General features: G+C 70.6%; 50 protein-coding genes, 1 other RNA gene and 2 pseudogenes (1 of these 53 only partly in view). 35 read left to right on the top strand and 18 right to left on the bottom strand.

Features of this window, described 5'->3' with window-relative positions; genetic code table 11:
* On the bottom strand, positions 1 to 1,107 hold the 5' portion of the coding sequence (locus tag ABIA35_RS18455; protein WP_370358684.1) for a family 2B encapsulin nanocompartment shell protein. The gene continues 345 nt to the left of window position 1, outside the view; only the first 1,107 of its 1,452 coding nucleotides appear in the window; the start codon lies at positions 1,105 to 1,107; the stop codon falls past the left edge of the window.
* A 161-nt stretch (positions 1,108 to 1,268) separates the two neighbouring features.
* Between ABIA35_RS18455 and ABIA35_RS18450 the strand changes: the two genes are divergently transcribed.
* The 6 genes from ABIA35_RS18450 to ABIA35_RS18425 all read left to right on the top strand — a co-directional run bounded on the left by ABIA35_RS18450 (position 1,269) and on the right by ABIA35_RS18425 (position 7,547).
* A complete protein-coding gene (locus ABIA35_RS18450; RefSeq protein ID WP_370358683.1) occupies positions 1,269 to 2,444 on the top strand; it encodes an NAD(P)/FAD-dependent oxidoreductase in 1,176 nt (391 codons plus the stop codon).
* Complete coding sequence (locus tag ABIA35_RS18445; protein WP_370358681.1) at positions 2,441 to 2,713, top strand: (2Fe-2S)-binding protein; 273 nt, start codon at positions 2,441 to 2,443, stop codon at positions 2,711 to 2,713. The genes ABIA35_RS18450 and ABIA35_RS18445 overlap by 4 nt, the downstream gene beginning before the upstream one ends.
* Positions 2,706 to 4,811, top strand: a complete 2,106-nt coding sequence (locus tag ABIA35_RS18440) for an NAD(P)/FAD-dependent oxidoreductase (protein ID WP_370358680.1) — start codon at positions 2,706 to 2,708, stop codon at positions 4,809 to 4,811. Before ABIA35_RS18445 ends, ABIA35_RS18440 begins: the two co-directional genes overlap by 8 nt.
* Positions 4,812 to 4,813: 2 nt before the next feature.
* The gene (locus ABIA35_RS18435; protein WP_370358679.1) at positions 4,814 to 5,737 is read left to right on the top strand and encodes a dihydrodipicolinate synthase family protein; all 924 of its coding nucleotides are present in this window, start codon (positions 4,814 to 4,816) and stop codon (positions 5,735 to 5,737) included.
* Positions 5,737 to 6,738 carry a proline racemase family protein gene (locus tag ABIA35_RS18430; protein WP_370358678.1) on the top strand — a complete coding sequence of 334 codons (1,002 nt, stop codon included), beginning with the start codon at positions 5,737 to 5,739 and terminating at the stop codon, positions 6,736 to 6,738. Before ABIA35_RS18435 ends, ABIA35_RS18430 begins: the two co-directional genes overlap by 1 nt.
* Positions 6,739 to 6,815: 77 nt before the next feature.
* Positions 6,816 to 7,547, top strand: a complete 732-nt coding sequence (locus tag ABIA35_RS18425) for a GntR family transcriptional regulator (RefSeq protein ID WP_370358677.1) — start codon at positions 6,816 to 6,818, stop codon at positions 7,545 to 7,547.
* Positions 7,548 to 8,384: 837 nt separating this feature from the next.
* Here the strand turns inward: ABIA35_RS18425 and ABIA35_RS18420 are convergent.
* Positions 8,385 to 9,824 carry an aminopeptidase P family protein gene (locus ABIA35_RS18420; protein ID WP_370358676.1) on the bottom strand — a complete coding sequence of 480 codons (1,440 nt, stop codon included), beginning with the start codon at positions 9,822 to 9,824 and terminating at the stop codon, positions 8,385 to 8,387.
* Positions 9,825 to 9,978: 154 nt separating this feature from the next.
* On the opposite strand from ABIA35_RS18420, the gene ABIA35_RS18415 reads away from it, so the two are divergent.
* Positions 9,979 to 10,563, top strand: a complete 585-nt coding sequence (locus ABIA35_RS18415) for a SigE family RNA polymerase sigma factor (RefSeq protein WP_370344198.1) — start codon at positions 9,979 to 9,981, stop codon at positions 10,561 to 10,563.
* Between the two features lie 18 nt (positions 10,564 to 10,581).
* The gene (locus tag ABIA35_RS18410; RefSeq protein ID WP_370344197.1) at positions 10,582 to 11,499 is read left to right on the top strand and encodes a hypothetical protein; all 918 of its coding nucleotides are present in this window, start codon (positions 10,582 to 10,584) and stop codon (positions 11,497 to 11,499) included.
* Between the two features lie 76 nt (positions 11,500 to 11,575).
* Here the strand turns inward: ABIA35_RS18410 and aspS are convergent, their stop codons facing one another.
* Both aspS and ABIA35_RS18400 read right to left on the bottom strand, forming a co-directional pair.
* A complete protein-coding gene (gene aspS, locus ABIA35_RS18405) occupies positions 11,576 to 12,868 on the bottom strand; it encodes an aspartate--tRNA(Asn) ligase (RefSeq protein WP_370358675.1) in 1,293 nt (430 codons plus the stop codon).
* Between the two features lie 279 nt (positions 12,869 to 13,147).
* A complete protein-coding gene (locus ABIA35_RS18400; protein WP_370358674.1) occupies positions 13,148 to 15,103 on the bottom strand; it encodes an ArnT family glycosyltransferase in 1,956 nt (651 codons plus the stop codon).
* 150 nt (positions 15,104 to 15,253) lie between these two features.
* Here ABIA35_RS18400 and ABIA35_RS18395 point away from each other — a divergent pair, with 150 nt between their 5' ends.
* From ABIA35_RS18395 to ABIA35_RS18370, 6 genes are all read left to right on the top strand, one after another.
* The gene (locus ABIA35_RS18395; RefSeq protein ID WP_370344194.1) at positions 15,254 to 16,018 is read left to right on the top strand and encodes a DeoR/GlpR family DNA-binding transcription regulator; all 765 of its coding nucleotides are present in this window, start codon (positions 15,254 to 15,256) and stop codon (positions 16,016 to 16,018) included.
* A gap of 158 nt (positions 16,019 to 16,176) precedes the next feature.
* Positions 16,177 to 17,100 carry an SIS domain-containing protein gene (locus tag ABIA35_RS18390; protein ID WP_370344193.1) on the top strand — a complete coding sequence of 308 codons (924 nt, stop codon included), beginning with the start codon at positions 16,177 to 16,179 and terminating at the stop codon, positions 17,098 to 17,100.
* A 2-nt stretch (positions 17,101 to 17,102) separates the two neighbouring features.
* Positions 17,103 to 18,074 (top strand): ROK family protein, encoded by a 972-nt coding sequence (locus tag ABIA35_RS18385; RefSeq protein ID WP_370358673.1) that lies wholly within the window; start codon positions 17,103 to 17,105, stop codon positions 18,072 to 18,074.
* Positions 18,071 to 18,988, top strand: a complete 918-nt coding sequence (locus tag ABIA35_RS18380) for a 1-phosphofructokinase family hexose kinase (protein WP_370358671.1) — start codon at positions 18,071 to 18,073, stop codon at positions 18,986 to 18,988. The genes ABIA35_RS18385 and ABIA35_RS18380 overlap by 4 nt, the downstream gene beginning before the upstream one ends.
* A gap of 151 nt (positions 18,989 to 19,139) precedes the next feature.
* Entirely contained in the window at positions 19,140 to 20,003 is an 864-nt protein-coding gene (locus tag ABIA35_RS18375) for a ketose-bisphosphate aldolase (protein ID WP_370358670.1), read from the top strand.
* Between the two features lie 79 nt (positions 20,004 to 20,082).
* Positions 20,083 to 20,805 (top strand): hypothetical protein, encoded by a 723-nt coding sequence (locus tag ABIA35_RS18370; protein WP_370358669.1) that lies wholly within the window; start codon positions 20,083 to 20,085, stop codon positions 20,803 to 20,805.
* Between the two features lie 46 nt (positions 20,806 to 20,851).
* Here ABIA35_RS18370 and ABIA35_RS18365 read toward each other — a convergent pair whose 3' ends face one another.
* Positions 20,852 to 21,391, bottom strand: a complete 540-nt coding sequence (locus ABIA35_RS18365; protein ID WP_370344188.1) for a MarR family winged helix-turn-helix transcriptional regulator — start codon at positions 21,389 to 21,391, stop codon at positions 20,852 to 20,854.
* Between the two features lie 38 nt (positions 21,392 to 21,429).
* Between ABIA35_RS18365 and ABIA35_RS18360 the strand changes: the two genes are divergently transcribed.
* Positions 21,430 to 22,911, top strand: a complete 1,482-nt coding sequence (locus ABIA35_RS18360) for an MFS transporter (protein ID WP_370358668.1) — start codon at positions 21,430 to 21,432, stop codon at positions 22,909 to 22,911.
* Positions 22,912 to 23,020: 109 nt separating this feature from the next.
* Here ABIA35_RS18360 and ABIA35_RS18355 read toward each other — a convergent pair whose 3' ends face one another.
* Positions 23,021 to 23,611 carry a DUF4253 domain-containing protein gene (locus ABIA35_RS18355; RefSeq protein ID WP_370344185.1) on the bottom strand — a complete coding sequence of 197 codons (591 nt, stop codon included), beginning with the start codon at positions 23,609 to 23,611 and terminating at the stop codon, positions 23,021 to 23,023.
* A gap of 64 nt (positions 23,612 to 23,675) precedes the next feature.
* Positions 23,676 to 24,401 carry an SDR family oxidoreductase gene (locus ABIA35_RS18350; RefSeq protein WP_370358667.1) on the bottom strand — a complete coding sequence of 242 codons (726 nt, stop codon included), beginning with the start codon at positions 24,399 to 24,401 and terminating at the stop codon, positions 23,676 to 23,678.
* Positions 24,402 to 24,505: 104 nt separating this feature from the next.
* On the opposite strand from ABIA35_RS18350, the gene ABIA35_RS18345 reads away from it, so the two are divergent.
* The 3 genes from ABIA35_RS18345 to ABIA35_RS18335 all read left to right on the top strand — a co-directional run bounded on the left by ABIA35_RS18345 (position 24,506) and on the right by ABIA35_RS18335 (position 28,151).
* Positions 24,506 to 25,345, top strand: a complete 840-nt coding sequence (locus ABIA35_RS18345) for a LysR family transcriptional regulator (protein WP_370344183.1) — start codon at positions 24,506 to 24,508, stop codon at positions 25,343 to 25,345.
* Positions 25,346 to 25,498: 153 nt separating this feature from the next.
* Positions 25,499 to 27,148 (top strand): long-chain-fatty-acid--CoA ligase, encoded by a 1,650-nt coding sequence (locus tag ABIA35_RS18340; protein WP_370358666.1) that lies wholly within the window; start codon positions 25,499 to 25,501, stop codon positions 27,146 to 27,148.
* A gap of 64 nt (positions 27,149 to 27,212) precedes the next feature.
* Positions 27,213 to 28,151 (top strand): cation diffusion facilitator family transporter, encoded by a 939-nt coding sequence (locus tag ABIA35_RS18335; protein ID WP_370344181.1) that lies wholly within the window; start codon positions 27,213 to 27,215, stop codon positions 28,149 to 28,151.
* A 119-nt stretch (positions 28,152 to 28,270) separates the two neighbouring features.
* On the opposite strand, the gene ABIA35_RS18330 is transcribed toward ABIA35_RS18335, so the two are convergent.
* Positions 28,271 to 29,260, bottom strand: a complete 990-nt coding sequence (locus ABIA35_RS18330; RefSeq protein WP_370344180.1) for a WD40 repeat domain-containing protein — start codon at positions 29,258 to 29,260, stop codon at positions 28,271 to 28,273.
* Between the two features lie 103 nt (positions 29,261 to 29,363).
* Positions 29,364 to 30,143 (bottom strand): hypothetical protein, encoded by a 780-nt coding sequence (locus ABIA35_RS18325; RefSeq protein ID WP_370358665.1) that lies wholly within the window; start codon positions 30,141 to 30,143, stop codon positions 29,364 to 29,366.
* A gap of 115 nt (positions 30,144 to 30,258) precedes the next feature.
* On the opposite strand from ABIA35_RS18325, the gene ABIA35_RS18320 reads away from it, so the two are divergent.
* From ABIA35_RS18320 to ABIA35_RS18300, 5 genes are all read left to right on the top strand, one after another.
* Positions 30,259 to 31,116, top strand: coding sequence for a MaoC/PaaZ C-terminal domain-containing protein (locus tag ABIA35_RS18320; protein WP_370358663.1), 858 nt, complete (start codon positions 30,259 to 30,261; stop codon positions 31,114 to 31,116).
* Between the two features lie 98 nt (positions 31,117 to 31,214).
* Positions 31,215 to 32,294, top strand: a complete 1,080-nt coding sequence (locus ABIA35_RS18315) for a Zn-dependent alcohol dehydrogenase (protein ID WP_370344177.1) — start codon at positions 31,215 to 31,217, stop codon at positions 32,292 to 32,294.
* 51 nt (positions 32,295 to 32,345) lie between these two features.
* On the top strand, positions 32,346 to 33,263 hold the full coding sequence (locus ABIA35_RS18310; RefSeq protein ID WP_370358821.1) for a 3-oxoacyl-ACP reductase: 918 nt from the start codon (positions 32,346 to 32,348) through the stop codon (positions 33,261 to 33,263).
* Positions 33,264 to 33,309: 46 nt separating this feature from the next.
* Positions 33,310 to 33,975, top strand: a complete 666-nt coding sequence (locus tag ABIA35_RS18305) for a zinc ribbon domain-containing protein (protein ID WP_370358662.1) — start codon at positions 33,310 to 33,312, stop codon at positions 33,973 to 33,975.
* 145 nt (positions 33,976 to 34,120) lie between these two features.
* A complete protein-coding gene (locus ABIA35_RS18300) occupies positions 34,121 to 34,615 on the top strand; it encodes an isochorismatase family protein (RefSeq protein WP_370358661.1) in 495 nt (164 codons plus the stop codon).
* 17 nt (positions 34,616 to 34,632) lie between these two features.
* Here the strand turns inward: ABIA35_RS18300 and ABIA35_RS18295 are convergent, their stop codons facing one another.
* Complete coding sequence (locus tag ABIA35_RS18295; RefSeq protein WP_370344174.1) at positions 34,633 to 35,556, bottom strand: NADP-dependent oxidoreductase; 924 nt, start codon at positions 35,554 to 35,556, stop codon at positions 34,633 to 34,635.
* Between the two features lie 140 nt (positions 35,557 to 35,696).
* Between ABIA35_RS18295 and ABIA35_RS18290 the strand changes: the two genes are divergently transcribed.
* The 4 genes from ABIA35_RS18290 to ABIA35_RS18275 all read left to right on the top strand — a co-directional run bounded on the left by ABIA35_RS18290 (position 35,697) and on the right by ABIA35_RS18275 (position 39,430).
* Positions 35,697 to 36,557, top strand: coding sequence for a Nif3-like dinuclear metal center hexameric protein (locus ABIA35_RS18290; protein WP_370358660.1), 861 nt, complete (start codon positions 35,697 to 35,699; stop codon positions 36,555 to 36,557).
* A 48-nt stretch (positions 36,558 to 36,605) separates the two neighbouring features.
* A complete protein-coding gene (locus ABIA35_RS18285; protein ID WP_370344286.1) occupies positions 36,606 to 37,343 on the top strand; it encodes a zinc ribbon domain-containing protein in 738 nt (245 codons plus the stop codon).
* Between the two features lie 28 nt (positions 37,344 to 37,371).
* Positions 37,372 to 38,739 (top strand): bifunctional RNase H/acid phosphatase, encoded by a 1,368-nt coding sequence (locus tag ABIA35_RS18280; RefSeq protein WP_370358659.1) that lies wholly within the window; start codon positions 37,372 to 37,374, stop codon positions 38,737 to 38,739.
* 67 nt (positions 38,740 to 38,806) lie between these two features.
* The gene (locus ABIA35_RS18275) at positions 38,807 to 39,430 is read left to right on the top strand and encodes a hypothetical protein (RefSeq protein ID WP_370358658.1); all 624 of its coding nucleotides are present in this window, start codon (positions 38,807 to 38,809) and stop codon (positions 39,428 to 39,430) included.
* 66 nt (positions 39,431 to 39,496) lie between these two features.
* Here ABIA35_RS18275 and yaaA read toward each other — a convergent pair whose 3' ends face one another.
* Positions 39,497 to 40,306: a peroxide stress protein YaaA gene (gene yaaA, locus ABIA35_RS18270; RefSeq protein ID WP_370344170.1), complete on the bottom strand. Its 810-nt coding sequence runs from the start codon at positions 40,304 to 40,306 to the stop codon at positions 39,497 to 39,499.
* 159 nt (positions 40,307 to 40,465) lie between these two features.
* On the opposite strand from yaaA, the gene ABIA35_RS18265 reads away from it, so the two are divergent.
* The 5 genes from ABIA35_RS18265 (at position 40,466) to ABIA35_RS18245 (ending at position 44,842) form a co-directional block, all read left to right on the top strand.
* Positions 40,466 to 40,672, top strand: coding sequence for a hypothetical protein (locus tag ABIA35_RS18265; protein WP_370358657.1), 207 nt, complete (start codon positions 40,466 to 40,468; stop codon positions 40,670 to 40,672).
* A gap of 19 nt (positions 40,673 to 40,691) precedes the next feature.
* Positions 40,692 to 41,666: a PadR family transcriptional regulator gene (locus ABIA35_RS18260; RefSeq protein WP_370358656.1), complete on the top strand. Its 975-nt coding sequence runs from the start codon at positions 40,692 to 40,694 to the stop codon at positions 41,664 to 41,666.
* Between the two features lie 179 nt (positions 41,667 to 41,845).
* A complete protein-coding gene (locus ABIA35_RS18255) occupies positions 41,846 to 43,495 on the top strand; it encodes an RNB domain-containing ribonuclease (protein WP_370358655.1) in 1,650 nt (549 codons plus the stop codon).
* A gap of 8 nt (positions 43,496 to 43,503) precedes the next feature.
* Complete coding sequence (locus ABIA35_RS18250; protein ID WP_370358654.1) at positions 43,504 to 44,211, top strand: VOC family protein; 708 nt, start codon at positions 43,504 to 43,506, stop codon at positions 44,209 to 44,211.
* A 253-nt stretch (positions 44,212 to 44,464) separates the two neighbouring features.
* The gene (locus ABIA35_RS18245; RefSeq protein WP_370344165.1) at positions 44,465 to 44,842 is read left to right on the top strand and encodes a VOC family protein; all 378 of its coding nucleotides are present in this window, start codon (positions 44,465 to 44,467) and stop codon (positions 44,840 to 44,842) included.
* Between the two features lie 468 nt (positions 44,843 to 45,310).
* On the opposite strand, the pseudogene ABIA35_RS18240 reads toward ABIA35_RS18245, so the two are convergent.
* A pseudogene (locus ABIA35_RS18240) lies at positions 45,311 to 46,491 on the bottom strand (IS701 family transposase).
* Between the two features lie 160 nt (positions 46,492 to 46,651).
* Complete coding sequence (locus ABIA35_RS18235; protein ID WP_370344285.1) at positions 46,652 to 47,359, bottom strand: L,D-transpeptidase; 708 nt, start codon at positions 47,357 to 47,359, stop codon at positions 46,652 to 46,654.
* Here ABIA35_RS18235 and ABIA35_RS18230 point away from each other — a divergent pair.
* Entirely contained in the window at positions 47,283 to 47,714 is a 432-nt protein-coding gene (locus ABIA35_RS18230) for a hypothetical protein (protein WP_370358829.1), read from the top strand. The genes ABIA35_RS18235 and ABIA35_RS18230 overlap by 77 nt on opposite strands.
* Positions 47,715 to 48,467: 753 nt before the next feature.
* Here the strand turns inward: ABIA35_RS18230 and ABIA35_RS18225 are convergent.
* Positions 48,468 to 48,950 carry a VOC family protein gene (locus tag ABIA35_RS18225; RefSeq protein WP_370358653.1) on the bottom strand — a complete coding sequence of 161 codons (483 nt, stop codon included), beginning with the start codon at positions 48,948 to 48,950 and terminating at the stop codon, positions 48,468 to 48,470.
* 92 nt (positions 48,951 to 49,042) lie between these two features.
* Between ABIA35_RS18225 and rnpB the strand changes: the two genes are divergently transcribed.
* Positions 49,043 to 49,442: RNase P RNA component class A (gene rnpB, locus ABIA35_RS18220), an RNA gene on the top strand.
* A gap of 83 nt (positions 49,443 to 49,525) precedes the next feature.
* Here rnpB and ABIA35_RS18215 read toward each other — a convergent pair.
* Complete coding sequence (locus ABIA35_RS18215; protein WP_370358652.1) at positions 49,526 to 50,716, bottom strand: tyrosine-type recombinase/integrase; 1,191 nt, start codon at positions 50,714 to 50,716, stop codon at positions 49,526 to 49,528.
* A gap of 84 nt (positions 50,717 to 50,800) precedes the next feature.
* Positions 50,801 to 51,046, bottom strand: a complete 246-nt coding sequence (locus ABIA35_RS18210) for a helix-turn-helix transcriptional regulator (protein ID WP_370358651.1) — start codon at positions 51,044 to 51,046, stop codon at positions 50,801 to 50,803.
* Between the two features lie 1,800 nt (positions 51,047 to 52,846).
* Here ABIA35_RS18210 and ABIA35_RS18205 point away from each other — a divergent pair.
* Positions 52,847 to 54,589, top strand: coding sequence for a hypothetical protein (locus tag ABIA35_RS18205; protein WP_370358650.1), 1,743 nt, complete (start codon positions 52,847 to 52,849; stop codon positions 54,587 to 54,589).
* Here the strand turns inward: ABIA35_RS18205 and ABIA35_RS18200 are convergent.
* Together ABIA35_RS18200 and ABIA35_RS18195 are read right to left on the bottom strand one after the other, a co-directional pair.
* Positions 54,560 to 55,639 carry an IS630 family transposase gene (locus tag ABIA35_RS18200; RefSeq protein WP_370347993.1) on the bottom strand — a complete coding sequence of 360 codons (1,080 nt, stop codon included), beginning with the start codon at positions 55,637 to 55,639 and terminating at the stop codon, positions 54,560 to 54,562. The two genes, ABIA35_RS18205 and ABIA35_RS18200, sit on opposite strands and share 30 nt — an antisense overlap.
* A 68-nt stretch (positions 55,640 to 55,707) precedes the next feature.
* Positions 55,708 to 55,839: pseudogene (locus ABIA35_RS18195) on the bottom strand (IS982 family transposase); the annotation flags it as partial.

The following is a 55,839-nucleotide window of genomic DNA, read 5'->3' as shown; positions in this document are numbered from 1 at the left end:
CTCCCGCCCGAACGCCGCGATCGCCTTCGGATGCGCCAGCAGATGCGTGGTGTCGCGGCGCAGCGACAGCAGCTCGTCCAGGTCGTCCGGCGTCGGCGGGCCCGAATGGGTGTGCACGCGCTGCTCGAAGTCCGCGTTGTGCAGCAGGCCGAAGCTGCGGTTGTTGACCAGCTCGTCCTCCTGGCGCTCGCGCACCGCCTCGATCGTCAGCCGCAGCTGCTGGTCCAGCTGGCTCATCGGCTTGTTGTAGAGGTCTGCGACCCGCGTGTGGATCCGCAGCACCGTCTGCGCCACCGACAGCTCGTACTCGCGCGGCTTGAGCTCGTAGTCGGCGAACGTGCCCGGCAGCTCGGTCTCGCCCTCGTGCCCGGCGGCCAGCGCGATCTCGGCCTCGCCGTGCGCGTTCTGCGCCTTGCCGCGGGTGCTGCGGTGCGCGGCCAGGTGCGCACGCAGCGTCTCCGACCGCTCGATCAGGGCCCTGACGTCCGAGGCCGGCACCGACAGCGCGATGACCGGGGTCGCGGCGCGCGCCGTGGTCTTCCACCGGGGGGCGTGGCCGTTGGTGGCGGCGCCGCCGGCGGCCGTGGTGCGGAACACCTCCTCGCCGAGGTGGTCGCCGTCGGCGAGGTGGCCGTGCACGGCGTCGTCTCCGTATTTGCCCTGCGCGGCCAGGTCCACCTTGCCGTGCGCGATCAGCCACAGCGTGTCCACCGGCGTCCCGGCCTCGGTCAGGGTCTGCCCGGCGCGGAACTCGCGCACGGCGAACCGCGAGGCCAACTCGCCCAGCAGCGCCTCGTCGTCGAAACCGCGCAGCGGCGGCAGCTCGGTCAAGGTGGGGGCCAGCACGCTCACGTCGTCGTCGCCGGCCTGGCTGAAGGCCACCCGGCCGCGGCCCACGGCGTGGCTGAGCCTGCGGTTCACCCGGTAGGCGCCGCCGGAGGCCTGGACCCACGGCAGGACCCGCAACAGCCAGCGCGAGGTGATGCCCTGCATCTGCGGCGGCGTCTTGGTCGTGGTGGCCAGGTTCCGCGCCGCCGCGGTGTCCAGGCTGAGCTGTTCGCCCTCGGCGGCCGTCCCGGGTGCCGCCGCGCTCTGCTCGACCGTCATCGTGCCCCCTCCAAAACGATGGATGCTTCTCGCCTCCATCGTGAGTCCGCCATGGGACCGGGTCTATTACCGCAATGGGTGACAAACGGAGGACGGTTCACGATTGGTCGCGGCCGCGCGGACCGGTGGCATCTCACGGCAGCATGTGACATAGTACTGGCGTGAGCGCAGCCGCCAACGGGTCCCGCCCGACGTCCGACGTCGTGGTGATCGGGGCCGGGATGATCGGCGCCGCGTGCGCGTACTACGCCGCACGCGAAGGCCTGACGGTGACAGTCCTCGACGCCGGCCCGGTCGCCGGCGGCACATCCGGCGCGGGGGAGGGGAACCTGCTGGTCTCGGACAAGGAACCGGGACCGGAGATGGACCTCGCGATGCGCTCCCAGGAACTGTGGCGCGCGCTGGCCGAGCAGGACGACGGCGCGCTCGGCGCCCGGTTCGAGTACGAGGCCAAGGGCGGCCTGGTCGTCGCCTTCACCGCGACGGATTTCCAGGCCCTGCAAGGCTTTGCGGCCACGCAGTCACCTTCAGGCGTAGTGGCCGAGGAGGTCCCGGCGGACCGGCTGACCGAGTTCGAACCCTTCATCGCCCCCGGACTGGCCGGCGGCTTCTGGTATCCGCAGGACGCGCAGGTCATGCCGTCGCTGGCCACGGCCGCCCTGCTGAAGGCGTCCGGGGCGCGGCTGCGCCTGGGCAGCCCGGTGATCGGGCTGGTGGCCGCACGCGGTGTGGTGCGGGGCGTGCGAACGACGACCGGGGAGATCTCGGCGCGCTACGTGGTCAACGCCGCCGGGTTCGGCGCCGCCTCGATCGCGTCGTTCGCCGGCTCGACGCTGCCGGTGCAGCCGCGGCGCGGGTTCGTCCTGGTGACCGAGCCGCTGCCGGCGATGGTGCGGCACAAGGTGTATTCGGCCGCGTACGTCGCCGACGTCTCCAGCTCCGACGCGGCGTTGCAGTCCTCCGGGGTGGTCGAGGGGACGCCGTCGGGGCCGGTGCTGATCGGCGCGAGCCGCGAGCGGGTCGGGCTGGACCGGACGCCGTCGTACGACGCGCTGGGGCGCCTGGCCGCTCAGGCAGCCGAGCTGTTCCCCTTCCTGGCCGAGGTGAAGGTCCAGCGCTACTACTGCGGATTCCGGCCTTACCTGCCGGACCACCTGCCGGCGATCGGCCCCGACGCCAAGCTGTCAGGACTCTTCCACGCCTGCGGGCACGAGGGCGCCGGCATCGGCCTGGCCCCGGCTACCGGGGAACTGATCGCGGCATTGCTGATGGAGCGGGACCCGGCGGTGTCGGCCGAGCCGTTCCGACCGGCACGGTTCGAGGAGAGTGCGCAGTGAGTGTGGAGTTCAGCTTCGACGGCCGGCCGATGACGGCCCAAGCCGGCCAGACCGTCGGCGCGGCCCTGCTGGCCGAGGGCATCCGCTCCTGGCGCACGACCCGCTTCGGCGGCCGCCCGCGCGGGCTGTTCTGCGGCATCGGCGTCTGCTTCGACTGTCTGGTGACGGTGAACGGCGAGCCGAACATCCGCGCGTGCCTGGCAGTCGTCGCCGAGGGAGACACAGTGCGGACACAGACAGGGGACGGACGCGGTGACCAAGGTGAGTGACCCGACATCGCCCCCCGGCGACACCTTCGCCGAGTTCACCGACCCGGCCGCCTTCGACTCGGCCGCCTTCGAATCGGCCGCTTTCGACCTGGCCGTCATCGGCGCAGGCCCGGCCGGCATGGCCGCCGCCGCGACCGCGGCCGAACAAGGACTCCATGTCGCCCTGATCGACGCCGGCCGCCAACTCGGCGGCCAGTACTTCCGCCACCCGGCCCCCGGCCTGACCGCGGACTGGCTCCCGAAGCTCTACCACGGCTGGCAGCAGTTCGAGCAACTGGTCACCCGCGTGGAGACGGCCGGCGGCATCGAGGTCAGATTCGGCCACCAGGTCTGGGCCATCGAGCAAGTCCGGCCCACCGACCAACCCCAGGCCACCGAGCGCGCCGCCAACGCCACCGCCGCCAACACCACCGCATTCAACACCACCGCATTCAGGGTCCTGACAGACCGCGGCCCCATCGAGGCCCCCTACGTCATCCTGGCCACCGGCGCCTACGAACGCGTAGTCCCCTTCCCCGGCTGGGACCTCCCCGGCGTCTTCACCGCAGGCGGCGCCCAAGCACTCCTCAAAGGCAACCTGGTCCTCCCCGGCCGCCGCGTGGTCGTAGCCGGCACCGGCCCCCTACTCCTCCCGGTAGCCACCGGCCTGGCCGCCGCCGGCGCCAAAGTCCTGGGCCTCTACGAAGCCAACACCATCCGCGGCTACGCCAAGAACCCCCTCCCCCTCCTGGCCAACCCCACCAAACTCGCCGAAGGCCTGGACTACGCCCGCCAACTCACCCGAGCCCGCATCCCCGTCCACACCGGACGCATGATCATCGAAGCCCACGGCACCACCACCCTCGAAGCAGTGACCACAGCCCGCCCCGACGCCACCGACCCCCACCGCATCCCCTGCGACACCCTGGCCATCGGCTACGGCCTAGCCCCCCAAATCGACCTGGCCCTAACCCTCGGCGCAGCCCCGAAGCACCTATCCGACGGCACAATCGCCCTCCGCGTGAACACCACCCAGCGCACCTCAGTCCCCGGCCTCTACGCCGCTGGCGAAACAGCAGGCGTAGCCGGAGCAGAAACAGCCCTACTCGAGGGCGAAATCGCAGGCCTCGCAGTAGCCCAAGCGGCAGCCCGAGCGCGCCGAGCGCCATTTCGGGCCGCCGGTACCGCCAACGCTGAGCCGCGGAACTCCACCCCGGCCGAGGACAAGCCGCCATCCGGCACTCCCGCAGCCGAGCCGCCGAATCCTGCTTCGACCGTTGAGAACAAGGCAGCCGCCCCGCTCGCCGCCCGCGCACTCGCCTCAGCCCGAGCCCGCCTCACCCGCCAGCCATCACCGAGCCCTGACACATCCGCTGCCCGCAGTTCCGAAGCCGCCGCTGGCACCGCTCCCGCCTCCCCGGCCGCCGCGGCGCCGAAGCCGACCACCAGGGCGGCCACCGCCGCCACCCGCCTCGCCGCAGCCCGAGCCCGCCTCACCCGCCAGCCGTCGCCGAGCCCCGACGCATCCTCTGTCGCACCCGCGGCCCGCACCTCCGAAGCCGCTAGCCGCGCCGAGCCCCCCAAGCGTCTGGCCGCAGCCCGCGCGCGCCTCACCCGCCGCGCCGAGCCCGTTCCCACCGTCCCCGCTTCCGCCGTGCCCTCCGCCGAAGCGACCGCCACGGCCACCACCCCTACCGCCCCCAACATCTCCACCGCCCCCACCGCCGCCATCACCCCGGCCAACCTCGGCGACCTCCTCCGCCGCCGCACCCGCCAACGTGCCCTCGCCGACCTCCTGCGCGCGCGCCACCCGATCCCGGCCGCATGGCGCCAGCACCTCGCCGACGACACCGTCGTCTGCCGTTGCGAAGAGGTCCCCGCGAAGACCATCGCCGAGGCGACCGGCGAGCTCGGCGCCGGCGACGTCCGCACCGTCAAGCTCCTCACCCGCGCCGGCATGGGCTGGTGCCAGGGCCGAGTGTGCGGCTACGCCGTCGCCTGCCTCGCCGCCGGCGGCGACCCCGCCTCCGAAGCCGACCTGCTTGCCGCCGCCTCGCGCCCCCTGGCGCGTCCCGTCCCGCTCGGCGTGCTCGCCGAGCAAGATCGAAGGAACAAGTGACCATGTCCCGCATGCCCTGGCACGGCGTCGTCGTCGCCACCGCCCTGCCGTTCCGCGAAGACCTGACCGTGGACCTCGACGCCTACGCCGAGAACTTGCGCGGCCTCATCGACGCCGGGTGCGACGGCGTGTGCCCCAACGGATCCCTCGGGGAGTACCAGACACTCACCGACGCCGAGCGCGCAGCCGTGGTCCGCACAGCGGTCGAAACCGTCGGCGGCGACCGGGTCCTGGCCGGCGTGGCGGCGTACGGGGCGATGGAATCGCGCCGCTGGGCCGAGCAGGCCGCCGAAGCCGGCGCCGGCGCCGTCATGCTCCTGCCGCCCAATGCCTACCGCGCCGACGAGCGCTCCGTCCTGGCGCACTACAAGGCGGTCGCCGAGGTCGGCATCCCGATCGTCGCCTACAACAACCCCATCGACACCAAGGTCGACCTAGTCCCCGAGCTCCTCCAGCAGCTCCACGAGGCCGGCTACATCCGCGCGGTCAAGGAGTTCTCCGGCGACACCCGGCGCGGCTACCGCATCAAGGAGCTGGCACCCGACCTCGACCTGGTCATCGGCGCCGACGACGTCCTGCTCGAGCTGGCCCTGGCCGGCGCCGTCGGCTGGGTCTCCGGCTACCCGAACGCCATCCCCCACGTCTGCGTCGACCTCTACCAGGCGGCCACCGCAGCCGCCACGACCGGCGACCTGGGCCAGGCCCTGCAGCTCTACCGCGACCTGCACCCCCTGCTCCGCTGGGACTCGCGCACCGAGTTCGTCCAGGCCATCAAGCTCTCCATGGACCTGGCCGGCCACCACGGCGGCGGCTGCCGTCCCCCGCGCGTCCCGCTCCTGCCGGAGCAGGCCGACACCATCAAGGCCGACACCCTGCGCGCACTGCCGCTGGAGGACAAGGCCCGCGAGCGGAAGCGGCAGGACTGATGCGCACCAAGAACGTCTACCACGCCGTCGACTCCCACACCGAGGGCATGCCGACCCGCGTCATCACCGGCGGCATCGGCGTCATCCCCGGCGAGACCATGATGGCCAAGCGCCTGTACTTCATGGAGCACCTGGACCACCTGCGCACGCTCCTGATGTACGAACCCCGCGGCCACGCCGCCATGTCCGGCGCGATCCTGCAGCCCCCGACCCGCCCCGACGCCGACTACGGCGTGCTGTACATCGAGGTCTCCGGCCTGCTGCCCATGTGCGGCCACGGCACCATCGGCGTGGCCACCGTACTGGTCGAGACCGGCATGGTCCCCGTGGTCGAGCCGATCACCACCGTCCGCCTCGACACCCCGGCCGGCCTGGTCCTGGCCGACGTACGCGTCGAGGACGGCGCCGCGAAGGCGGTGACCATCCGCAACGTCCCCAGCTTCGCCGAACGCCTGGACGCCCAAGTAGAGGTCCCCGGCTTCGGCGCCATCAGCTACGACCTGGCCTACGGCGGCAACTTCTACGCGATCGTCGACCTGGACGCCTACAAACTCCCCTTCGACCGCGCCGCCAAGAACGAGATCATCGCCGCCGGCCTGGCCACCATGGACGCCATCAACACCGCCGACGAGCCCGTGCACCCACTGGACGACGGCATCCGCGCCGTGCACCACGTCTACTTCCGCGCCCCGGGCTCCACCGCCCACCACTCCCGCCACGCGATGGCCATCTTCCCCGGCTGGTTCGACCGCTCCCCGTGTGGCACCGGCACCTCGGCGCGCATGGCACAGCTGCACGCCCGCGGCGAGCTGGCCCTGGACACCGACTTCGTCAACGAGTCCTTCATCGGCACCCGCTTCATCGGCCGCCTGGTCGAGCAGACCGAGGTCGCCGGACGGCCCGCGGTGATCCCGACGGTGACCGGCCGGGCCTGGGTGACCGGAACCGCGCAGTACTTCCTGGACCCGGACGATCCCTTCCCGGCCGGGTTCCTGCTTTGACCAGTGTCAGGAAGGTCTCTCTATAAAGCGAGACAAGATCTGTGGCCGCGCGTCACTCAGCGGATAGGGTTTCGACCATGCCAGACAGGACTTCCAGCGGCGCCGCGGTATTCACCGGCACGGCCCCCGGGCCCGACCCGGAGCGCGGCCCGGCGTTGAACCTGCCCCGCGTGCTCGGCCACAACTCGCTGCGTGAGCAGGTCTCGCACGCCCTGCGCGCCGCCCTGATCGCCGGCGAGCTGCGGCCCGGCGTGGTGTACTCCGCGCCGGTCCTGGCCGCCGGCTTCGGCGTGTCGGCCACGCCGGTCCGCGAGGCCATGCTCGATCTGGCGAAGGAAGGGCTGGTCGAGGTCGTCCGGAACAAGGGCTTCCGGGTGACCGAGCTGTCCGAGGCGGACCTCGACCAGTTCACCGAGATCAGGGCTCTGATCGAGGTGCCGGTGGTGACCGGCCTGGCGCGTAGCGCCGCCCTGGCCGACCTGCAGGCGCTGCGGCCCGCGGCCCGGGCCATCGTCAGCGCCGCCAAGGCCCGCGACCTGATCGGCTACGTCGAGGCCGACCAGGCCTTCCACCTGGCGCTGCTGGGCCTGTCCGGCAACCCGCACCTGGTCGAGGTGGTCAGCGACCTGCGCAACCGCTCCCGGCTGTACGGGCTGCCCTCGCTGGCCGACGCCGGCGTGCTCGCGGCCTCGGCCGAGGAGCACGTGGCGCTGGTGGACGCGCTGGTCGCCCGGGACGCCGAGACCGTCGAGAGCCTGATGAAGACGCACCTGACGCACGTGCGGTCGATCTGGGCCGGCCGGGAGTAGCTGAGCCGGCTGCCGGGTCGGGAGTAGCTGGTCGGGCCCGTCGCAGCGGGCTGAAAAGGGCAGGCTTGGGCGCCGGGCCCTGGCGCCTGGGGGTGGCGCCGGGGCCCGGCTGTTGTGTTGTACAGCGCCAGCCCCTTGCGGGGCCTGCTCGATGCGGGGCGATCCCCCATTTGCCTCCGACTTGGCCGAAGCCGGAGGCCCTTATCGCCTCGCTTCGAGCAGTCGACGACGCGAGGTCATCGATGGCGTGGCGGTTGCCGGCCGGCCGGGCGCGGTGAGCTCTGTCCGCGCTCGGTCGGTGGTGACCGTCGGTCCTGGGGCTGCTGGTGCTTGGCGGTGCTTGGCGGCCTTTGGATTGCCTCAATAGTCATCGAATGTTGCATATCGGACATCGGGTGATTGGCGTAGATGGGGCTGCGTAGATCGGCTGACGCCGAATGGGTGAGGTGTGGCGCCCGTGTGTGGCAGTGGCAGTGGCAGTGGCAGTGGCAGTGGCAGTGGCAGTGGCACTGGTAACGGCAGCGGCCGCGGCTACTCGGGCCTCAGTCGGGCTGCTCCGTCGCTCGGGCCGGGCCTCAGCGCGCCGTGGCAGGCTGGGGCGCCAGGCCGCCCTACCGGGCTGAGGTACCAGGCTGCGGCGCCAGGTCGTGGCGCCAAGCCGTGGCGCCAGGCTGCGCTGCCCGTCCGGCCGCGGTGCCCGGTCGCCGTGCCCGCCCGCGCGTAGCCGCGGCGCCTGCTCCCCGCGGTGCCCGCCCGCCAGCCGTGGCCGGTCGCGGCGTCTAAGTCCGCGGCCGCGGCCGCAGCGGGCGAGCGGGCGGCGGGCGGGCGGGGCAGATCTCAGCCCGCGTGCTCAGCCATCCAAGCCTCGACGTCGTCCGCTTCGCGCGGCAGGGCCGAGGACATCAGCAGCGCGCCGTCGTCGGTGATCAGGAGGTCGTCCTCGATGCGGATTCCGATGCCGCGGAGTTCCTCGGGGAGGGTCAGGTCGTCGGGCTGGAGGTACAGGCCTGGCTCGACGGTCAGGACGTTGCCGGGGGCCAGGGTGCCGTCCACGTACTCTTCGGCGCGGGCCTTGGCGCAGTCGTGGACGTCGATGCCGAGCATGTGGCCGCTGCCGCAGAGGGTGTAGCGGCGGTAGAGGCCGACTTCGGGGTCCATGGCCTGGTCCAGGGAGACCTTCAGGATGCCCATGTCGATCAGGCCGGTGGCGATGGTGCGCATGGCGGCCCAGTGGAACTCGCGGAAGGCTGCGCCGGGGCGGAGGGTGGCGATGCCCGCTTTCTGTGCTGCCAGGACCAGGTTGTACAGGTCGCGCTGGAGGGGGGTGAAGGTGCCGGAGATGGGGAGGGTGCGGGTGATGTCGGCGGTGTAGAGGCTGTCGACTTCGACGCCGGCGTCCAGGAGGAGGAGTTCGCCGGGGTTCAGGGTGCCGTTGTTCGCGGTCCAGTGCAGGACGCAGGCGTGGGCGCCGCCGCCGACGATGGTGTTGTAGCCGACGTCGTTGCCTTCGATGCGGGCTCGGTTGTTGAAGGCTCCTTCGACCCAGCGTTCGGCTCGGGGTTTGCCGATGACTGTGGGCAGGATGTGGGCTACGTCCTGGAAGCCGAGGGTGGTGGCGTCCACGGCGGCCTGGAGTTGGTCGACTTCCCAGGCGTCCTTCACCAGGCGTAGTTCCGACAGGTATGCGGTGAACTCGGCGTCGGCCTCGGGGCGGGGGGAGACCAGGGCGTCCACGCGCGGGTCGGAGTTGCGTAGGACGCGGGTGGGGACTGAGGCGCCGGACAGTTTGTCCGCCAGGCGGTTCAGGTTCTCGGTCGCGATGCCGTACAACTCCGAGCTCTCGCTCAGGGAGGGGCGGCGGCCTTCCCACATTTCGCCGAGGCGGCGGTCGCGGAAGGCTTCGCCGTTGTCGCGGGAGGAGCGGTCGTGGGCGAACAGGATGGCGTCGTGGCCGTCGCCGTTCGGCTCGAAGACCAGGACGGCCTCCAGGAGCTGGCTGCCGGTCAGGTGCGCGAAGGCGCTGTGCGGGCGGTAGTGCCAGTAGGTGTCGTTGCTGCGGAGCTTCTCCACGCCGGCCGGGATGATCAGGCGCTCGCCGGGGAAGCGGGCCGAGACGGCTGCGCGGCGGCGGGGCGTCCAGGCCGAGGCCGGGGTCGGGCCCAGGTCCGGCAGCGGCGAGGGCGCCCACTGCGTGGCCATGAACGCCGCCAGGGCGTCGGTGACCGGCAGGTCGTGGCTGCCGGTGGCGAACTTCGACAGGTTCGGGTCGCTGGACACTGCGGCTCCCTGGGGGTGCGAAGGGTCGGAACGTGCGGCGCGCGGCGGCGTCCCCCGGCGGGCCGCAGTGTGCAATGTTACATTCCACGACCAGCCGCGGTAACCACCCCCGCGCCCCGAAGAACCTAACGGGCTCCCGAGTCGTCTGGTGGATGTGGATGACGACGACACCCTCGGCACGGGGCCGGAACCCGCGATACCGGAACCCACCGCGCGGGACCCGGAGAGCGTGGACGCGGACTTCACCGCGTTCGTCGCGGCGCAGGGCGGGCGCCTGCTGCGGCTGGCCGAGCTGATCTGCGGCGACCCGCACCGGGCCGCCGACCTGACCCAGACCGCCCTGGAGCGCGCCTATCTGCGCTGGCACCGCATCCGCGCCGACGACCCGCTGGCCTACGTGCGCCGCATCATCGTCAACTCCTACCGCGACTGGTGGCGGCTGCGCCGGGGCCGCGAATGGAGCACGGACGCGGTGCCCGAGCGCGAGCAGCCGTGGGACGTCGCCGACCGCCACGCCCAGCAGGATCTGGTGCGCGCCGCTCTCAGGACCCTGACCCGGCGCGAGCGGCAGGTGGTGGTGCTGCGGTACTACGCCGACCTGAGCGAGGCGGCGATCGCTGCGGAGCTGCGGATCGCGCCGGGCACCGTGAAGAGCTGCCTGTCGCGGGCCCTGCGCCGGTTGCGGGCGCTGCCGGAGTTCGCCGAGCGCGGCGAGCCCGTCGAAGTGGAGACAGGATGAGGGAGAGGATGAAAACAGATGGCTGAGAACCACGATGTCGGTTCCCCCGGCTTCGAGGACCGGATCAGGGACCTGTTCGCGGACGGGGCCGCCGAGCGTGCCGTCTCGGCGCAGCGGGTGATCGACGGCGCGCGCCGACGCCGGGTCCGGCACCGGGCCACGGCGGCCGGGTCGTCGTTGGCGGTGCTGGGAATGCTGGGGGTCGCGGCGGGGGCGATCGTCTTCGGCGGGCACGCGGGTGGGTCATCGCAGTCGGCGTTCATCGCGAAGCACGCCGGCTCGCCGGCACTGGCGCCGGCGGCGGTGCCGGCGTCGAAGACCTGCTCGGCCGCGGTGACCGGCGCGGTGACCGGCGCGGTGACCGGTACGACCTCGACCACCATCGACGGCTTGGCTTTCGAGACGGTGTCGGGGAAGGCCGCGGGGCTCGCGTGGCAGGTCCAGATCCATGTCTTCCCCGACAAGCAGGCGCATCTGGCTTGGGAGGACAAGCGCCCGTCGGGCACCGTCCCGCAGGCCGCCAGGGACGCCGAGGCTTCAGGCGCCGTCGCGCAGTTCCGGACGCCGGGTGTCCAGGGCTACACCGAATACTGGGCGCCCGCTGGGAGTGCGGCCGATCAGCATGCCTTCACCATCTCGGAAGGTTCGGGCATCGGATCCGGCACGCCGGCCGGGTCCTCGCAGCCCGACAAGGACTATCCGGCCTATGTGACGGTGGGGTGGATGGCCCCCGATGTCGACCACCTGTGTGCGCAATACGCCGACCACGCCGAATTCGTGCCGCTGCACCGGATCCAGGGCGGTTCCTTCTACGTGTTCGGCTACAACGGACAGGACCGTCCGCAGAAGGTGATCTGCTACAACTCCGCCGGAACGACGGTGGCGACGGCGAACGCCAATAAGAGCGGTCCGTACTTCCTTTCATCTGTGGGCTGACCGGCCGCACAGCCCGCGGGCCTCTCGCCGCCATGCGACGACGACGAGAGGCCCGTGTTCGCGTCTCAGAGCACGCTCACGGCGTGAGCCGGTGCAGGTCCCGCGGGAACAACGCCGTCCGCCGCAGGTTGTCCGACTCGGTCAGCCGCATCGTCCACCGCTCCAGCCCCAGCGCGAACCCGCCGTGCGGCGGCATCCCGTGCTTGAAGTTGGCCAGGTACCCCTCGTAGGCCTCGGTGGACTCCCCGCGGGCCGCCAGCGCCGCGACGTAGTCCTCGTACCGGTGCAGCCGCTGGCCGCCGGTGATCAGCTCCAGTCCGCGGAAGATCAGGTCGAAGCTGTTCGAGTACTGCGGCCGGTCGGGCTGGGCGTGCGTGTAGAAGGGGCGCTTGGCCATCGGGTAGCCGGTGACGAACAGGAACTCGCTGCCGAACTCCCGCAGTGCCCACTCGCTCAGCTCGCGTTCGTTCGCCGGGGACAGGTCCGGCTCGTCCTCGCCGAGCATCCCCATCGCGTCCGCGAAGTGGATCTCCGGGATCTGCTCCGGGACCGTCGGCAGCTTGACCCCGAGCAGGTCCACGGCCGCCGCCGCGCGCTCGGCGACCGAGGCGACCATGCCGGCCAGCGCGTGGCGCACCACAGCCATCACGTCGCGGTGGTCGGCGATGAAGCCCAGCTCCGCGTCCAGGCTCGTGTACTGGGCCAGGTGGCGAGCGGTGTCGGAGGGCTCGGCGCGGAAGACCGGGCCGGTCTCGTAGACCCGCTCGAAGACGCCGACCATCGCCTGCTTGAAGAACTGAGGCGACTGCGCCAGGTAGGCCTTGCGCCCGAACCAGTCCAGGGCGAAGACGTTCGCGCCGGACTCGGTGGCCGAGCCGACGATCTTCGGGGTGTGGATCTCGGTGAAGTCCAGGGCGTCCAGCGCAGTGCGGAAGCCGGCGACGGAGGCGGCCGTGATCTGGAAGGGGGCGTTCAGGTGCGGGTGGCGCAGGGTCACCGGGGCGCCGTCCAAGATGGTCGGCAGCGAGGCGGTCACGCTCGGGCGGTAGATGTCCAGCGGCGGTGTCTCGGCCGGGCTGGACAACAGCTCGACCTGCGGGCCCTCGGCCGGTGCCACGACCTCCACGCCGCCGGGTGCCTGCTCGTTGGCCGTGACGGTCCCGACGAAGGACAGCACCGTCTCCTCGGGGATGTCGCGCAGCTGCTCGGCCACGGCGCCCGGCAGGACGGCCTGGGTCAGGCCGCTGCGGTCGCGCAGGATGAGGAACGTGACGTTCTTGAGCTCGCGGCGGCGGTGCAGCCAGCCGGAGACCTGGACGGTTTCACCTACGTGCGCCGACAGTCCGGCGGCCAGTACGCGGTGGATCATTTTGAGCCCTCCAAGGGCATCGAAGTGATCCCTTGGGGGTGCGGGCGATAAGGGAATCGCGGTACCACCGCACCTTCACCGCGGCCTTGCGGGCCGCGGCCTCGTGGCGGCCCGTTGACGGGGGCCGGGCGGCGGGGCATTGCCTCCCCGCACTCAGGAGGGTCTTCGCCTCGGGACGCGGGGCCGTCTTTCCAGCTGCCGACGGCTCTCTGGACCCGCGCGGATCCGAGGCTACTCGTCTCCTTCAACGTGTTGCAGGGATCTTAACCCCCGGTGTGATCACGAACAATCGAATAGCCCGGTCGCCGCCTTCCCGGTGCCGGGCGCGAAGCCGGGGATGCTGTGGCAGTGGCCTGTGACCCACGCGTCACGGTCCTTCGCCGCGACGCTGCGCCCGCCCATGCGCATCCCGCTCACCACGACGTAGCGCACCTGCCCGGTGCGCACGAGCTGCGCCAGTCCTTGCACGGTCGGCACCGGGGCGTCGCTGGTGAAGCCGCCCATAGGGAGAACGGGGACGTTGTCCGCGAGGTAGGACGCGGCGGTCATCGACCCGTCCACGGCGGCGGCGTAGGGACGGCCGTCCCGGTTGTGCTTCAGGAAGCGGACCACCTGCGGATCGGGCCCGCGCCCGAAGTCGCGGAGGCCGTGCTCGACCTCGGTGTTGACGGCCGCGCTGTTCTTCCGGCCCCCGAACATCGCCTGCGGCGGGCCGGCCGACGCCGCGACGCTGCCCATCGTGTCACCGCGCCGTGTGAGCACCGAGGTGGCCCAGACCGCGGGCGCCGCAAGGGCCGCCGTCGCCACCGCCACGGCCGACAGGGAGCCGAGCATGCGGTTGCGCGAGATCCGGGCCCAGGGCAGCAGCACGATCGCCAGCACCGCCGCGCCGAGCACGAACCAGCGCAGCCACGGCTGGTAGTGCGGAGTCTCGCGGCTGGCCAGGAACGCCCAGCCGGCGGTCATCGCCACCAGCGCCGGGAGGTACCACGACCGGTTGCGGGCAGCGGCGATGAAGGCGGCGCCGGCCAGCGCGGCGACCGGGGGAGCCAGGGTCGAGGTGTAGTAGGAGTGGATGCCGGTGGCCGCGCAGAAGGCCAGGCCGTAGATGCCGAGCCAGCCGCCCCAGAAGAGGTAGCCGGCGGTGGTCCTGCGGCGGGTCGGATTCGGGCTGATTCCTTGCTGCGCCGTCGAATCCGCGCTTGTGTCGACCTCCGGTGCGAGCCCGGTCCCGAACGCCGTCTTGGCCTTGCGGGCACTGCGCCAAGCCGCCCACAGCCCGGCCGCCAGCCCCGCCACCGCCGCCGGCACCAGCCAGCTGATCTGCCCCGCCGAGGCCGCCCCGAAGATCCGCCCGAGCCCGGCCGGCCCGCCGGCCCCGGACAGCACCGCGCCCCCGGCCAGCGGGTCGGTGCCGGCGCCCTGGCCCCCGATGCGGCCGAACCCGTTGTACTGGAAGACCATCTCCCACACCGAGTTGTGCACCGACCCGTCGATGTAGGGCCGCTGCGATGCCGGGGTCAGCGTCACGAACACCATCCAGGCCAGCGACACCGCCGCGACCAGCGTTCCGTAGGCCGCCGCGCGCCCCAGACGCCACCAGCGGCTGCCGACGCCCAGCAGGAAGCACGCCCCGGCGAAGACCGGCACCACCAGCAGCGCCTGCCCCATCTTCACGTTGAACGCCACGCCCAACCACACCGCCGAGGCCGCCAGCCACCAGGTGGCGCGCCGTCCGCCGTCGGCCCAGCGCCACAGCGCGTGCGCGGCGACCACCATGAAGAACACCATCAGCGCGTCGGGGATGTTGGTGCGCGACAGCGCGACGGTCACCGGGGTGAGCGTGTAGGCGACCGCCGCCGCGTAGCCCGCGCCCCGGCCGGCCCAGCGCCGCACGGTGACGAACAACAGCGGCACGCACGCCGTGGCCGCCAACACCTGCGGCAGCAGCACCGCCCAGGGATGGAACCCGAACATGCGCACCGACAGCGCCTGCACCCAGAAGGCGCCGGGCAGCTTGTCGGTGGTGATGAAGCCGCGCGGGTCGAAGGACCCGTATACGAAGTCGTGCCAGTCGGCACCCATCGAGCGGACGGCCGCCGTGTAGTAGGGGTGCGTCCGCCCCTGCTGGAAGCCCCACCCGAACACCACTGCTGCCAGCGCCGTGAGGGCCGCGACCAGGGACCGATCCGACGATCGTCGAGTAATCCACGCCATGACCCGGACAACGAGCATGATCGGCGTGAGTCACCTCAAGTTACGAAACAGTCATCCAACACAGAAAAAAGGGACACCCGGGACCGGCGATGAGGATGATGATCATTCATGCTCGGATTCTGCGCGAACGAGCATCACAATGAGCGGATTGCGCGCTACTGTGTCCCCATGCGCCAAGAAGACCGCCTCGGAGCCATCCTCGCCCTGCTGGCCGACCACGGTTCGGTGGGGGTCGTGGAGACCGCCGAACGCCTGGGTACCTCCCAGGCCACCATCCGCCGCGACCTGCAAGCCCTGGAGGAACAGGGGCTGGTCAAGCGCACCCACGGCGGCGCCGTCCCGGCCGGCGTCCTGTACGAGCTGCCCATGCGCTACCGCGGCGCGCGCCAGCAGGAGGAGAAGAGCAGGATCGCCGAGCTGGCCGCGGGGTTGATCGACGAGAGCGCGGCGACCGTGGGGCTGTGCGGGGGCACGACGACCAGCGAGGTCGCGCGGTTCCTGGGCATGCGCGGCGGCCTGAAGATCGTCACCAACGCCCTGAACATCGCCGCGGAGTTGGCGCTGCGCCCGGCGATAGACCTGGTGGTCACCGGCGGCACCGTGCGTACCGAGTCCTATGAGCTGATCGGCCCGGTCGCCGAGCGCGCGCTGGAGGGCTTCAACCTGGACGCCTCCTTCCTCGGCGTCGGCGGCGTCAGCGCCACGGCCGGCGTGACCACCCACCACGAGGTCGAGGCGCAGACCAACCGGGCCATGATCCTGCAGTCCTCGCGTGTGATCGTGGTCGCGGACGGCACCAAGGTCGGCCGGCGCGCCTTCGCCCGGATCGCCGAGGCCGCGCTCGTCTCCGATCTGGTCACCGACCCCAGCGCCGACCCGGCTGAGCTGGACGCCTTGCGCGAGCTGGGCGTGCGGATCCACCTGGCCGACTGAGCGGGCCGCGGTAATTATGCGCGGCCCGGCGCGACGCGGCGGCTGACCACGCTGTTTTTTCTCCTGCTTGATTCTGCTCGACTTGTCTGGCTATCGTTCAGATACAAGCATGAGGATCACGCTCCTTGTCGAGCGCAGCCAGCCTGGGGAGAGACACCATGTCCGGAACCGAGTACGTCGACGCCGAGATAGCGAGTCAGCCGGACACCTGGCGCCGGGCCGCCGCGATCGCCACCGGCCCGACCGCCGAGGCGCTGCCGAGCAAGGGCGAGCGCGTGGCGGTCGTGGGCTGCGGCACCTCGCTGTACATGGCGCAGGCCTACGCGGTCCTGCGCGAGCAGGCGGGCCTGGGCGACACCGACGCCTTCGCCGCCTCGGAGTTCCCCTTCGGCCGCGCCTACGACCGCGTGGTCGCGCTCAGCCGCTCCGGCACCACGACCGAGGTGCTGGAACTGCTCCAGCGCCTCAGGGGCGTCATCCCGACCGTCGCGGTCATCGCCGACCCCGACACTCCGGCCCCGGTGCTGGCCGACGCGACCATCGTGCTGGACTTCGCCGATGAGAAGTCGGTCGTGCAGACGCGCTTCGCGACCACCGCGCTGACCCTGTTCCGCGCGCACGTCGCCGCGCAGTCCGGCACCGCCTTCGATCTGGAGAAGATCGTCGCCGACGCCGCGCGCTGTGTCACCGAGCCGCTGCCGGACGGGATCCTGGACAAGACCCAGTTCGCGTTCCTGGGCCGCGGCTGGACCGTCGGGCTGGCCAACGAGGCCGGGCTGAAGATGACCGAGGCCTCGCTGACCTGGACCCAGTCCTACCCGGCGATGGAGTACCGGCACGGCCCGATCAGCATCGCCTCGCCCGGCACCGTGACCTGGATGCTCGGGGAAGCCCCGCGCGGGCTGGCCGAGCAGGTCGAGGCGACCGGCGGGCAGTGGCTGGACGCCGGCGCCGACGGCCGCGACCCGCTGGCCGAGCTGATCCGGGTGCAGCGGCTGGCCGTGGCGCTCGGCGGCCGCAAGGGCCTGGAGGTCGACAACCCGCGCAACCTGACCCGCTCGATCATCCTGTCCGAGGTCTGAGAATGTCCGATCCCGAGCAGCAGGGCGCCGGTGCGGGCGCCAGCGTCGCCGCTGCCACCACACCGGTCCACGCCCTCGCGCTGGACGTCGGCGGCACCGGCATCAAGGCCGGCCTGGTCACCCGCGACGGGGAGCTGACGCGCACCTGGCGCCGCGCCACCCGCATCGAGCGCGGCCCGCAGGCCGTCATCGACACGATCGCGGACTTCGCCGCCGAACTCGTGGAGGAAGCGGCGGCCGAGGGCACCCCGGTCGCGGCGGCCGGCTTCGCGCTGCCCGGGATCATCAACGAGAAGACCGGCGTCGGGGTCTTCTCGGCCACCATCGGCTGGCGCGACGTGCCGTTCGGCGACCTGCTCGGCGCGCGCCTGGCGGTGCCGGTCGCGATCGGCCACGACGTGCGCGCCGGGGGAGTGGCCGAGGCCCGCATCGGCGCCGGCCGGGGCTCGGCGCGCTTCGTGTTCCTGCCGCTGGGCACCAGCATCGGCGGCGCCATCATGATCGACGGCGTGCCGAACCTGGGCCCGCACGGCATGGGCGGGGAGTTCGGCCACATCGTCGTGCGCCCCGGCGGCCTGCCCTGCGGCTGCGGCCTGCGCGGGTGCCTGGCGCAGTACTCCGCGGCCGGCGCGGTCGCCGCTCGTTACGCCGAGGCCGCCGGAACCCCGAAGGCCGGCGCCCTGGACGTCGTCGCGCGCCTGGCCGACGGCGACCCGATCGCCCGCCGGATCTGGGACGAGGCCGTCGACGTCCTGGCCGACGCGCTGCTCACCACCGCCGCCCTGCTCGACCCGGACCGCGTGGTCATCGGCGGCGGCCTGGCCGAGGCCGGCGCCACGCTGATGACGCCGCTGGCCCAGGCGCTGGCGGCCAAGGCGACCTACCACGTGCTGCCCGAGCTGGTCACCGCCGAACTGGGCGACCTGGCCGGCTGCCTGGGCGCCGGACTGCTGGCCTGGGACCTGGTGCCGTGATAGTCACGGTCACGCTCAACCCGGCCCTGGACATCACGTACACGATCGCGGAGCTCAAAGCCGGAACCACGCACCGGCCGCGCGTGCACGCCCAAGCCGGCGGCAAGGGCGTGAACGTGTCCCGGACCCTGCACGCGCTCGGCCACGAGACCGTCGCGGTCCTGCCGCTCGGCGGCTTCGACGGCGACGCGGTGCGCGCGGAGCTGGAGGCGGCCGGGGTGCCGCATCACGCGATACCGATCGCCGGGGCGACGCGGCGCACGGTCACCGTGGTCGAGGAATCGGGGCAGGCCACCGGTTTCAACGAATCAGGGCCCGAGCTCAGCGGGATCGAATGGGCCGAGATATGCGCCGCCGTCGCCTCGCTGCTGGAAAGCGCGGTGCTCGACGCCTCGGCGGTGCTGGTGCTGTCGGGCAAGCTGCCGCGGGGCCTTGCCGAGGACGTCTATGCCGAGCTCATCACAGTCGCTGAAAGCCTTGGCGTTCCTACAATTCTGGATACCGAAGGCGCCCCGCTGCTGGCCGCGCTGGCCGCGCGCCCGGCGATCGTCAAGCCGAACGCGCACGAGTTGCTCGACGCCACCGGCCTGGCCGATCCGCGTGCCGCCGCCGCGGAGCTGCTCGACCGCGGGGCCAGGGCGGTGGTCTCCTCCAACGGGCCCGAAGGCCTCACCGCGCTGACCGCCGAGGGGACCTGGACCGCCCGCCCGCCGCGCATCGACGGGGGCAACCCCACCGGCGCCGGCGACGCCTCGGTCGCCGCACTGGCCGTCGGGCTGGCCGCCGGGGCTCCTTGGCCCGAAACCCTTGCCGACGCCGCGGCTCTGTCGGCCGCGACAGTGCTCACCGACCGCGCAGGGGTCTTCGACGCTGAGGCTTATCGCCGGTTTAGTGGCGAGATCGAAGCGTGCTGATGCGTATGCCGACCGCCGCTCCGACCGCCGCTCGACGAGCTTCTGCCGGGCCGCGCACCGCTCCGGCCGCCGCTCGAACTTCTGCCGGGCCGCGCACCGCCTCGGCCGCCGCCCGAACTTCCGCCCGCCCGCACACCGTCTAGGAGCCTCCATGCCCCTCAAGCCCACCGGCGAGCTCATCACCGCCGCCCGCGCCGGGCACCGTGGCCTGGCCGCGTTCAACGTCATCACGCTGGAACACGCCGAGGCCATCGTCGCCGCCGCTGAGAGCGTGCAGTCCCCGGTGATCCTGCAGATCTCCGAGAACGCCGTGAAGTTCCACCACGGCCGCCTGGCGCCGATCGCCCGCGCCTCCGCCGCCGTGGCCGAGGCCGCCGGTGTCGAGGTCGCGCTGCATCTGGACCACGTCGAGGATCCCGCGCTGCTGCGGCAGGCTGCCGACTACGGCTTCGGCTCGGCCATGTTCGACGGCTCGCACCTGGACTACGACGCCAACGTGGCCGCCACCCGCGAGGCCGCCGACTGGGCCCACGCCCGCGGCCTGTGGCTGGAGGCCGAACTCGGCAAGGTCGGCGGCAAGGACGGCGAGCCGCCGCTGTCCGCGCACGCCCCCGGCGCCCGCACCGATCCCGAGGAGGCGCGCGCGTTCGTCGTGGCGACCGGCGTGGATGCCCTGGCGGTCGCAATCGGCAGCTCGCACGCCATGACCGACCGTAGCGCCGTTCTGGACCACGAGCTCATAGCCCGCCTGCGCGACGCGGTCGGCGTCCCGCTGGTGCTGCACGGCTCCTCCGGCGTGCCGGACGAGGAGTTGGCCCGGGCCGTCGCCGGCGGAGTGGTGAAGGTGAACATCGGGACCGCTTTGAACATCGCCTTCACCGGCGCCGTGCGCGGCTGGCTGGAGCAGGCGCCGGCCAACGCGGTCGACCCCCGCAAGTACCTGGCACCGGCGCGCGAGGACATGGCCGAGACCGCGGCGCGTTTCATAAACGTTCTGTCTCCGGACGCCGACTAGCAGCGACGCTGGCGCCCCGGGGGTCCGCTGGGCCAGCATAAGCGCCACACTCGTACGCGGCGATGACGAAGAACGGCGGATGATGGCGAACCCTGAGATGCCCGGCGCACAGGAGGAGGCGGCGGCCGAAGCGGTCCAAGCAGGCGGGACGAGTTCGGCCGGCTCGGTCGGTTCCGTCGGCTCTGTCAGTTCGGTCGGCGAGGCCGTGCAGGCGACGGCTGCCCCGGCGACGGCCGCGACGCCGGAAGTGCCGCGCCCGCGCCGCGAGTCGGTCGACGGCGACCATCAGGTGGGCGGCGCAGCCCAGCCTTCGCAGCCCGCGCAGCCCCCGCAGGCCGCGCAGCCCGCGCAGCCCGCGCAGCCCCCGCAGGCCGCGCAGGCCGCGCAGCCTGCCGAAGCCCGCCAGCCCGCCGAAGCCCGCCGCCGGCCGCCCGCGTCCTACGAGCCCGAACCCGAGCGCATGCCGCTCACGGCCCGCGTCCTGCTCGCGGACTTCGCCGTCGCGGTCGCCGCGCTGATCCTGCTGTTCGTCATCGAGGTCCAGCGCTTCGGCGACGCGCGCCTGCACCTGCGCCGCGAGGCCTGGGCCGAGGACCTGATCGTGCTGTTCGCGGTCACGGCCGTGTTCGGCGTGGTCACCGCTTTGCTCGTGCGCGCCAAGCACGCGCGCGTGGCGATAGTCCAGGCCGTCGTGACCGCCCTGGTCCTCGTCGCGGCGGTCACCTCGGCTGCGACCGGCGATCCCAAGCCGACCTCCGCCGACCTCCCGACCTCCACCGGTTCGTCGGGGAACCCCGGCTAGGACGGCGCAGACCTCAATACGGCGCAGACCTCAAGGCGGCGGAGTCCTACTCCGCCGCCTTCTGCGTGTCCTGGGTCGGCACGATCCGCCGCAGCAGATCGCGCAGCGTCTCCCGCTCGCTCCCGCTCAGTCCCGCCAGCGGTTCCGCGGCGAACGTCAGGCCGCCCCACACCGCGTCGAAGGAGGCGCGGCCGAGTTCGGTCGCTGTGATTCTCTTCACGCGCCGGTCCTCCGGATCCGGCTCGCGCGTCACCAGACCGCGCGCCTCCATCCGGTCCACCAAGCCGGTGATGTTCGACGGCTCGCACTTGAGGTGGTCGGCCAGGAACCGCATCGGCTTGGGCCCGGCCATGAGGTTGGCCAGCACGAACGCCTGCATCCGGGTCAGATCGTGGCGGGCCGCGGCCTCGTCGTAGTTGTCGTAGAAGCTCTGCGAGGCCGCCCAGAACAGCTCCAGCACCTCCGCGGTCACGGGGTCGCGGCGGTTGTCCAGGGCGGCGGGGAGATCGGCGCGGCTCACGGAGCCACGGTATGCGGGGGCGCTCCAGCGCTCAACATCCGGGCCGGCCGTGGTTAAATACTTCATGACATCAACAATAAACCAGTGAAAGTTTGAGGCGCACCATGTCCGAGCAGGCGCGGCGATCGCGGGGAGTACTGCCCGCGCTCGTGTTGTCGGTACTGGCCTTCTCCCTCGTCCAGACCTCCGTGGTCCCGATCCTGCCGACGCTGCAGAAGGACCTGAACGTCGCCGGCAGCGGCATCACCTGGCTGATGACCGCCAACCTGCTCTCCGCCGCGGTGCTCACCCCGCTGCTGGCGCGGGTCGGCGACCTGCGCGGCCGCAAGCCGATGCTGGTGGTGGCGATCGCCGGCGTGCTGGTCGGCGGCATCCTCGGCGGGATCGGCGGCTCGTTCGGGATGCTGCTGATAGCCCGCATCGTGGCCGGTACGGGCGGTGCGATCCTGCCGCTGGCCGTGGCCATCGTCCGTGACGAACTGCCGCGCGAGAAGGTCACCGGCGGTGTCGCGATGGTCTCCGCCGCCCTGGGCGTCGGCTCGGGCCTGGGCCTGGTCGCCACCGGCGTGGTGATGGAGCACTTCAGCTACGAGTCGGTGTTCTGGATGGGCGCCGTCCTGGCCGCCGTCGCCTTCGCGCTGGTGGTCGCCGTGGTCCCGCACGACCCGATCAAGGCCGAGGGCAAGTCCGACCCGCTGGGCGCGGTGCTGCTGGCCGGCTGGCTGTCGGCACTGCTGATCGCGGTCAGCCAGGGCAACGACTGGGGCTGGGCCTCCGGGCGCACCCTCGGGCTGTTCGTGACCGCCGCGGTGGTCCTGGTGCTCTGGGTCGTGGTCGAGCGCCGCGTGGCCTCCCCGCTGGTCGACATCGCGATGCTGGCCAAGCCGGCCGTCGCGGTCACCAACACCGCCGGCGTCCTGGTCGGCTTCGCGATGTACGGCTCGTTCCTGCTGATGAGCGACTTCACGCAGACCCCGAAGGCCGTCGGCTACGGCTTCGGCGCCTCGGTCCTGGCCTCGGGCTGGATGCTGTTCCCCTCCGCGGTCGGCTCCTTCGCCGCCGCCCCGGTCGGCGCGGCCCTGATCAAGCGCGGCGGCCCGCGCCTGCCGCTGGTGCTCGGCGGCGCGTTCACCGCCGTGGGCCTAGGCCTGCTGATCTTCGCGCACAGCTCCAGCTGGCACGTGGTGGTCGCGGCCGGCGTGATGGGCATCGGCGTGGGCATGGCCTACGCGGCCATGCCGGCCTACATCAACGCCTCGGTCCCGGTGCAGCAGTCGGGCATCGCCAACGGCATGAACGCGGTGCTGCGCACCGTCGGCGGCGCGGTCGGCACGGCCGTGATCGGCGCGGTGCTGACCGCCCACATGAAGCCGGTCGCCCCCGGCGTGAAGCTGCCGACGATCGACGCCTACACCCACGCGTTCCTGATCGCCTCGGTGCTCGCGGTGGTCGCCGCGGTGGTGCCGTTCCTCGTCAAGGCGCCGCGGATGGCGGCGATGACGACGCCGGACACGATCGACGCGGTGGACGGCGGCGAGGGCGCATCCGGCAAGGAGCCGAAGGCCATGGCCGGTGTGAACGCCTGACGGTCCTCACTCCCGTACTACCTCGACCCCGTACTACCTCGACGGGCCGCCGACCGGAGTCAATCCGGTCGGCGGCCCCTCGGCTTGGTTCAGACCGGCTTGGCTTGGCTCAGACCCATTGGAAAGCCCACAACGTTCCGGTGGCCGAGGAACAGGTGCCGGCGCAGTAACCGGCTTGTTCCAGCCGCAGCGCCGCGACCGCTGTGGCCTCCGTCGGAGGACGCGGTACGAAAAGCTCGATCCGGTCCCGGGTCAGCGTCAGCAATTCGGCGCCGAAGCGTCGGCGCCAGTCGGCCAGTACCGCCGTGTGCTCGAGTCCTGACAGCCCAGGGGCCGCGTCCCAGTCGAGCAGGGCGGGGATCTCCACGCCGCCGTACTCGGCCGGGATCAGGCCGATCGTTGTGGTCAGCGCGGCCGAGGACTCCTGGTCGGCTTCTGCCTCCGGCGTGACCGCCTTGCCGTTCGCGAAGATCTCCGCTGCGCTGCGATGGTGCTCCCGTGGCTCGACCGACCGGGGAAGTCCCTCCAGGACCGTCGGCTCTCCCGGGTCGACGAGGAACGGCCACAGCCCGCTTGCCGCGTGTTCCGCGCGCAGCTTCCGCCACTCTTCAAGCGCCGTTCCCGCCTCGACGGTCGCCGCCAGGACGTCGGTGCCGTCCGCGAGCGTGGCCTTCACCTTCGCCGTGCCCATCAGGTCCATGATGGGCACGATAGAGGCTCAGTCCCACGGAGCCGCCACGGGGTGAGGCGTCACCGGTGAGTCCTCACCAGGGCACCACGCCGTCGGCGTCGAAGAACTGCCCGCTGGGCCCGTCGTCCGGCAGTGTCGCCAGCCGGATCGAGGTCGCCGCGCCCTGTGCGGGGGTCAGGCTGCCCTGGAACCCGTTCAGGTCCGTGGCGACGTAGCCGGGGCAGGCGAGGTTGATCAGGATGCCGGTGTCCTTCAGCTCCTTGGCGTACTGGATCGTGACAGCGTTCAGATAGGTCTTCGTCGGGGTGTAGCCGCCGCTGATGCCGCCGCGTTCGCTGCCGGGGGTGGTCTGGAACGTCAGCGAGGCGACGTGGCTGGACTGGTTGACGATGCGGGGGTGCGCGGAGCGGCGCAGCAGCGGCAGCATCGCGTTGGTGACGCGGATGACGCCGATGACGTTGGTGTCCACCAGCCGCCGTACTACCTCCGGATCCAGCGCGGTCGGGTTGTCCGGCCAGCCCTCGGCGATGCCGGCGTTGTTGACGAGCACGTCCAGGCCGTCCCCGCGCTCCTCGATGAGCCGCGCCGCGGCGGCGGTGCTCGCCTCGTCGGTGACGTCCAGCGGGACCGCGAACGCGTCCACGCCCGAGGCCCGCAACCGGGCCACCGCCTCGGCGCCGCGCTGCTCGTCCCGGGCACCCACGCCCACGCTCCAGCCCAGCGCGCCCAGCCCGGCCGCGATCTCGTACCCGATGCCCTTGTTCGCGCCGGTGACCAGCGCGGTCGTCTTCTCGTTCATGACCACGAGTCTTGTGGCACCGACGCCGGGGACCAACACCGTCTGGGCACCGCAGCGATAGCGCGGCGGCATCGGTCCAGGCCCTGCCGCGTTACGGTGGACGCATGGAGATCCGCGAGTTGCAGTACTTCGTCGCAGCCGCCGAGGAACTGCACTTCGGGAAGGCCGCCGAGCGTCTGAACATCGCGCAGCCGGCCCTGTCTCGCACCATCGCGCAGCTCGAACGGCGCCTGGGCGTCACACTCCTGGAACGCACCAGCCGCAAGGTCACGCTCACCGACGCCGGCGCCGTGCTGCTGGCCGAGGCTCGCTCGATCCTGGGCGCCGTGGCCACCGCCGAGCGCCGTACGCGGGAAGCCGCGCAGTCCCAGCCGCGCGTCATCCTCGCGGTCAAGACCGGCACGGCCGGCGAACTGCTGGCCAAGCTGCTCGACGCCTACCGCGCGGAGCCCGGCGCCGCCGCCGTGGAGCTGCTGCTGTGCGAGGCGCACCAGCACCAGCGTCTGCTGCTCAGCGGTCAGGCCGACGTGGCCCTGCTGCACCTGCCCTTCGACCCGGCCGAAGGGCTCGACACCGAGACCCTCCTCACCGAGGCGCAGGTCGCGGTCCTGCCCCTCTCGCACCCTCTGGCCGGACGTGCGCAGATCCGGAAGGCCGAGCTCGCCGCGCTGCCGGACCTGCCACTGGCGCGCTGGTGCCGGCCGGACGGCAGCTATCCCGACGGGCCCGGGCCCGAGGTGCGGAACCTCACCCAGATCTACCAGCTGATCGCGCTGGGCCGGGCCACGGTGGTCGTTCCGGAGTCGGCGGCCGTCGATCTGCGGCGGGATCTGGTGACGGTGCCGGTACTGGACGCGCCGCCGGTGACCACGGTCATCGCCTGGCCGGCGCACAGCCGGCAGCGTGCGGTCGCCGATCTGGTGCGGGTCGCGACGCGGCTCTGAAGGCTGCGCGGGGGTCTCCGGGTCTCGGAGTCCCCGAGTCCCCGAGTTCCGGAGTTCCTGCCGGGCGACTGCGCGAGCTCTCGTCGGCTGCCGCCGACCTCGGCCCTGTCATGACCCTGGCAGTCTCATCCGGCAGTCCCTACCCTGCGCCGCATGACCGGACGCTGGAACACCTCCGTGGCCGAGCTCCTCACCGCCCGCGCCGGCGACCACGCCACCGCGCTTGCCTGGACCGGGCAGGACGGCGTCGTGCGGCGCGTGTCCTGGGAGGAGCACGTGCGGCACAGCGCGGCGCGCGCCGCCTGGCTGGCCGAGCGGCTGCCCTCCGAGGGGGCCGGGCCGCGGCACGTCGGGGTCCTGATGGAGAACGTGCCGGAGTTCTCCTACCTGCTCGGCGCGGCGGCGCTCGGCGGGTTCACGCTGGTCGGGCTGAATCCGACGCGCGGCGCCGCCGAGGTGGTGCGCGACGTCCGGCACACCGACTGCGCGCTGGTCGTTGCCGAGGCTCCGTTCCTGGACATGGTGCGCGACTGTGGCGTGCCGGTGGCCGATGTGGACTCTGCGGAGTACGCCTGCTTGTCCCATAAAGGTTTCAGCTCTCGTGTCTACCTCCAGGACGAACACCGGGAGGAGACTTCCGAGCTCCCCTTCATGCTCATCCTCACCTCGGGCACGACCTCGGCCCCGAAGGCTGTGATCTGCTCCCAGGGCAAGATCGCCTCGCAGGGCGCGAGCCTGGCCGCGCAGCGCGGCCTCACCAAGGAAGACGTCCTGTACTGCGCGATGCCGCTGTTCCACAGCAACGCCGTCATCGCCTGCTGGATCCCGGCGGTCGCCACCGGCGCGAGCCTGGCCCTGCGCCGCCGCTTCTCCGCCTCCGGGTTCCTGCCGGACGTGCGCCGCTTCGGGGCCACGTATGCGAACTACGTCGGCAAGCCCCTGGCCTACATCCTCGCCACGCCCGAGAAGCCCGACGACGCAGACAGCACCCTGCGTCAGGTGTTCGGCAACGAGGCGGCGCCGGCCGACGTCGTACGGTTCGGCGAGCGGTTCGGGTGCCTGGTCACCGACGGCTTCGGCTCCACCGAGGGCGGGATCTCCTTCTACCGGCTGCCGTCCACGCCGCCGGGGGCGCTGGGCGTGCCGGTCGGGGACGTGCGGATCGTCGATCCGGACAGCGGCCGGGAGCGGGGCGTCGGCGAGGTCGGGGAGATGGTGAACTTCGCCGGGGCCGGGGCGTTCGAGGGCTACTACAACCACCGCGAGGCCGACGCGGCGAAGCTGCGCGAGGGCCGGTTCTGGTCCGGGGACCTGGCCTACCGGGACGCCGAGGGCAACGTCTTCTTCGCCGGCCGCTCCGGGGACTGGATCCGGGTCGGCGGGGAGAACTTCGCCTCCGGGCCGATCGCGCGGGCTGTGGAGGAGTGGGAGCCCGCGGTCGCGGCGGCGGCGTACGGGGTGCCGGACGCCGCGTCGGGGGATCAGGTGATGGTCGCGGTGGAGTTGCGGGACGGGATCGCAGGGTTCGAACCGGAGCGGTTCGAGGCCTATTTGGGGTCCCGGTCGGAGCTGGCCAAATTGTGGTGGCCTCGTTATGTACGGCTCATCGCGGCGATGCCGAGGACGGCCACGAACAAGGTGGTGGTGCGTGCCTTGGCGGAAGAGGCCTGGTGTACCCCGGATCCGGTCTACATCCGCGCCGGATCCGGCCGTCCCGGCTACCGCCCGATGACCGACGCCGACCGTGCCGAGCTGGCCCGGGAGTTCGTTCACCACGGCCGCACCCCGCCCCGCGGCTGCTAGATCGTTGTTACGCTGCTTGCTTTCGGGCCCCGGGGAACGGCGAAGGAGCAGGTGAGTCGCGCGCATGAGCGCAGAAGGCAGTACCAAGGCGGTTGTGGCGGCACTGGCGGCCAACATGGGGATCGCCGTCTCGAAGTTCGTGGCCTACGCCTTCACCGGTTCGGCGTCGATGCTCGCCGAGGGCGTGCACTCGGTCGCCGACTCCGGCAACCAGGTGCTGCTGCTGATCGGCGGCAAGCAGGCGCGCAAGAAGGCCGACACCGAGCATCCGTTCGGGTACGGCCGCGAACGGTTCGTGTACGCGTTCATCGTCTCGGTGGTGCTGTTCAGCGTCGGCGGCCTGTTCGCCCTGTATGAGGGCTGGCACAAGGTCACGCACCCGGAGAAGGTCGACAGCTGGTACTGGGCCGTCGGGGTGCTGCTGTTCGCGATGGTGATGGAGGGCATGTCGTTCCGCACCGCCGTGCGCGAATCGAACCACCTGCGCGAGGGCAGCAGCTGGATCGGCTTCATCCGCCGGGCCACCACGCCGGAGCTGCCGGTGGTCCTGCTGGAGGACTCCGGGGCCCTGCTGGGCCTGTGCTTCGCGCTGTTCGGCGTCGGCATGGCGGTCATCACCGGCAACGGCCGCTGGGACGGCGTGGGCACCCTGGCGATCGGCGCGCTGCTGGTCTGCATCGCGGTGATCCTGGCGGTGGAGATGAAGAGCCTGCTGGTCGGCGAGGGCGCCGGCAAGCACGACGTGGCCGCCATCCGCACCGCCGCCGTGGACGGCCACACCGTCACCGACGTGATCCACCTGCGCACGATGTACCTCGGGCCGGAGGAACTGCTGGTGGCGATAAAGATCGCGGTCCAGCACGACGACACGGCGCTGGAAGTGGCCGAGGCCATCGACGAGGCCGAGGCGCGCATCCGCACCGCGGTGCCCGAGGCGCGGCTGATCTACATCGAGCCGGACGTGCGGCGGCCGGGCCCGCTGCCGGAACCCACGACGGGCTGAGGTTCATGCCAGCGGCCGGTTGAGTCGTATAGCCCGGTGGTCCACAACAGGTGGGTCACCGGGCGCTGTTTTTGGTTCCTCACCCCACCGAAAGCACTGAAAGCACCGACAGCGCCTCCTCACCCGACCGACAGCGCCGCCACGCCCCGGTCGTACCCCACCAGCAGCCGCCCGTCCGGCGTCGCCGTCAGCGCCTGCACTTGCGCCGGGAACGCCAGTTCCGGTCCGACCTGCCGGCCCGAGGCCAGGTCCCACACGCGCACCGTCTGGTCCCAGCTTCCCGACACCGCCACCGGGCGGCCGTCGAGCGTCGTCGTGGTCACCGTCTCCACGCCCGCGCTGTGGCCGGTGAGCGGGGCGCCCAGGGCGCAGCCGGCGGTCAGGTCCCAGATGCGCAGCGTCGCGTCGTCGCTGCTGGTCACCGCTATCACGCGGCCGTCGAGGACGGTGGTCGCGACGGCCCAGACGGCGTCGGTGTGGCCGGTGAGCGGGGCGCCGAGTTGGCGGTGGGTCGTCAGGTCCCAGAGGCGGATCGTGGCGTCGTTGCCCGCCGTCACCGCGACCGGCTTGCCGTGCACGGTGGCCGTGGTCACCGCGCAGACCGCGTCGGTGTGGCCGGCCAGGGGTGCGCCGATGGGCTGCCGGGTTGTCAGGTCCCAGACCTGGACCGCCGGTTCGGCCAGGCCGAGCGCGCCGCCGGTGGCGGTGACGGCTGTCGGCCGGCCGTTCACGGTCGTGGTGGCGATCGCCTCCACCTTGTCCTCGAAGCCGCTCAGCGGTTCGCCGGAGGGCTTGCCCGCGGCCAGGTCCCAGACGCGGACCGTCATGTCGGTGCCGCTGCTCAGGGCCAGGGGCCGGCCGTCCAGGACGGTGGTCGTCAGGGCTGTGCCCCAGTGGCCGGTGACGGCCTCGCCCAGGGACTCGCCGGTCGCGGCGTCCCAGGCCCGCACCGCCTGGTCCGAGCCGCCGCTGAGGGCCACGAGCCGGCCGTCGACCTCCGCCGTCGCCATGGCCACGACCCAGTCCCAGTGTCCGGTGGGGGACTCGCCGTCGGTGGACCAGTCGGTCCGCCACCGGGTCGTGGGCGCGGCCAGGAGATCGTGAAGCATGAGCGGCACGGTACCGGGGCCGGGCCCTCCGGGCGCCTGACTTTACTCAAACAGAAGTATCAAATTACGTACTTTTACGCAGGCCGGGCGTCCGGCTGCGTGCCTACTCCCGCGCCCCGTGCCCGATGCCGCCGGACGCCGGGATCACGAAGACGCCCGTGGCCTCGGCGGTCAGCCGTCCGTCGGCGTAGCAGCGGCCCCAGCCGTGGATCTTGCGGCCCTCGCGGTGGGAGAATCCGGCCTCGTAGGTGATCTTCGTGTACAGCGGTGTCGCCCGCCGCAGCGTGATCGACAGGGTCCCGGTGTACCCGAAGGCGCCGGAGGCCCCCTGCGCGCAGCCGAGGATCTCGTCGAAACACGCTGCGACCCACGCCCCGTGCACGCGCCCGGCCGGCCCCTCGTACGGCGCCGTGAAGTACGCCTCGCCGCGGATCACGTCGCCGTCGGCCCACATGCGCATCGGCGGCGCCAGCGGGTTGCCGCGGCCGTTGATCGTCGAGCGCTCCACCAGCAGGGTGTCGTGGCGGCGCGCGCGGCTGGCGTTCACGCCGTCGGCCTCGGTGCGCGGGATGCGCGGCAGCGCGCCGATGCGGTCGGCCAGGGCCTCGGCCTCGGCGGCCAGGGCCATGAACCGCGCCGCGCGGTCGGTGTCAGTATCGGTTCCGGTTCCGGTTCCGGTGCCGGTATGGGTGTCGGTCGCAGTATCGCTGGATCCCGCCGACTCGTATCCGGCGTCCCCGCAGTCCGTCTGGAACGCCGCGTCCACCAGGCGCCGCACCTGCTCCACCAGCCGGTGCTTGGCCACGCGCGCCGCCGACAGGTTCGCCTCGTCCTCGTCGAGCCAGGCGCGCCTGACGTCGCCTTTCGATACCGCTTCGGTCATGCGGAGTCTCTCCCCATCCGTCGGTGGGCCCGGCCATTGCATCCGACAGTAACGTGTTCTAGTTTGCCCGGGACAGTGCTGCACGATCAGCTCGCCCCACCGAAGGGACCGGCGCATGCCCATCGACCCCGAAAAGGCCCTGGCCGCCCCGGCCACCAGCATCGAGCTGGCCTGGACCCCCAAGGACGTCCAGCTCTACCACCTGGGCCTGGGCGCGGGCATCCCGGCGACCGATCCGGGCGAGCTGGCCTACGTCTACGAGAAGAACCTCAAGGTCCTGCCGTCCTTCGCGGTCGTGGCCGGCGGCGCGCTGGGCTTCTCGCTGTTCGCCAACCCCGGTATCGACATCCAGCTGGTCAACGTGCTGCACGGCGGCCAGTCGATCACTGTGCACCGCGCCATCCCGGCCTCGGGCGAGGCTACGGCGACCGCTCGCGTCACCGACATCTGGGACAAGGGCAAGGCCGCGGTCATCCGCACCGAGAGCGTGATCGCCGACGGCGACGGCCCCATCTGGACCAACCACTCGCAGATCTTCGTCCGCGGCGCGGGCGGCTTCGGCGGCGAGCGCGGCCCCTCGACCGTGGACAGCACGCCCGAGCGCGACCCGGACCACGTCGTCGAGGTCAAGACCCTGGAGCAGCTCGCGCTCATCTACCGGCTGTCCGGCGACTGGAACCCGTTGCACGCCGACCCCGAGTTCGCCGCCATGGCCGGGTTCGAGCGCCCGATCCTGCACGGCCTGTGCTCCTACGGCATCACCTGCAAGGCCGTGGTCGACACGGTCCTGGCCGGCGACGTGACACGCGTGACGGAGTACTCCACGCGCTTCGCCGGGATCTTCTTCCCGGGTGAGACGATGCGCGTGAAGATGTGGGACGACGGCGCCGGGCGCGTGGACGTGGTGGCAGCCTCGGCCGACCGCGACGACGCCGTGGTGCTGGCCAACACCGTGCTGAACTACAAGAGCTAGTTCTTCCCCCTGGTTCTCCCCCTGGTTCTCCTCCCGGTCCTCCCACCGGAGGTCGACACAGGCCGAAAAAGCTATACAGACAAAGGCAGGAACCCCTCATGCGCGCAGCAGTCCTGTTCGAGATCGGCAGCCAGACCCTGGAGGTCCGCGACGACGTCACCCTCGCCGACCCCGGCGCCGGCGAGGTGCGCATCCGCCTGCACGCCACCGGCCTGTGCCACTCGGATCTGTCGGCCATGACCGGCGTGCTGCCGCAGCCGGCGCCCTTCGTGCCCGGCCACGAGGGCGCCGGGGAGGTCGTCGCGGTCGGCGCCGGCGTGGACCAGGTGGCCGTCGGCGACCACGTCATCGTGTGCTGGAACCCGCCGTGCGGCCAGTGCTCCCACTGCCGCGGCGGCCAGGGCAACCTGTGCGTGAACATCTTCTTCGGCATGACCATGACGCCGCACTTCAAGGTGGACGGCGCCGACGTCTACGGCTTCGCCGGCAACGGCACCTTCGCCGAGGAGATGGTCGTGCCCTGGCAGTGCGCGGTGAAGATCCCGGACGACGTGCCGTACGAGATCGCGGCCCTGATCGGCTGCGGCGTCACCACCGGCGTCGGCGCCGTGGTCAACACCGCGCAGGTCACCCCGGGCTCCTCGGTCGCGGTGATCGGCGCCGGGGGAGTCGGGATCAGCGTGATCCAGGGCGCGCGCATCGCCGGGGCCGCCGAGATCGTCGCCATCGACCCGGTGGCGAGCAAGCACGAGGCCGCGCTGCGCTTCGGCGCCACCCGGGCCGTCAGCCCCGAGGAGGCCGACGCCGTCAAGGCCGAGGTCACCGGCAAGGCCGGCTTCGACTACGTCTTCGAGGTCGTCGGCCGCTCCGCGCTGGTGAAGCAGGCCTACGGCCTGACCCGCCGCGGCGGCACCGTCACCGTGGTCGGCGCGGGCAAGAACGACGACATGGTCGACTTCAACATGTTCCAGCTCTTCTTCGACAACAAGAAGATCCTCGGTTCCTACTACGGCGGCGCCGACCCCCGCCAGGAGTACGGCCGGCTGATCGCGCTGTGGCGCGCCGGCCGGCTGGACCTGGAGGGCATGATCACCGCCCGGCTCAAGCTCGACGACATCAACCAAGCCCTGGAGCTGCTGCGCACCGGCGCCGCGATCCGGACGATCATCGAGGTCTGACCTGACATGGCGAACTCTGACACGGCGAACCCCGACAAGGCCGACTCCGGCATGCCGAACACCTCCCCGACATCCCTTGCCGACCGCACCGCGATCGTCACCGGCGCCGGCCGGGGACTGGGCCGCGCCGAAGCCCTGGAGCTGGCCCGTCAGGGCGCCGCGGTCGTGGTGAACGACCACGACCCGGCCATCGCCGAGCAGACCGCCGCGGACATCGTCAAAGCCGGCGGCCAGGCCGTGGCCAGCGCCGGCGACGTGTCCGACTTCGCCTACGCCGAATCCCTGACCCGGCTGGCCATCGACACCTTCGGCTCGCTGGACGTCGTCGTCAACAACGCCGGGATCCTGCGCGACCGCATGGTGTTCTCCATGTCGGAGCAGGAATGGGACGACGTCCTGCGGGTCCACGCCAAAGGCCACTTCGCGCTGACCCGGCACGCCACCGCGCACTGGCGCGAGCAGTCCAAGGCCGCCGGCGGCCCGGTCTTCGGCCGCATCGTCAACACCTCCTCGGAGGCCTTCCTCGCCGGCGCCGCGGGCCAGGCGAACTACGCCGCGGCCAAGGCGGCGATCGTCGGCCTGACCACCGCCACCGCCAACGGCTGCGCGCGCTACGGCGTGCGGGCCAACGCGATCTGCCCGCGGGCCCGCACCAAGATGACCGAGGACGTCTTCGCCGGCTTCGAACCCCCGGCCCAGGGCATGGACCCGCTGGCCGTCGAGCACGTCGCCCCGCTGGTCGCCTACCTCGCCTCCCCGGCCGCCGACAAGGTCAACGGCCAGGTGTTCGTCGTGCACGGCGGCATGGTGCTGCTGATGCAGCGTCCGGTCGTCGAAGAACGCTGGGACTCGAACCTGGAGACGTTCACTGTCGGCGAGCTGGAGAACGCGCTCGGTCCCTACTTCCAGACCAAGACAGCGAGTGAAAATTTCAGCGCCACGGACGTGTTGTCGATGCGTCGGCAATGAGTTCTATTCTGTGCTCCCTAGGCCTTATCACTTGGGGGTTCGGGCAATGGCCGAAGCAGACACGTTGTGGTTCAGCAACAATCACCGCGACTATTCCAACCAGTACGGCAACGACGCCGGGTTCGAGTTCGAGTTCTACTGCCAGCGCTGCAGCGACACCTGGCGCAGCGGCTTCGAGCCGTACAAGGCGGCCCGCGCCGCCGGCTGGATCCGCCGGGCCGCCAACATGGCGCACGGCGCCACGTCCTCCATCGGCTGGGACGTCGCCAACGGCGTCGACGGCCTGGTGGAGAGCGGCTGGCACAAGGCGCGCGACGCCTCGTTCAAGGAAGCGATCGTCGCCGCCGAGAAGCACTTCAACCGGTGCGGCCGCTGCACCTCCTACGTCTGCGTGCGCTGCTACAGCCCCGACCGGGGCCTGTGCACGAACTGCGCCCCGGACCTGGCCGCCGAGGTCGAGTCGGCACGCACCCACGGCCTGGTCGACGCCGCCACGGCGAAGGCCCGCGACGTCGGCGCGAGCATGGCCGCCGAGGTGGACGTCACCACGCAGAAGCAGCTGGTGTGCCACGCCTGCGGGCACGAGACGCACGGTGCGAAGTTCTGCCCCGAATGCGGAGTGAAGCAGGGCGCGCCGGGGACGTGCGGCGGATGCGGGTCGGAAGTGGGGATGAACGTGAAGTTCTGCCCGGAGTGCGGGCAGCCACAGTAGGCATGTGATCGGGCGAGCCGCCGGGCGAGAGGTCTTCGCAGCCCGGCGGCTCGTTCGCGCATAGTCGCAGAGTCACGAGTGGCCCCCTGCATAGTCGTGAGCGGTCCGCCGCATAGTCGCCAGTGGTGCTCTAGGGTCTCTGCGCGTGACCACAGCCCTCGTCCTCGTCGACCTCATGCCGCGCCTGCTCGACCTGCCGGTGGCCCCGCACACCGGAGCCGACGTCCTGGACCGGTCCCTGCGCCTGGCCGAGGCGTTCCGCACCGCCGGCCGGCCGGTCGTGCTCATCCGGGTCGACCGGCCGAACGTCGCCGAACAGCCGCCCGGCAGCGGCTTCGCCGAGGGCCTGGTGCGGCCCGGGGACGTGACCGTGGTCAAGCGCAGCATCGGCGCGTTCGCCACCACCGACCTGGATGCCCGCCTGAAGGAGCTCGGCGCCACGACGCTGGTCTTCGGCGGCCTGATGACCACCATGGGCGTGGAATCCACGGCGCGCGTCGCCGCCGACCTGGACTACGAGCTCGTGTTCGTCGAGGACGCGATGGCGGCGCCGACCGCCGAGGAGCATGACGTCGCGGTGCGGGTGATCCTCCCGCGTTTCGGGGAGGTCGTCACGAGCGCGGATTACCTTCAGCCTTAAGGAAGCCCGCGGGGCCGTCAGGGCTTGATGATCGTCTTGCCGCGCGCCCCGCCGTGCTGGATCCGGGCCACGGCCTGCGGCGCCTGCTCCAGCGGCACCTCCTCCTCCACGAACACCCGCAGCGTCCCGGCGTCGACCTGCTCGGCCAGGGCCGCCAGCAGTTCGGCGCTGGGCTTCACGCCGAAGGCGATCTCCTCCACGCCGGACTGCACCGTGCCGTGCTCGCGCGTCGCGCCGCGGGTGCTGACCGCGACGCCGCCGTCGTGGACCAGCTTCTTGTTCGTCTCGAACGCCTCCGGGTCCTTCGACACCAGGTCCACCAGCACGTCCACGCCCTCGGGGTACTCCTCGCCCCGGACGCGGCCGGCGACGTCCTCGGCGGTGGCGTCGATGGTGACCGCCGCGCCGAACAGGCCCAGCCGCACGCTCTCATCGCCCCGGGTCACCGCCAGCACCCGGGCATCGCGGGCCGAGGCCAGCTGGGTCAGGAAGGTGCCCACGCCGCCGGCCGCGCCGATCAGCAGCAGGCTCTCGCCGCCCCGGACCTCGGCGGCGTCCAGGATGCCCAGCGCGGTCAGCCCGGCGGTCGGCAGCGCGGCGGCGGTCTTGAGCTCCACCGCGTCCGGGGCCGGGCTCAGCGGGCCGTTCTCGTCGACGGCCACGTATTGGGCGTAGGTGCCGGCGGCGCGTCCGAAGACCGGGTCGCCGACCGCGTAGCGGGTGACGCCCTCACCGACGGCCTCCACCCGGCCGGCGAAGTCCACGCCCATCACCAGCGGAAGCGGCGGGCGGCCGAAGCGGCCGGAGGCGATGATCGCGTCCACCGGGTTCACCCCGGCGGCCTCGACGCGCACCAGGACCTGCCCGGGTCCGGCGGCGGGCTTGGCCACGTCGAGCAGTTCGGGCGTGGCCCCGTAGTCCTTCACACCGACCGCGCGCATCTGGTGCCTCCCTGGTTCTCCTCGCCGGCTGCCCTGAGTCCTCGAGACGAATCTGCGGCCCGAGGAGCGGCTCCGCGAGCCGAGTCGGTCAAACGGGCGGGTCCGGATCAAGGACCGCGCAGCCCGGTAACCTACTGGGCATGCCGCAACCCGCCGCCACCGACGTGGAGACCGCAGCCCCGACCCTTCGTGATGTCGTCGCGATCCTGGAGCGGGTGTACGACCCCTCCTGGGCCGAGCCGTGGGACGCGGTCGGGCTGGTGTGCGGGGACCCGGACGAGCCGGTCCGCACCGTCGCCTTCGCCGTGGACCCGGTGGCCGCGGTGATCGACGAGGCCCTGGAGCGCGGCGCCGACCTGCTGGTCACCCACCACCCGCTGTTCCTGCGCGGCGTCCACGGCGTCCCGGCGACGACCTTCAAGGGCCGGCTGGTCCACCGGCTCATCAGCGGCGGCGCGGCGCTGTTCACCGCGCACACCAACGCCGACTCCGCCGACCCCGGCGTCTCCGACGCCCTGGCCCGGGCCCTGGACCTGCACGAGCTGCGGCCCCTGGAGCCGCGCGCGACGAATCCCGAGCTCGGCATCGGCCGGGTCGGCGAGCTGGCCGTGGCCGAGCCGCTGAGCGCGTTCGCCGCGCGGGTGGCCGCCGCGCTGCCGGCCACGGCCGGCGGAGTGCGGGTGGCCGGGGATCCGGACCGTCTGGTGCAGCGGGTCGCGGTGTGCGGCGGAGCGGGGGACTCGCTTTTCGGCGCCGTTCGTAGCTCCGGGGCGGACGCCTACGTGACCGCCGACCTGCGGCACCACCCGGCCTCCGAGGCGCTGGAGGCCGGGGGACCGGCGCTGGTGGACGTGGCGCACTGGGCCAGCGAGTGGCCGTGGTTGGACCACGCAGCTCAGACGCTGCGTTCCACGCTGAGCGCTGCCGGTACTAACGTGGAGACGTACGTCTCCACGCTGGTCACCGATCCGTGGACCGCGCACCTGACGGCAGGCTCGTAGCCGGCCGTCATCCGGAGCGTGAAGACAAGTCAAGAGAGAGGCACTGCCCTGAACGCGAACCCCGCCGACCAGCTCCGTCTGTTGGACCTGCACGGCCTGGACGTGCGCCTGGCGCAGCTGGCGCACAAGCGGCGCACCCTGCCGGAGCTGGCCGAGGCCGAGAAGGTGGACCGGCGCCTGGCGGACCTGCGCGACGTCCTGGTCGCCGCCGAGACCGCCGAGGGGGATGTGGCGCGCGAGCAGAAGAAGGCCGAGGCCGACGTCGAGCAGGTGGTGAACCGCGCCAACCGGGACCGGCAGATGCTGGAGTCCGGCCGCGGCTCGGCCAAGGACCTGGAGAACATCCAGCACGAGCTGGACACCCTGGCCAAGCGCCAGTCCGACCTGGAGGACATCGTCCTGGAGGTCATGGAGCGCCGCGAGACGGCCCAGACCCGGATCGCGGAGATGACCGTGCAGCGCGACGAGGCCCAGGCCCGGCGCGACGAGGTGAGCGCGGCCCTGGCCAAGGCCGCCGAGGACATCGACCGGGACGTCGCGGCGGCCACCGCCGAGCGCGCCACCACCGCCGGCGTCATCCCCGAGGCCCTGCTGGCCCTCTACGAGCGCATCCGCGCCGACAACGGCGTGGGCGCCGCGGCCATCCGCCAGCGCCGCTGCGACGGCTGCCGCCTGGAGCTGGACATCAGCGAGGTCAACGCGATCAAGGCGGCCCCGGCCGACCAGGTCGTGCGCCACGACTCCTGCGGGAGCATCCTGGTGCGCGTCCCGGAGTCGGGCGTCTAGGCGCGGACACCGGACCGGCACAGCGATCATGGCGCGCACGCTCATCGTCGAGGCCGACGGGGCCTCCCGCGGCAACCCCGGCCCGGCCTCGTACGGCGCCCTGGTCGCCGACGCCGCCAGCGGCGAGGTCCTGGCCGAACTCGCCGAGGGCCTCGGCGTGGTGACCAACAACGTCGCGGAGTACCGCGGCCTGATCGCCGGCCTGAGCGCCGCCTACGCCCTGGACCCCGGCGCCGAGGTCGAGGTGCGCATGGACTCCAAGCTCGCGGTGCAGCAGATGTCCGGGGTCTGGCAGGTCAAGCACCCCGCCATCAGACCGCTCGCGGTCCAGGCGCGCACAGCGTTCCCGCGAGCCGGCGCGGTGAGCTACACCTGGGTGCCGCGCGCGGAGAACAAGAGGGCTGACGCGCTGGCGAACCTGGCGCTGGACGATCCGGAGGCGGCCGCGGCGAAGGTGGCCGAGGCGCAGACGCTGATCGCGGTGACGCGGGCGGCCCGGGAGGCTCGGGAGGCCGGTGGCGACTTGGCTTCGGGGGGCCAGGGTGCCGACGAGCCGAATCGTTCACCCGCAAGCGAATCCGCTCTCGTGTCTACCTCTGGGGCTACCTCTGGGGCGAGCTCCGAGGCGAGCTCCCGATCGAGCTCCGGGTCGAGCACCGGATCGAGCTCTGGGTCGAGCACCGGATCGAGCTCTGGGTCGAGCACCGGATCGAGCACCGGGGCGACCACCGGGGCGTCGGCGCAGCACCAACCCAGCTGGTCCCCGGCCCCCGACATGGGCCCGCCGACCACCCTTCTGCTCCTGCGCCACGGTGCCACGGCACTCACCGCCGAGCGGCGCTTCTCCGGTGCCGGCGACCCCGAACTCGCCGACACCGGCCTGCTGCAGGTCGCCGCCGTCGCGCGGCGCCTGGCCGCGCGGGGCGGCATCGACGCGATCGTCGCCTCGCCGCTCCAGCGCACCGTGCAGACCGCGCAGGCCGCCGCCGACGCGCTGGGCCTGGAGGTCGAGACCGACCCCGGATTCCGGGAGACCGACTTCGGGCTCTGGGACGGCCACAGCTTCGCCGAGGTCCGCGAGCGCTGGCCCGAGGAGCACAGCGCGTGGCTGGCCTCCACCGCCGTCGCGCCGCCGGGCGGTGAGTCCTTCGACGCCGTCACGGTGCGCGTGCTGGCCGCGCGCGATGCCCTGCTGGCACGGCACGCCCGGCGCACGGTCCTGGTCGTCTCGCATGTGACGCCCATCAAAACCCTGATCCGGGACGCGCTCGGCGCGCCGCCGGAGTCCTTGTACGCCATGGAACTCTCAGCGGCCTCGCTGTCGGTCGTCACTTGTTACGCCGACGGCCGCAGCTCGATGCGGCTGTTCAACGACACCGCGCATCTGACCGGTTGAGGCCGCGCCCGACCGATCTTGCCGGGGCCGCCTCGCGTGGCGGTGATCGTGGATAGACTCCGGCGTCATGGAACGGATGGGCCCGCGGCGCGCGGCACAGGAACACAGGGACGGAACCACCGCGGGACGGGCCGGTGCGGTCCGGGCCACGGCGGTGGCCGTGACTGTGGCGGTGGCGGTGGCCGCGGCGCTCGCCGGCTGCTCGGTCACCGTCCAGCCGAAGAACGCCGCCGCCAGCAGCCCGCTGTCCTCGACCCCGACGCCCTCGGCGGCCTCCTCCAGCGCCGCCGCGCCAAGCACCACCTTGTCCTCCTCCGCGTCGGCCCCGAGCACCCCGGCGCCCTCGGACGTCGACCACACCGTCTGCACCAGCGTGCGCGAAGTGCTGGCGACGCTGAAGGACAAGCTGGCCACGGACAAGGACTCCACCTCGCGCAGCGCCCTGGACTACCGCACCGCCGGCACCGCCTTGCGCACCCAGGACGCCAAGACCGACAACGCCGACCTGAAGGCGACGCTCAAGACGGTCGGCACGGACTACCAGACCGTCGGCCACGACATCACCAACCACGAGTCCTCGGACGACGATCTGGGCAAGGCCCTGGACGCCTCGAAGCCGCTGGCCACCCTGTGCGGCGGGGGCGGCGCGAGCTCCGGCACGAGCACCAGTACCAGCAGTTCCTCAGGCTGATCAGGCCACTTGATCAGGTTGCTTGATCAGGCCGCCTGGTCAGGTGACCCGGTCAGAGCCGCCGGATCAAGCCACTGAGTCGACCACCACGTCGATCGTCCACGCCGTCCCCGGCTTGGCCGGGGCGGCGGTCTCGGTGCGCAGTCCCAGGTCCTGCAACGCCTCGGCGAGTTCCTTCGGGGTGTCGACCACCACGTCCCCGACCAACAGCGCCCGGGCCAGCCGCCCCTTCGTCGCCTTGTTGAAGTGGCTCACCACGCTGCGCTTGGGCACGCCGTCGACGATCCGCTCGTGCAGCACCCGGACAGTCGCGGTGCGCTCGGCGGCCGAGGCGGGCGTCTTCCACATCCCCGCGTACATCGACGAGCGCAGGTCCACCACCAGTCCCGAGGCGACCGCCGGGGCCAGTGCCGGGGTCAGCGCGGTGCGCCAGAGCTTGGCCACCGGTCCGGCCTTGGGCAGGGTCACGCCCCCGGAGCAGCGGTACGCCGGGATCGCGTCGGTCGGCCGCACCACGCCCCACAGTCCGGAGAACGTCAGCACCCGCTCTTCGGCGCGCGCGAACGCCGCCGGGTCCTCGCGGCGCAGGCCCGGCAGGTCCAGGGCGTCGTAGAGCACGCCGGTGTACCGGTCGGCGGCCGGCAGGGTCGGGGCGGTGGCCAGCTGCCGGTCCGCGGCCAGCTCGCCGGCCTGGTTCGGCGACAGGCCCAGCACCTCCAGCGCCGCCGCCTCGCGGCCCTTGGCCACCCGGGCCAGCTCGGCCATCAGGGTCTTGCGGGTCTTGGCCAGCTGGGGGAAGGCCAGCGCGGCCAGGTCGACCGCGGGGCCGTCGCCGGCCGGGGCCTTGCCTTCGGAGGGCGGGAGCAGGATCAGCACGGCGATCATTCTCGCGCATCGGCGGGCCCGTGGCGGGCCTCCGGTCCGCTTCGCCAGGGGCGGGCATCTGACAGGGGCTTGCGGAGTGATAGTTAGCGATATATCGTTGAGCTATCGAAGAACACCTTCGGAAGTCGTTGAGTCGAGGGGGAGACCACCATGACCGAGCAGCAGCTCCCGGGCAAGTGCCATCTGTGGCGGCGCACCGGGCGCCGGACCCGGGCCGCCAAGGAGATCGAGATGGAGATCCGGCTGCGTGAGCGGCAGCGGGGGCGCCGGTTCGCCGACCAGGGGCAGCGGGACCGGCTCCGGTACCTGCCGCTGCTGCCGATGGCTGCGCCCGGAGAGACTTCGTCATATCGTTGAAAGGCGACGACAGTCGCCGGTGAGGGAACTGGAGGCGGCGATGGCCCGCGAGCAGGACGAGAACAACCAGCACGAGAACAACCAGCACGAGAACAACATCGAGCAGGAGCTGCGCGAGCAGCTCGAGGCGCTCAAGGAGCAGAGCCGGCAGCTGCGCGAAGAGGCGGCCGAGCGCGAGCGGGAGCTGAAGTCCCGGCTCCACGAGGAGGCCCGGGAGCACCGGGAGCGCGAGAGCGAGGCCCGCGCGCGGCGCCACGAAGACCGTGACGAGCGCCGTGAAGACCGCCGGGGCCCGCGCCGCGGCGGACGCGGCGGCGGCTACTGGTCCTCCCCGGGCGGCCCGCCGCTGCCCCCCATGCCCCCCGGCGGCCCGCTTCCGCCTATCCCGGGCGCCGGCGGCACCTTCACCCCGTTCGACGTGCTCGGCGGGCTCGGCGCGATGTTCGGTCCGCCGCCGGGCGGCCCGGGGGGCCCGGGGGGCCCGGGGGGCCCGGGGGGCCCGGGCGGTCGGCGCCGGCACGGCGGCCGCAGCCGCGCAGGACGCGGCGACGTGCGCATAACGATCCTGATCCTGCTCGACGAGGGGCCGGCCAACGGCTACCAGCTGATGCAGGAGATCGAGCAGCGCACCAACGGCCAGTGGAAGCCCAGCTCGGGCTCCATCTATCCGGCGCTGCAGCAGCTGGAGGACGAGGACATCGTCCAGACCACCGAGGGGGAGGGGCGCAAGATGTTCGCGCTCACCGAGCAGGGCAAGACCTACGTGCGGGAGAACCGCGCCAAGTGGACCGCGCCGTGGGAGAACATGGAGGAGGACGAGGGCCCCTCCGAGGAGACGGTCCGGATCCGCGAGATCATCGCCCAACTGGCGATGGCCTACATGCAGGTGATCCAGGTCGGCACCGACAGCCAGCGGGCTGAGGCCTCGCGGGTGCTGGTCGGCGCCCGGCAGGCGCTCTACCGGATCCTGGCCGGGGATTCGTCAGAGGACTGAGGACCGACGACCCGCTCCGGGCTCCCAGGGGCCGGGGCCCAGGGGCGGACCCGTGGCCGGCGGCCTCCGGGCGCGGCGGCGAACGCGCACGCCAAGCCCGGATCCGCCGCGCCGACGCGGGCGTGACGATGATCGCAGGACGCGTGCACCGGCATGGCGGCACCCCATAAGGTGCTGGCATGCCGCAAAGAGTCCTCACCGTCGAGGCCGCCGTCCCGGCCTCCGACCTGCGCGCGGGGTTCGACGCCATCCGTGCCGAGCTCCAGCTGCCCGGCCCCTACCCGGAGCAGGCGCTGGCCGAGGCCCGGGCCGCCGCCAAGGCGCCGCGCATGCCCGCCGAGGACGCCACCGGCCTGCCGCTGGTCACCCTGGACCCGGCCGAGTCGATGGACCTGGACCAGGCCATGCACCTGGAGAGGCGCGAGGGCGGCGGCTTCCGGGTGCACTACGCGATCGCCGACGTCGCGGCGTTCGTCACCCCCGGCAGCATGCTCGACCTGGAGACACACCGGCGCGGCGAGACGTACTACATGCCGGACATGCGCGTGCCGCTGCACCCGGAGATCCTCTCCGAGGGTGCGGCCTCGCTGCTGCCGGGCCAGGAGTGCCCGGCGCTGCTGTGGCAGATCGACCTGGACTCCACCGGCGACAGCACGAACGTCGAGGTGCGCCGGGCCCGGGTGCGCAGCCGGGCCAAGCTGAACTACGAGGACACCCAGGCCGCCCTGGACGCCGGGAAGGCCGAGCCGGTCCTGGAACTGCTGCGCGAGATCGGCACCCTGCGCCAGGACCGCGAGGCCGAGCGCGGCGGGATAAGCCTGAGCGTGCCGGCGCAGGTCGTGGTCGCCGACAACGACAGCTGGTCGCTGGAGTACCGCACGCCGCTGCCGGTGGAGAACTGGAACGCGCAGATCTCGCTGCTGACCGGCATGGCTGCCGCCGAGCTGATGATCTACGGCGGGATCGGTCTGCTGCGCACCATGCCCGACCCGCCGGAGTTCGCCTACCACCGCCTGCACCGGGTGGCCCGCGCGCTGAAGATCCGCTGGACGGAGGGCGTCAGCTACAGCGACCTCATCCGCAAGCTGGACCCGGCGATCCCGGCACACGCGGCGTTCCTGCAGGAGACCACGACCCTGATGCGCGGCGCGGGGTACACCGCGTTCGACGGCGGCGTGCCCGAGCAGGCCGGCCACTCGGCGCTGGCCACGACGTACGCGCACGTCACCGCGCCCCTGCGCCGACTGGCCGACCGCTACGCCGGCGAGGTGTGCGTGGCCCTGTGCGCCGGCACCGAGGTCCCGGACTGGGCCCGCTCGGAGCTGCCGAAGCTGCCCGCGGTGATGGAGGGCGCCGACCGCCGCGGCTCGGCCGTCGACCGGGAGTGCGTGGACCTGGTCGAGACGATGCTGTTGAAGGACCGGGTCGGCGAGGAGTTCGACGCGGTCGTCATCGACCTGAACGAGCGCATCGACTGGGACCACAACGGCAAGCCGGACGTCGGCATCGTCCAGCTGACGCAGCCGGCGGTGCGGGCCCGCTGCGACGGCCACGACCTGCCGCTGGGCCAGGAGACGCGGGTGCGGCTGGCCGAGGCGGACGTCACGACGCGGCGGATACTGTTCGAGGCCACCGATCCGCGGTACACGGTGCGGGACCGGCCGGTGCGGACCAACGGGGGCAATGGCGGGAACGGCGGCAGTGGCGGCAAGAACGCTGAGAAGGCCGCGGATAAGAGCACTGATAAGCCCGTTAAGCCCACCGAAAAGCCCGCCGACAAAAGCACCAGGCCCACCGACAAGCCCACCGACAAGCCCACCAAGAGCTGAGGAGCACCATGGCAGCCGAGCCCGAACGAGTCCTGCGGATGCGCGAAGCGTCCGAAGCCGTCGAGGCCATCGGCTGGCGCTACCTGCTCGGCACGCTGCGCACGGCGGTCGCCGTAACCTCGCTGGCGCAGGCGAGCACGGTCGTGGCCAAGGCCGTCGAGGCATGCGGGTCCGACGCCGACCGCCACCTGTGGTGTGACGTCCGCGCCGCCGAGGTCGTGCTGGTCCTGCAGTCGCTCGACGCCGCCGCGGTGACGGACCTCGACGCGGCGCTCGCCGGCCGGGTGTCGCTGGCGGTGCGCGAGCTGGGGCTGGTGACGTCGCCGGAGGCCGGAGGCGAGGCGTCCCGGGCCCTGCAACTGGTGGAGATCGCGGTGGACGCGATGGACATCCCGGCAGTGCGGCCCTTCTGGAAAGCGGTCTTCGCCTACGAGGACGAGGTCCTGCCGGCCGGCCCGACCGACGCCCTGGTCGACCCACGCCGCCAGGGCCCGGCGATCTGGTTCCAGCAGATGGACGCGCCCCGCCCCCAGCGCAACCGCATCCACTTCGACATCTGCGTCCCGCACGACCAGTCCCAGCGCCGCATCGCCGCAGGCCTGGCAGCCGGCGGCCGGCTGACGTACGACGCGGAGGCACCGGCGTTCTGGGTACTCGCCGATCCGGAGGGCAACGAGGTGTGCATCACGACGTGGCAGGGACGGCAGCCGGACTAGGGGAGGGCGTCGAGGGCGAACGGCGAGGACATCCCGCGGGCGAGCCGCGTCCGTTCCCCCGGCCGCGGCTCGTTCCCCATCGTTCAGCCCGCCGCCTTACCCAGCCTGCGCTGCCTTCTCGGCCGCGCTGCGCTCGATACAGAAGGCGTTCCCCTCGGGGTAAGCGAGATTCTACATACCGCATCCTGCCAGGTCAGAGCGGGTCCGGATCCTGTGTTGCCCAACCCTCCGGTGCCCCGGAAGAATCCCGACCATGACTTCTCTCGTGCGCCACGTCACGTTCGACTGCTCCGACCCGTACGCGCTTGCGTCCTTCTGGGCGCAGGTCTTCGGGTCCACGGTTCACATCGACGACCAGCCGGGTGACGGCGAGGTCTCGGTCATCGCACCTGAGGGCAACGCCAACTTGCTGTTCATTCAGGTTCCGGAATCGAAGGCTGTGAAGAACCGTGTTCACATGGACCTTCAGCCGCAGGACCGTACGCGTGATGAGGAGGTTGAGCGGCTTCTCGTCCTCGGCGCGACGCTGGCCGCCGACTTCCGGAATTCGGACGGCACCGGCTGGGCGGTCCTGAACGACCCCGAGGGCAATGAGTTCTGCGTTGAGCGCAGCAGGGCAGAGCGAGAGTAGCCGGAGCCACGCCCACGATCTGGTCCACGGGCAGGTCCTGCAGTTCTTCCTCGTCGGCCGGTGCGCTGGTTCCCCGGTCGCCGGCCCCCAGGCGGCAGTTGAGCGGAGGCGGGAACTGCCGGCCTCCGCCCAGGCCGATGTCGACCCCGGGCTGCGGAACGCGTTGGCCTAGATCGTGAAGGGGCCGCCGGTCGACTGGTTCGCACGCAAGCTCGACGTTCTGCAGGCGGAGGGTCCCACGGGCGTTTGCCGTGCTGTCGGAAACCCGGCCCCAGACGGGGAAAGGGACCGGAACCACCTCCGTCTGCGCGGAGAGACCTTGTCGGGCCGCCTGGGGTCCGGCTTCGGGTTCGAACCACCTCTGCCTTCGCGGAGAGACCTGATACTCCAGCTGACGTTCGAGATTTGTCATAGCGGTGTGGCTTGTCGTCGCTGGTAGTGGCATCGCTGTGCGGTGCGTTGGTGGCATCATCGCCATGTTGACCAGTGCAGTCGGTGTTCGGTCGGCTGCGGCTGGTTGTGCATGACGGCCAGGAGGTGGGCGATCTCGTTGCGGGTCAGCGGGATCAGGTTGACCTGGTCGGGTGGTTCGGGCTGTTCAGCGGCCAGGTCGGCGAGATCGGCGTGGGCGAGCATGACCAGCACAGTCCAGCGGCACCAGGAGACATAGCGGCGGACCTGGTGCTCATCCAGGCCGGCCAGGCCCTTGCCGGTCGGGAACGCCTCCTCGATCTTCCAGCGGACCCCGGCGGTACGGATCAGCACGTTCAAGCCGACCGATGTCGGGGCCCAGCACCGGTAGAACGCCGTCTCGCCAGTCGTGGGGCTACGCCTGACCAGGAGGTATCGCTGCCCGACAACCGGTGGCTCGGGGTCGTCCAAATGCAGGTAGGCCCGCTGATACCAGCGCGGACCCTTCGCGCTGGTGCCGGTGGGTCGCGTCTGCTAGCAGTGTTCAGGCAGCGCTTCGGCCAGCGCATCCGCTCGGATCCGGGCAGGTCCGATCGGTATCCGCATGGAGCGTGAAGTCGCCAGCACATGGCCGATCCGGTGCCGCTCCAGGCTGGCGCGAAGGGTCGGGTCGTTGCCATAGACCTCGTCGGCGGCGACCCAGCCCGCATGACGCCCGGCGGCAAGGGAGTGCTCGACCAGGAGCAGCGCTAGCGCGGGTTTGGTGGCGAACTGCGGGCCGTCGGACAATCCGGCCGCAGCACACCGGCCGGGATCATCAATCCAGGACACCGGGACATACAGCTCCCGGTCGATGAACGCCGCTCCGCGCGGCGTGGCCCCCGCTGCGGCGACCACGACCTGCGAGTTCTCGATCCGTCCGGCGGTGCCGGAGTCCTGCCGCTGCACTCCGACCGTGTGGGTGCCCTTCTTGACGTCCCCGGTCTCGTCCAGCAGCAGCACCGCACCGTCGCACCCGAGCTGGTCGACCACGAACCGGGCCACGTCGTCCCGGACCCGTCGTGGTCCCATGCTCCGCAGGACAGGAACCGGTGCATCACCGCAGGCGACGCGTCTCCCACCTGCTCGGCGATCGTCCAGCAGTTCTTGCGCGGCAACTCCGCCAGCGGCCCGCGCACCATCCGCTCGCACGTGCGGCGCGGCTCAATGCGGCCGAACCGTCCGGCGACCCGTCCCATCAGGTCCCTGAACAACTCTTCGGCACGTCCAGGGTCTAAGGTGTGGCCGACAGCCACCGCAGCGTTCTTCGTTGTCTTCACAAACCACGATGGATAGCGGTGGCCGTCGCGTCTCGCCAGCCCCTGCAGCCAAACCAGCAACGAACGTCAGCTGGAGTACCTAGAACACCTGGACGCCGGCAGCGGAGTTGGACAGCCACTGCGACCACGACAGCGTGTAGTCGGCGTAGCCGTTGGACTGGCTCACCTTGTGGCCGGTGCCGTTGATCGTCACCGGGTCTCCGACTTGGACGATGTTCCACAGATACGCCGCGTCGGCCTCCGAGAGGTGGACGCAGCCGTGCGAGACGTTCGCCTTACCCAGCGAGTTGTCCCACCACGCCGAGTGGATGAAGGTGCCGCTGTCGGTGAGTTGCAGGTCGTGGTACGTCTGGAGGTCGTACCAGCCGGGCCCGCCCTTGGTGCACTGGAGGCCGATGGCGCACGAGGTCATCTCGATGTGCGGGACCATGTCCATGATGGCCATCGTGCCGCCGTAGGTGGCATCGCCCGGCTTGCCCGTGCCGCTGGCCAACTTCTTGATCAACGTGCCGTTCTCGTAGACGCTCATCATGTGCGTCGTCGCATCGACGACGATCTCGTGGTCGTCACCGATGGAGAAGTCCAGCGTGCGGCTGGTCGAGCCGAACTGGACGGAGACCTTGGTACCGGCCGGCCAGAAGCCCTGCGGGCGGAAGTCGACCGTGGTCGAGTCGACCCAGGACCACGCGCCGTCGACGTGCGGCGTCGTCGTGACCTTCATCGCCCTCTCGATCGCGGCGCGGTTCGTTGACGCCACCGCGGAGCCGAAGTTGACGCGGACTGGCATCGCGACGCCGACCTTGGAACCGTTGTCCGGTGTCACCGAGGATATAGAGGGCAGCGCGACCGTTCCGGCCGAAGGGGAGGAGGATGTGGTCGGCGCGGCAGACGTGCTCGGCGTCGGAGGCGTAGAGGTCGACCCGGTGGTGGTACTGGGCACCGTGCTCGGCGCGGCCGACGAGGTGGTAGACGACGTGGTCGTCGCTGAGGGAACCGCTGTCGTAGTCTCGGATGCGGGCAAGGACGAGGCAGCCGTGGCGTCCTTGGTGGCAGCCGTGCTAGCGCATCCGGTGAGCAGTAGCAGCGACCCTGCGACCGCCGCCCCAGCGAACTTGTTCCCCACCGCGGTTCCCCCTACATGACTCTCTTCAGTGCTGTCGCTACTCATGACGCACGGTCTGCGGCTCGGGTTGCTAAGGAAATCGGAAAGATTCCAGTGCGACGGCAAGGAACGGCACAGGTGGTGACGGAGTGATGCGACACCCGCGCCAGGCTCACAGCAGCCTGGGAAGCTGGACGATACTGACCCGTGGTCAGTGACCACATGGCGCAGACCAAGGCCGACGATCGCCAGTGCGAACTCCGCCAAGCCGTCGGCTCAGGTCACCAGGGGACGATAAGCTCAGGCTGCTCGCGCTCGAATGGATACAGCCGGACGGCGGACAGGCCAGTCTGGAGGCCTGCGACGCGATGTAGTGCCGCTCTCGAGCGGAGGCTTCCGCCCTGTACAGGCATCCCAGACCGGGCGTAACGTTCGCTCAGGATTGAAATTGCGGGGGTCGAGATGGTCCAGGGCCTTTCACGCAGACAGCTCCCGCGCGGGCTGTTGCTCCTCAAGACGTGGGGAGCACCCACCGGCTTCATCTGCGCAGCGATAGGGACGGCAACAAGCGCAGCGGTCTTTTACACGGGCGCGGGCCTGTTCCTCGTCGCAGTCACTGTCCGGCTCGTCAACATCTGCCTCGGGAACGAGCCGCTGATACCAGTAAACGAACGCCGTCGTAAGCGCTGGCCCAACATTTCAAAGTACTAGCAGCCATTCGGCGAACAGCAGGATCAGGACGCGAGTGCCCAGCCGGCCTGACCCACTTTCAGAACTTCGGCAAGCTTCTCGGTCAGGACGCAAGTGCTACATGCGTTTCTTGCTCGGCAGTGTATTCGGCGCCCGGACCGGCGCAGCAGTACCGCGGTTGTGGTCTCCTCGGCGCACATCGCCGCGCCAACGGTCGTGCGATCTCCCGCGACCAGTTCCGGTATGCACCGACATAGCCCTCGGGGTCTTCGCACCAGACCCACCCCGCGCCATCGGCCTTGCGGTGGTCCTCGACCACCTTCGCGCCCAGACCCAGCACGCGGGCCAACTCCTCGTCGCGGGTGGTCTGCGGCATCAGGTCGAAGTGCATGCGGCTCTTGGCCGTCTTCGGCTCCGGAACCTCGATCAGCAGCAGGCCGGGCAGGCCCTCGGGGCCGTGCAGCAGGACCTCGCCGTCGCCGGGGGCGCACTCGGGGTCCATCGGCCAGCTCAGGACCGACTCCCAGAACTTGCCGAGCTCGTAGGGGTTGTTCGCGTCGAGGGTGATGTGGCGAATGACAGTCATGGCCGCCACTTTTCCGGTAGCGGCCGATCCCCAGCGACTCGATTGAGCCGCGTCGGCCCCGGCATGCCCGTCCCCGTATACTGAATCCGCGGCGAGTCGGTGAGGCGATCGCGGCATCGGGCGACCGGTGTCGAGGAAAGTCCGGACTCCACAGGACAGGGTGGTTGGCAACACCAACCCGGGGTGACCCGCGGGACAGTGCCACAGAGAAAAGACCGCCCGCCGTCAGGCGGGTAAGGGTGAAACGGTGAGGTAAGAGCTCACCAGCGCCCGGGGCGACCCGGGCGGCTAGGTAAACCCCACCCGGAGCAAGGTCAAGAGGGCCCGGGCAACCGGGCCTGCGCAGGTGTTCGAGGGCGGTCCGCCCGAGCCTGCGGGTAGACCGCATGAGGCACGCGGCAACGCGCGCCCTAGATGGATGGTCGCCACCGCGCGGTCGTGCTTCGGCACGGCGGCGTGGGACAGAATCCGGCTTATTAGCCGACTCGCCGCCTGACCTGCTAAAACAGGTCAGCCTCGTCGATTTTTCGTCAATTACGGAGGGTAGTCAAACTCTGCGTAAGGGCCACCATGGGCTACCACTCCGTACCGGATTCTTCTCGGGCGATGGAGATCCGTGCCCCTCGCGAGGCGTTGATGGACCGCAGACGTTTGCTGAAGTCGGGCATGGCATGGGCGTAGGTCTCGGAGACCTCTTGAACGGTGTCGCCGAGGACTTCGGCGACCTCGGCGATCGACATTCCTTGGCTCAGTAGCAGGGAGGCCACGTGGTGGCGGAGCTGATGGATGCCGGTGGTTTTGCCGGCTGGAGTGATCCCGGAGGCGCGTAGCGACCGATGCCAGGCCGACTCGTTGAAGTGGTCGCGGCGGATCGCATGTCCCTTGGTGTTGGTGAACAGCAGATGGAAGGTTTTGAGTGGCCCATCACTGTGATCCCACGGCAAGGTGATCGCGGTGGTCCCGTAGGTCTCAATGTGCTCGGTCAGGGCTTTCACCGATGTGTCCATCAGGTCCAGCGTCCTGATCTTGCCTCGCTTGGGTAGTGCGAAATGCAACCCGTCGTTGTAGCGGATCTGTAAGCAGACCTTGAGCTTGCGCCGCCTCAGGTCGAGGTTCTCCAGCGCCACGGCGAACAGCTCGCCTTGGCGCATGCCGGTGTCGCGCGCCAGCTCCCCGAGCGCCCGATACCGTTGGGGGAGTGCCTCGACCAGATCATCGACAGTGTCCTCCGACCAGGCATTGATGGCTTTCACCTTCTCGGTCCTGCGATCGACCTTCGGCAGGTCCAGGTCGACTGCGGGCGAGGCGTCGAGAAACTTCTCCTTCACCGCCGTGGTCAGCACCTTGGTGAGCACGGCCTTGTCGACTTCTGCAGTCCCTCGGGTCACCTGCCGTAGACGCTTGTTCAGCCACTTCTGGCAGTCGGACCGCTTGATCTCGGCCAGTTCCTTGCCGGTGAACTCTGGGATCAGCAGATCGTTGATCACCTGGCGGTAGCGGTTGTAGGTTCCGGAGGAGAGGATCGGGGGCGCCCACTCCTCCAGCTTCTCGCGTGCGAAATCCTCGAACAGCTTCTGGCCGGCTGTGAGGTCGAGAAACTGCCCCTTCTTCAGTCGATCGCGCAGCTCCCGCTTCTGCTGCTCCATCTCGGATTTGGCCCACACGGAGTCAAGGCGTAGTTCGGGGCCGCCGTCGACTTGATAGCAGACCATGTAGGTTCTGCCCCGCTTGCGTGGCCACGAGCGATGCCAGATTCGAACGTCCACAGTGTCGGGAGCTCCGTTCAGGGGAGTGAGCTACCTGTCTTGCCGGTGGTGGCACCGCGAACGGCGCCACCACCGGCAAGACAGTCATTTCTTTGCAGACTGATTCTTCGTGGATCGGGCGATCGGATCGCACGCGGCCTGCTCGTGCATCCATGACTCGATCTCAGACTGGGGATAGCGCAGCCTGCGGCCCACGCGGTAGGCCGTCGGGCCGGTGCGGATCTTGCGCCAGTAGCGCAAGGTCGACTCGGGAAACCCGTAGATCTCGCGGACCTCTTCGAGGAACAGCCACCGCTCAGCTGGAACCGCGGCCTGCTCAGCGGTGCTCACCGAGGCACCGGAATCATGGGGGGAGCCGCCAAGGAGGCATCCATGTCGGCTTCCGAGGGCGAGATCCACTCGGCCTTGAGCCGGTGGCCGCTGTCCCGCAGCGCGGCGTGACGCCAGGCTGCGTTCGAGGTAGGGGCGGTCTTTTCGGACATGCAGTCCTCCGTGGGGTGTGCCGGAGTGGCGACCGCGGTGTTGACCTGAGGCATGTGGGATCTGCGATCCCAAATGAACGACATAAGTCGACAGGGTTGCCACTGTTCGTAACAGCTAACACCTAGGATCGATCTTCAGCTAACGCTCGGCAACTCGTAGTGCTCCCGTGAACACGGACAGGCTCAGAGCGGGCTCTGGACGCGAGTCGGTGGCCGGCCGCAGGCAGAGTCCGGGTTTACGGCTAACGCTTGAGACGGCCGCGGCAGCGACGCTGGAAGGGAGCGCGAAGCGTCAGACTTCGGCGCGTGTGTCGGATACGACGAAGAAGGTCAGCGGCTCGCTTGCCGTCTGGCATCGATTGCCGCAACAGAGCGAAGATCACGATGGTGAAGGTAGGTCCTCTTCAGCGAACGACAGGCCGAGGAGTTCGACATCGGCAGCGAGGGCTGTGTAGCGGAGACCGGGGACAGGGCTAGCCTTCGTGGGCAGGTTCTCGTCGCCGGGAATGGCAAAATGGTTCACTGGATTCCCTCCTGTGTAGGGGTCCTGGCCCGGCCGGTGCGGTAACACCGAGTCGAGCGAGTAAGGAGGGGGTCGGGCCCAAACCCGGCCCCCTCTCGCGCTTCCACGAATACCGTAGCTCAGGACCCTTAGAGTTTTAGACCTCCAAAAGAGTGAATCTCTTTGGATATGAGCTGAGCTGCCGGCCTTATGGACGGTACGAGGTGATGCCTTTGGCGCCATGATGCTCTGCAAGGTTCGGATGAACGGGCGAAGACTCGACCGAACTGGCCCTGGGCCGCCCTGATCAGCAGGCCGGGTCGGGCCACCTGACCCCGCCGCGGAGCGGAGCCGTGCGGCACTTACAGCTCCCCGCGCAGAAGGTCGCACCGCTGGTGGCCACTGCCACAGTCCTCGGCGGTGTGGTTCCGCCGATGATCGTGGGTCTACCTTTATGCGGCAGCCGCCCAACCGACCAGGTCGCTGCGGTACCCACGCGGGCCGCCCCGCGGGTCGCAGTCGTGGCAACGAAGGTGCGTTCCTCGAGCAGGAGCAAGTCGTCGATGCATGACTGCCCTGTCTGTGGCTATGACGGATCGTTCGAGTGCGCCGTGTGCAGCCTGAAGCTGCGGAGCCGGATGAGATCTATGGACCGGAGTCGGCGACCTCCGCGGAGCCCCCTAGACCACGGCACTGTGAGGAGGCGCTAGGCAGAGTTTCGGGTGCAGCCCGGGTGCGGACCTTGGGGCGGCGGCCGTCAACGTGGATGCCTCAAGATTGTTGGTCCCGTCTCTTCGTGAGAAACGGGACCAGCCAGCGTTCGGAATCTTATGGACCGGGCGAAAAGGGCTCGCCGCTAGCGTCCGGGCGTGATCACGTCCAGGATGATCTGCAGCAGCAGCAGGATCATCTTGCGGACGTCGCGGTCACGCTGGCGGTCGTTCGTCATCAAAGCCTCCTGAGATGTCGTCGTGCACTTGGCCCGACCGTTAAGCCGCGGCTCCCTTCCAGCCTGCGCTGACCGTGGAGGGCGTTGGGCGAAAACTGACGGCGATCATCGAACACTGACGCAATCTGACATCGCGTCGGGCATGCGGCATGCTGGCCCTGACGGAATCTGACGGTTGCTGACGCTGGGGAGCTTCGGTGGTAGGCATCGCGTTACCCGACGAAGACACGCTGCCGGCGGGGCCGCGCCGGGACCTGCTGATCGCTTTGCACGATCTGTATCGTCGGGCGGGTCGTCCGGGCGTCAGGGTGCTGGCTGCTGATATCAAGGCTGATGACGATTGCCCTGACATCGTCAGCCACGAGGGGATCGCAGCGTTTCTTCGGGGCAAGCGTCTTCCTCGATGGAACAAACTCGCGAGTCTGGTACGTGTGCTGGCCAAAAGAGCAGTGGACCAGCCCGTCCCTTCTGAAGTCGTCCAGGACATGAATCGGTTGTGGCAGCGGGCAGCCGAGCAAACCGAAGCTGCGGGCGAATCGGCGTCTCAGGCCATCGCGCCTGAACACTTGGCGGCGCCAGCGGGTGACGGGGACATCGAGCAGGCAACTTCGACGGCGAACGTCCCGCCGATTCAGATAGGACCGGAGCCGCCGGTCGAGCCTCCCCGACCTCAAGAATCCAACAGGCGGGATTCACCGACGAAAGTACATCGGCCCAGACAGGATGGTGCGAGTGGAAGGCAGGCTGCCGCCAGGGATGCTGGCCGGGGCGTACGCGCAAGGGAGCTCATCGCGCTCGCGGAGAAGGCAGCGGTGGGGATACTTGCGCCTACCGGCAGGAATCAAGCCTTCCGAGGGAGCAGTTCGTTCCTCGAGTTGATCGGCTCCGGGTTCTTTATCAGTGAAGACAGAGTCCTCACATCCGTAGGCATCGTGGATGGTGTAGCACCGCTCTACTTGCGTCACGGCGTCGACACGATTGCAGTCGAGGGTGTCGAGATTCTGAAGGTCCGTTCCGCCGCGGTTGGTTTGGGTCATCCTTGGTGGTCGGACCTGGCCCTGCTGCATGTCCCGAGCGCCATCGGCGAACTAGGACATAAGTTCGCTCCGGTCTGGCTGGACCCGACAGGTGGCCTTACAATGCAAGCCTCTGCCGGCTGCGTCAGCCTTGGTTATGACGACCGCGGACTCCACGGAACCGCAGAACTGGCAAGGCATTTCTACGACGTCGCTGGGGTTCGTGGTGGTGGCGCCGGCTTCAAGTACTTTGAGTTGACGGGAGACGAGGTTTCCCGATGCGGTAGCGGTAGCATGGTCATCGACCTGGAGGCTGGCCGCGTGGTCGGCATCCTCAATGCCATCCGTACAGCAGATGACGGTTTCTACGGATTGGCGTTTCCTTTCGCCAACGCCCTTACGTCGGGCATGATCAGGGTCTTGGGGAAGTCACAAGCGGAAAGAATCCTGGCCAGTAATGACAGGTACCATGCAGACAATCTGGACTGGCCGGGGCTCTGCGCGCGTGAATTCCACTCGCAGTCGCTCGGGCAGTACAGGTCTGGTGGCAGGGACACCGCGAGCCCGTTGCACACCGCTACGCTCCTCGGTCTGCTCGCCGACGTCTACGATCTCGTAACGCCGGTCGAACTGGAGCGGTTCTCGATGCCCGAGTCAGAATCGCCCCAGGGCTCAGTCAGTCTTCTCCGCGACTTAGCGGCAGCGTTCGCCGCGACGACAACCCCTCCGAGTGCCGTGGCGGTGCACGGCCTGCTGAATTTCATGACTGACCTGATGGCTCTCGTGGGTGGACGCGCCGGAGCCGACTGGTGCAATGCGGCGCAGCGGTGGACCAGGCACTTCGCCGCCGATCTGGGCCAATCCAGTCGGCTGCGCGCACTAGTGTCCTGCGCCTCAAATCCGTTGAAGATATTTAGCGAGTGAGGTGAGGATCTCCTCGGCGGTCTTCTTCCAGACGAACGGCTTGGGGTCCTCGTTCCACTGCTTGATCCAGGCCCTGATGTCCTTCTCCAGGGCCTGGACGTTCTTGTAGACGCCGCGTTGCAGCAACTGTGTGGTCAGGTAGGAGAACCACCGCTCGACCTGGTTGATCCACGAGCTGCCGGTCGGTGTGAAGTGGACGTGGAACCGGGGGTGCCGGGCCAGCCAGGCCTTGATGGCCGGGGTCTTGTGGGTGGACAGGTTGTCGCAGACGATGTGTATGTCCAGGCCCTCGGGCACGGCCTTGTCGATAGCGGTCAGGAACTTCTTGTACTCCACCGCCCGGTGGCGCCGGCGGATCTCGGAGATCACGGTGCCGTCGGTGATGTTGAACGCGGCGAACAGGCTGGTGGTCCCGTTGCGGACGTAGTCGTGGGTGCGGCGCTCGGGCATGCCCGGCATCATCGGTAGTACCGGCGCTGAGCGGTCCAGCGCCTGTATCTGGGACTTCTCATCCACACAGAACACCACCGCGTTCTCCGGCGGGTTGTGGTAGATCCCGACCACGTCGACGACCTTGTCCACGAACAGCGGATCGGTGGACATCTTGAACCCGTCCACCAGATGCGGCTTAAGCTCGAAGTCGCTCCAGATCCTGCCGATCGTCGACTTGGACAAACCCGACTTCTTCGCCATCGACGCCCGCGACCAGTGCGTGGCATTGTCAGGGGTCTGCTCCAACGTGGCGGTCAGCACCTCCTCGACCTGATCCAGGCTGATCGACGCCGGTCGGCCCGGCCGGTATTCATCAGCAAGGCCGGCCAGGCGCTGCTCGATGAACCGGGCCCGCCACTTGGTCACGGTCTGCGGCCAGATCCCCAGCTCCGCAGCCACGTCCTTGTTACTCGCGCCCGGCTCGGCGCAGCCCAGGATGATCCGCGCCCGCATCCCCAACGACTGCGGGCCGTTCGCCCGACGAGACCAGCGAAGCAGTTCACTGCGTTCGTCATCGGTCAGGACCAACTCGGCCTTCGGGCGTCCGGTACGCGGCATACCACCAGCCTACACTTATTCAACGAATTTGAGGCGCAGGACACTAGATGACTGAGTCCAAGGGGTCGTTAGTGGTCGTAGGCGGTCAGTGAACGATGGACCGGCGCGCCGATCTTGTCGTTGTGCCAGATCACTGCGGTCAGCGCGAGGATTCGTTGCAGGACGCGGACGACGACGCCGTTGCAGGAGTGGCCGCCGTG

The sequence above is a fragment of the Catenulispora sp. MAP12-49 genome, from assembly GCF_041262705.1.
GTDB lineage: Bacteria > Actinomycetota > Actinomycetes > Streptomycetales > Catenulisporaceae > Catenulispora.
This window is presented reverse-complemented; position numbering and strand designations above follow the sequence as displayed.

What these genes read in the sequence shown, in the direction of transcription:
- ABIA35_RS18335 (WP_370344181.1), top strand. Translation starts at nt 27,213, where the DNA reads ATGAGCGCAGAAGGCAGTACCAAGGCGGTTGTGGCGGCACTGGCGGCC.
- ABIA35_RS18395 (WP_370344194.1), top strand. Translation starts at nt 15,254, where the DNA reads ATGCGCCAAGAAGACCGCCTCGGAGCCATCCTCGCCCTGCTGGCCGAC.
- ABIA35_RS18410 (WP_370344197.1), top strand. Translation starts at nt 10,582, where the DNA reads ATGGCTGAGAACCACGATGTCGGTTCCCCCGGCTTCGAGGACCGGATC.
- ABIA35_RS18340 (WP_370358666.1), top strand. Translation starts at nt 25,499, where the DNA reads ATGACCGGACGCTGGAACACCTCCGTGGCCGAGCTCCTCACCGCCCGC.
- ABIA35_RS18320 (WP_370358663.1), top strand. Translation starts at nt 30,259, where the DNA reads ATGCCCATCGACCCCGAAAAGGCCCTGGCCGCCCCGGCCACCAGCATC.
- ABIA35_RS18225 (WP_370358653.1), bottom strand. Translation starts at nt 48,950, where the DNA reads ATGACTGTCATTCGCCACATCACCCTCGACGCGAACAACCCCTACGAG.
- ABIA35_RS18375 (WP_370358670.1), top strand. Translation starts at nt 19,140, where the DNA reads ATGCCCCTCAAGCCCACCGGCGAGCTCATCACCGCCGCCCGCGCCGGG.
- ABIA35_RS18350 (WP_370358667.1), bottom strand. Translation starts at nt 24,401, where the DNA reads ATGAACGAGAAGACGACCGCGCTGGTCACCGGCGCGAACAAGGGCATC.
- ABIA35_RS18280 (WP_370358659.1), top strand. Translation starts at nt 37,372, where the DNA reads ATGGCGCGCACGCTCATCGTCGAGGCCGACGGGGCCTCCCGCGGCAAC.
- ABIA35_RS18315 (WP_370344177.1), top strand. Translation starts at nt 31,215, where the DNA reads ATGCGCGCAGCAGTCCTGTTCGAGATCGGCAGCCAGACCCTGGAGGTC.
- ABIA35_RS18355 (WP_370344185.1), bottom strand. Translation starts at nt 23,611, where the DNA reads ATGGACCTGATGGGCACGGCGAAGGTGAAGGCCACGCTCGCGGACGGC.
- ABIA35_RS18275 (WP_370358658.1), top strand. Translation starts at nt 38,807, where the DNA reads ATGGAACGGATGGGCCCGCGGCGCGCGGCACAGGAACACAGGGACGGA.
- ABIA35_RS18290 (WP_370358660.1), top strand. Translation starts at nt 35,697, where the DNA reads ATGCCGCAACCCGCCGCCACCGACGTGGAGACCGCAGCCCCGACCCTT.
- ABIA35_RS18425 (WP_370358677.1), top strand. Translation starts at nt 6,816, where the DNA reads ATGCCAGACAGGACTTCCAGCGGCGCCGCGGTATTCACCGGCACGGCC.
- ABIA35_RS18385 (WP_370358673.1), top strand. Translation starts at nt 17,103, where the DNA reads ATGTCCGATCCCGAGCAGCAGGGCGCCGGTGCGGGCGCCAGCGTCGCC.
- ABIA35_RS18200 (WP_370347993.1), bottom strand. Translation starts at nt 55,639, where the DNA reads ATGCCGCGTACCGGACGCCCGAAGGCCGAGTTGGTCCTGACCGATGAC.
- ABIA35_RS18250 (WP_370358654.1), top strand. Translation starts at nt 43,504, where the DNA reads ATGGCAGCCGAGCCCGAACGAGTCCTGCGGATGCGCGAAGCGTCCGAA.
- ABIA35_RS18435 (WP_370358679.1), top strand. Translation starts at nt 4,814, where the DNA reads ATGTCCCGCATGCCCTGGCACGGCGTCGTCGTCGCCACCGCCCTGCCG.
- ABIA35_RS18265 (WP_370358657.1), top strand. Translation starts at nt 40,466, where the DNA reads ATGACCGAGCAGCAGCTCCCGGGCAAGTGCCATCTGTGGCGGCGCACC.
- ABIA35_RS18360 (WP_370358668.1), top strand. Translation starts at nt 21,430, where the DNA reads ATGTCCGAGCAGGCGCGGCGATCGCGGGGAGTACTGCCCGCGCTCGTG.
- ABIA35_RS18255 (WP_370358655.1), top strand. Translation starts at nt 41,846, where the DNA reads ATGCCGCAAAGAGTCCTCACCGTCGAGGCCGCCGTCCCGGCCTCCGAC.
- aspS (WP_370358675.1), bottom strand. Translation starts at nt 12,868, where the DNA reads ATGATCCACCGCGTACTGGCCGCCGGACTGTCGGCGCACGTAGGTGAA.
- ABIA35_RS18400 (WP_370358674.1), bottom strand. Translation starts at nt 15,103, where the DNA reads ATGCTCGTTGTCCGGGTCATGGCGTGGATTACTCGACGATCGTCGGAT.
- ABIA35_RS18365 (WP_370344188.1), bottom strand. Translation starts at nt 21,391, where the DNA reads ATGAAGTATTTAACCACGGCCGGCCCGGATGTTGAGCGCTGGAGCGCC.
- ABIA35_RS18390 (WP_370344193.1), top strand. Translation starts at nt 16,177, where the DNA reads ATGTCCGGAACCGAGTACGTCGACGCCGAGATAGCGAGTCAGCCGGAC.
- ABIA35_RS18330 (WP_370344180.1), bottom strand. Translation starts at nt 29,260, where the DNA reads ATGCTTCACGATCTCCTGGCCGCGCCCACGACCCGGTGGCGGACCGAC.
- ABIA35_RS18345 (WP_370344183.1), top strand. Translation starts at nt 24,506, where the DNA reads ATGGAGATCCGCGAGTTGCAGTACTTCGTCGCAGCCGCCGAGGAACTG.
- ABIA35_RS18370 (WP_370358669.1), top strand. Translation starts at nt 20,083, where the DNA reads ATGATGGCGAACCCTGAGATGCCCGGCGCACAGGAGGAGGCGGCGGCC.
- ABIA35_RS18305 (WP_370358662.1), top strand. Translation starts at nt 33,310, where the DNA reads ATGGCCGAAGCAGACACGTTGTGGTTCAGCAACAATCACCGCGACTAT.
- ABIA35_RS18295 (WP_370344174.1), bottom strand. Translation starts at nt 35,556, where the DNA reads ATGCGCGCGGTCGGTGTGAAGGACTACGGGGCCACGCCCGAACTGCTC.
- ABIA35_RS18310 (WP_370358821.1), top strand. Translation starts at nt 32,346, where the DNA reads ATGCCGAACACCTCCCCGACATCCCTTGCCGACCGCACCGCGATCGTC.
- ABIA35_RS18235 (WP_370344285.1), bottom strand. Translation starts at nt 47,359, where the DNA reads ATGCCAGTCCGCGTCAACTTCGGCTCCGCGGTGGCGTCAACGAACCGC.
- ABIA35_RS18430 (WP_370358678.1), top strand. Translation starts at nt 5,737, where the DNA reads ATGCGCACCAAGAACGTCTACCACGCCGTCGACTCCCACACCGAGGGC.
- ABIA35_RS18245 (WP_370344165.1), top strand. Translation starts at nt 44,465, where the DNA reads ATGACTTCTCTCGTGCGCCACGTCACGTTCGACTGCTCCGACCCGTAC.
- ABIA35_RS18325 (WP_370358665.1), bottom strand. Translation starts at nt 30,143, where the DNA reads ATGACCGAAGCGGTATCGAAAGGCGACGTCAGGCGCGCCTGGCTCGAC.